Source organism: Bradyrhizobium nitroreducens, assembly GCF_002776695.1.
In the GTDB taxonomy this organism is placed as follows: Bacteria; Pseudomonadota; Alphaproteobacteria; order Rhizobiales; family Xanthobacteraceae; genus Bradyrhizobium; species Bradyrhizobium nitroreducens.
Genome location: NZ_LFJC01000003.1, coordinates 6669411 through 6725121, shown reverse-complemented (window position 1 = coordinate 6725121; position 55711 = coordinate 6669411). Strand labels below are relative to the sequence as shown.

The window sequence follows — 55711 nt, the reverse complement described above, 5'->3', positions numbered from 1 at the left end:
CCACCCATCTGCCGTTCCCGTCCGTTGGACGCGTCGCGACAGACGGCGACGCCTTCCGCTGGGTGCCGGTGTTCTGGGACTACTGACAGCTTGTTGGGTCAGACGAAACCGGGGCGCGCGCTCACGACGTTCGCGAGCGCGCGTCCCGGTTCAAATCATCAGGAGACGCGCGGCGTCCGCGACACATCCGAGGGCCCGCTTCGGCTGCTTGCGGTCCTGCCTGCGACAATTCCAGACGGCCAGGATGGCCTCCGTCCATCGTCCCGGATATGGCGAGACATTCCAGTGAACGATGTGCTTGGAGCATCGCAGGAATAACCTTTGCCAATCCCGGAGTTCTCGGGTCCCGCTCCGAAAAGGCGCATGGCACACGTGCTACCCGATCGTCTGCAGCGCCGGGAACGTCTCCAGCAGCCAGATGCTCACATTCGAGACCGCGCCGGTGAGAAAGCCGATGCCGGTGATCACCATCAACACACCCATGGCGCGCTCCACATTGACGAGGTGGCCCTTCATGCGCGCGAACAGCGCGGAGAACTGCTCGATCATCAGCGCGGCGACCAGGAAGGGAATGCCGAGACCCGCGGAATAGACCGCGAGCAGGCCGGCGCCCTTCGTCACCGTTGCCTCAGCCGCGGCGACCGAGAGGATCGCGGCGAGGATGGGGCCGATGCAGGGGGTCCAGCCGAAGGCGAAGGCGAGGCCCATGACATAGGCGCCCCAGAGGCCGACGGGCTTCGGGATCGGCAGCCGCCCCTCGCGCATCAAGAGGCCGATACGCGTCAAACCCAGGAAGTGCAGTCCCATCGCGATGATGACGATGCCGGCCAGGATCGACAGTTCCGCCGACCAGGCGCGGATCAGCCCGCCGATCAGCGAGGCGCTGGCGCCGAGCGCGACGAACACGGTGGAGAAGCCGAGCACGAACAGCAGCGCCGACATCATGATCGCGCGCCTGGAGGCCGAGACCGGCTCGTCGCTCTCGACGTGCTCGATCGTGGCGCCCGTGAGGTAGATCAGATAGGGCGGGACCAGCGGCAGGACGCAAGGCGAGAGGAAGCTGACGAGGCCGGCAATCAGCGCCGCCGGGATCGAAACATTTTGCATGATGCCGTCTGAGCCATCTCAGGTGCCGGTACGGCGCGCGGAAAATGCGCCCGGCCCGGAGCCGAACCGGCTCTGGTGTAGCCGATGCCGGGGAATGCGCAACAGAGGCGCACATAACCAGGGCTCCTCCCGATGCCGTCTGCGATCACAGGTGCGGCATCGGGACGCGCGCAAATCTCGCCAAAAAGCGAGATTCGGCGGCGCGGCTACTTCACCACGCGGAGCAGCGGACGCCGGGGCTGGTCCTGCGTCTGCTTGGAAGGAGATGGCGGCTCGCTCGCGGCGCTCCGCAACATTTCGTCGCACAGCGCCTTGAGATCGGCGCTGTCAATTCCCTTGAGCTTCATCCTGACGTCCAGGATGACAATGGACAGCAACTCGGCCGACTCACGGCTGTTGCACGCGGTGAGAACCCTGCGGCACTCCTCGAGCGTTTCCAGGACCGACTGCAACTGTTCGTCTGAATGCGACACCGGCGTTCTTTCCGTTAATTCGGCCTGCGAGATGTGATTGCGACGACCCCTTCGGCCCCGATGGAGCCGCGAGGATAGCATGAGGCTGCGGTGCCTCCGAACCTGATTTCAGCGTGTTCCTGCTGTGGAACTGCGGTTCCCGCGACCATCGCCGCGCTGCGCCGTTGCACGCCATCGAAGCGATCGGCCGGGAAACGTCCGGCGCGCGACGATTGATCCATTGAAAGACAGGGCGCCGGGTTGCGCGCGAAAACGATTGTTGCGGACAGCGCCTGCAATCCCGCAGCCATTTCACGGCTCGCAACGGAACTCACGCCACACCCCTCATACGGACGAAAAATCCGCCCGATTCCCACCCCATGACAGCATCCCAATACCACCCACCAGATAGTAAGGATGACGGTTCAAAACTCACCATCCCCCAACCCGCCGTGGTTGTGGTTTGCGCCAGATTCTGCCAGTTTAGCCACCCGAAGGGACTTGTATGCACTCCTTGGCGGAAAGGGGCGTTCTTCTGGCGGAACGCCCAAAGACAAATCTCAGCGGCCTCTCGGATTGGGATGCGGCCCGCATATTCCTCGAAGTCGTCCGATGCGGAAGTTTCCGGTCGGCGGCCGAGCGCCTGTCGCTGTCGATCAACGCCGTGCGCCGGCGGATCGACGATTTCGAGCGCCAGACCGGCACCACCCTGTTCACCCGTGACGTCCACGGCACCCATCTGACCGATGAAGGCGCGCTGGTCGTCTCTGCCGTCGAGCGCATGGAGGCCGCCACTTTCGACGTGCTGCGCGCCAGCGATTCGATGGCCAACGCGCTGTCTGGCGAGGTCCGGGTTGCCGTCACCGAGGGCCTCGGCACGTTCTGGCTCGCCCCGCGCCTGGTCGAATTCCAGCAGGCCTATCCGAAGATCCTGGTCGACCTGCATTGCGCGATGCGTTCGGCCGACGTCTCGCGCCACGAGGCCGACGTCGCCATTCATCTGTCCCGTCCTTCGGCACTCGACATCAAGCTGGTACGGCTCGGCCGCATGCACCTGATGTTCTGGGCCTCCGAGAAATACATCGAAAAGCATGGCGCGCCGCGATCGGCGGCGGAATTGATCAAGCATCGCCTGGTGCTGCAATTCGCCGACCAGCTCGCCGCCAAGGAATCCTTCGAGAGCTTCTTCCCGGGCGTTTCGGAACGTGACCTTCTGGTCATGAAGACCAACGTCTCGAGCGCCAACTATTGGGCGGTCGCGAACGGCGCCGGCATCGGCGTCTTCCCGAGCTATGCCATTGCGCTTGGCGGAAAACTAATTCCACTGGAGGTCGAGCTGAACCGACCGCTGGATATCTGGTTGTCCTACCATCCCGGTAGCGGCCGTATTCCGCGCGTGCGGCACATGATTGACTGGCTGATCGAGGCTTTCAATCCGGCTCGTTTCCCGTGGTTTAAGGAAGAGTTCGTGCACCCGCATGAATTCAAGGACTCCTATATGGGCGAACCCCTGACCCAGCTCTTCGGGGGATTTTCAACCGAAGAACAAAGGTGAGAACAGAGATGAAAGCAGCGGCAAAGAGAATGAAGCAGCGTAGTGCCGGCAAGCCGGACATCGAGCTCGGCAAGCGGATTCGTCTGCGGCGCGTCGAGATGAAGATCTCGCAGGCCGAGCTCGGCGAGAAGCTCGGCGTCAGCTTCCAGCAGGTCCAGAAGTACGAGAAGGGCGTCAATCGCGTGGGCGCGGCTCGCCTGCAGCAGATTGCCTCCGCCCTCGACGTGCCTGTGACCTTCTTCTACGACGGCGACAACAAGGCGCGCGAGGTCGAGAGCCTGCTGTTCCTCGATTCGGCCTTCAGCCTCCGCCTGCTGCGCGCCTACAGCAAGATCAAGGATCAGACGGTGCAGCGCCAGCTCGTTTCGCTGATGGAATCGATCGCGGCGAACGAAAGCTGAGATCGATCGACGGTCTGGTCTTCACGGCCGATCTTCAATCCGCCGCGTCACGGGGGCGCGGCCGGATTGAACGAGACTGGCCGGACCAGACCTCTCGAATCGGATCTGGCCCGCGCGCCTTCCCGCGCGTGGCCTTGGTTCTGAGGGCGGCCTGGCCGCCCTTTTTCTTGACCTTTTCCCGCCGTCCCTGCTTTTTTCGCGAACCCGTCCCCACCTCGCCGCGACCCAGTCGAGAGGCTCAGCACCGGACGCGCGGAGCTTTTCCGTCTGCGGTGCTTAATGGGACCTCAACACCGAAGCTCTAGTTTCTCGCCGATTTCGCGAATCGGCGCCCCGCAGCGGGGCGGCCCGCAATGCCAATGCGAGGGGCCCGCCCGGGCCTCGCTCTCCTGAGGAAAATGGGACACATGTCGAAACGCCATGCGATGATCCTCGCCGTCGGCATGCTCGCCAGCGCCTCTGCGGTGGCGCAAACCGAGACCATCGGCCAGGCGACACCCAGGCCGGCAACGGCAGGGACGGTCCCGTCTGCCGCCAATCCGGCCCACGCGGCCGCGCCGAAAACTGCCATGACGCCCGCCTCGACGCCGGAAAGCCGTTCGGCCGCCGCGCTCGCGCTGACGCACGAGCCGACCTATGACGAGGGCTCTGCGCAGCGCATCAGGGACGCCGCGCTCAGCTATTCCGATCTCGCGGTGCGCGGCGGCTGGCCGACCATTCCGGCAGATGCCAAGTTCGCACCCGGCGCCCAGGGCGCCAACGACGAGCTGCTGCGCAAGCGGCTCATCCTCTCCGGCGATCTCGCCGCCGACAAGACGGGCGGCGCGTTCGACCAGGACCTCGCCGACGCGGTGAAGCGCTTCCAGGCCCGCCACGGACTGGCCCCAACCGGCGCGATGACGCCGCGCACGATCGCCGCGATGAACGTCTCCGTGCAGAAGCGCATCCGGCAGCTCGAAGCTTCGCTGCAGCGGCTCGAGAACATGAACTTCGGCTTCGGACAGCGCTATGTCGTGGTCAACATCCCCGCCGCCTTTGCCGAGGCGGTCGAGAACGACGTCGTGGTGCGGCGCTATCGCGTCATCGTCGGCAAGACCGAGAAGCCCTCGCCGACACTGACGGCCCAGATCACCAGCGTCGTCCTCAACCCGACCTGGACGGTGCCGGCCTCGATCGCCAAGACCGAGATCTCGGCGCATATGCGCAAGGACCCGACCTACCTGTCGCGCATGCACATGGAGGTGCTCGACGCCCACGACAATCCGATCGACCCGCATTCGGTCGACTGGTCGGGCACGCACACGCCGAACTTCACGGTGCGTCAGCACAACGGCAGCTTCAACGCGCTTGGCGCCGTGAAGATCGACATGCCGAATTCCTATTCGGTCTACATGCACGATACCAACCAGCGGAACCTGTTCAGTGACGACTACCGCTTCGATTCCCATGGCTGCTCGCGCGTCGACAATGTACGCGATCTCGCCGCCTGGCTGCTCAAGGATCAGCCGAAATGGAGTCGCGCCGCGATCGATGCGGAGATCGCGACCGGACAGCATCTGGAGGTCGCCATGGCCAGGAAGGTGCCGGTGGCCTGGATCTATCTCACGGCGTGGATGACGAAGGACCAGACCGTCCAGTTCCGCAACGACGTCTATAACCAGGACGAGCAGTTGCTGGAGGCGACTGCCGAAGAGGCGGCGTTCTTCAGCAATGCCGGCAGCCATCCGCTGACCGCACACATGCATGTGACGCGGTAGGCACGTCTGCCGCCATGCAAGCGCTGCAAAGGCTGTTGCGAAGCCCCTCGCCTTGCCGCGGTTGACCCCGGCCCTGTCGGGGCCGCACATTGCGCTTGCCCCACGACAAGCGAGCGCGCGATGCCAGACATCTCCGGTGAAACATCCTACGCCGACGGCAAGATCCTCAAGCACGTCACCGATGGCGTCGGCGTGATCACCTTCAACAATCCCGCCAAGCGCAACGCGATGTCGCTGGAGATGTGGGAGGGATTTGGCGAGGCGCTGACGGCCTTGCGCGACGACGAGACGGTACGCGTCGTCATCCTGCGCGGCGCGGGCGGCAAGGCGTTCGTGTCAGGGGCCGATATCAGCCAGTTCGAGAAGACGCGGCATAACGCGGCCGCGTCCGAGGAATATGCCAGGCGCAGCGCAGCCCAGCGCGCTCTGCTCGCCGACTACCCCAAGCCGACCATCGCCTGCATCGAGGGCTTCTGTCTCGGCGGCGGCATGCAGGTCGCGATGCTCGCCGACATCCGCCTCGCCGCACACGGCAGCCAGTTCGGCATTCCCGCGGCCAGGCTCGGCATCGCCTATGGCTTTGAAGGCCTGCGCCACCTGGTGTCGCTGGTCGGCCCGTCCTGGGCGCGGCTTCTGATGTACACGGGCATGCGGATCGATTCCGCCGAGGCCGTGCGCATCGGCCTGGTCGAGCGCGTGTTCCCTGTCGACGAGCTCTGGGGCGAGACCATGACGATTGCCCAGACGATCTCGCAGAACGCGCCGCTCGCGATCAAGGCCGCCAAGATCACCATCGCGCAAGTGTTGAAGGACGAAAGCCGACGCGACATGGAGGCGATCAAGGCGATCGGCACCGCATGCATGGACAGTGCGGACTTCCGTGAGGGCCGCCAGGCCTTCATGGAGAAACGGAAGCCGAAGTTCCAGGGGAAGTGAACCAACGTTCAGGAAGATTAAATTCCTCGACAACGCGTACCGCGATAGCAACCAACTGATCCCTCGCAAGTTCTTCCGCCACCAAAGAGGGAGATTGCGATGAAACTCAAATTTGCTGTTCTTGGTCTGGCTGCCCTGGGCGGCGCGGCGCTCGCGTCAGGGCAGGCGATCGCCGCGATGCCGAACGGCATTCCGCAGGCCGACCGCGTCGCAAGCGGGCCGGCCGCAAATGTCGATCAGGTGCGCATGGTCTGCAATGCCTGGGGTCGCTGCTGGTGGCGACCGAACTATTACCGTGCCTATGGCTATTACGGCCCGCGCCGCATTTACGGGCCACGGCCATACGGCTATTACGGCCACCGCCACTGGCGTCGCTGGTAAACGACGAAGGGGCCCCGAGGGCTCCTTTTTCATGCGCGCGCGTCGACTACAGCGCCCCGAGCACCGCCTTGGTGATATCCGCCGTGCCATTGCTGCCGCCAAATTCCATCGGCTTGATGCCCCCGGCATAGACCTGATCGATCGCACGCTCGATCTGTTCGCCGGCTTCCGCCGCGCTGTCCACACCATGCTTCTCGGCGAGCCAGTCCAGCATCATCGCCGCCGACAGAATCATGCCGGTGGGATTGGCCTTGCCCTGCCCCATGATGTCAGGCGCGGTGCCGTGACACGGCTGGAACACCGCATATTTGTCGCCGATGTCGGCCGACGGCGCCATGCCGAGGCCGCCGATCAGGCTCGCGGTGATGTCGGAGACGATATCGCCGAACATGTTCTCCATCACCATCACGTCGAAATCCCAGGGCCGCTTCACCAGCATCGCCGAGCAGGCATCGACATAGAGCCGGTCGGTCTTCACGCCGGGATGTTTCCTCTCGATCTCGTCGAAGATGCCGCGAAAGAACGCAAAGGCCTTGAACACATTCGCCTTGTCGACGCAGGTCAATGCGCCGGGCTTGCCGCGCGCCTTGCGCCGCTCGGCCAAGCGAAACGAGAACTCGAACAGGCGCTCGGAGGTCTTTCGCGTGATCACCATGGTCTCGCGCGCGTCCTCGTGCGTGACGACACCCTTGCCCATCGAGGCGAACAGGCCCTCCGTGGATTCGCGGATCACGACGAGATCGATGCCGCGCTGGTCGGCGCCGACGATCGGACTAGGCACCCCCGGAATGAGACGCGCCGGACGCACGCCGGCATAGAGATCGAAGATGAAGCGCAGCTCGATTTGCGGCGCGATCTCGGTGTTATCCGGGTAGCGCACCGATGGCAGGCCGCAGGCACCGAGCAGGATCGCGTCGGCATCCTCGCAGAGCTTGATCGTGCTGTCCGGCATCGACTTGCCGGTGGCAAGATAGTTGGTGGCGCCGGCCGGCGCCTCGGTAAAGCGGAAGCTCAGGCCGGATTTGTCGCCGACCTTGCGCAGCACCTCGAGCGCCGGTGCCATGACTTCGGGACCGATGCCGTCACCGGCGAGCACGGCAATGTGGAAGGCGTTGTTTGCGGACATGAGGGTTCCTAAGAGAGGTGTCATTCCGGGGCGGTCCGCAGGACCGAACTATGGTGCGCAATTGCGCACCTGAGAATCTCGAGATTCCGGGTTCGATGCTTTGCATCGCCCCGGAATGACGTAAAGAGAAACTACGGCGTCAGCACCGTGCGGCCGACCACCGCCCCCTGCTGCAACTGCACCAGCGCGTCGTTGGCCTTGGCGAGCGGTGCCGTCGTCACCGGGATCGGCGGTATCTTCTTGGTGCGCACGAGGTCGAGCAACTCCTGCGTTTCACGCAAGTTTCCGACATAGCTGCCCTGGATCGTGATCGCCTTGATTGGAATCAGCGGCAGCGCCCAGGTCGCGCCGCCGCCGAACAGGCCGACGATGACGAGCTTGCCGCCCTTGGTAAGGCAGTCGAAACCAAGCTGCGTCGTAGCGGCATTGCCGACGAGGTCGATCACGGCACGGATCGGCCCACCTGCCTTCTTGGCAAGCTGCTCCAGCGCATCCGGCGCCTTGGGATCGACGGTGGCGAGCGCGCCGGCTTTTTCGGCCGCCTCCCGCTTCCTGGCGTCGATATCGACCATGATCGCGCCCTTGCCGCCCATCGCCTTCAACAGCGACAGCGCCATCAGGCCGAGGCCGCCGGCGCCGAACATCACGATCGGCGTGTCGAAATGCTGCTCCACCTTCTTGAGCGCGCTGTATGTCGTGACGCCCGAGCAGGCATAAGGAGCGGTCGTCGCGGGATCGAGGCCTTCCAGGTTGAGCAGGTAACGCGGATGCGGCACCAGCATGTGATCGGCATAACCGCCGTCGCAATAGACGCCCAGCGATCGCGGCGTCAGGCACATGTTCTCATCACCGGCCAGGCAGGTCGCGCACTTGCCGCAGCCGATCCAGGGATAGACGAGGCCGACATCGCCGAGCTTGAGATCGCCCTGATCGATGGGCTTGACGTCCGGCCCGAACGCCAGGACCTCGCCGACCGTCTCGTGGCCCATGGTCAGAGGCAGGTTGATGCCGCGATCCTTCAGCGACAGCGGCTTGCGGCCATGGCCGAGATCGTAGCCGCCTTCCCAGATGTGGAGATCGCTGTGGCAGACGCCGGCGGCCTTCACCTTGATCAACACCTGCGTGCCCGTCGGCTGCGGCGTCGCCTCGTCGAACTCCTGCAGCGGCGCCTTGAAATCGGCAACCTTGAAACTCTTCATTGGCGTCCTCCCGCATGCTTCTTGTCGCCGCGCCACCATGCCATGGCCGGCAAGGCCAGACAAACCGGTCTTAGTTCAGGCCAGCGGATGATGGCAAGCTGCGAACTGGCCGGGGGCGACCTCGCGCAACTCCGGTATCTCCGCGCTGCATCGCTGATCAGCCCGCGGGCAGCGGGTGCGAAAGCGGCAGCCGGACGGCGGCGCAATCGGCGATGGCGGCTCGCCAACGGCCACCCCCTCGACGGGACGGACGTCCGGATCAGGAACCGGAATCGCTTGCAACAGCAGGTCCGTATAGGGATGAACGGGCTTGGCGAACAATTGCTCGGACGGACCGACCTCGCAGAGCCGGCCGAGATACATCACCGCGACGCGGTCGCTGACCGCTTTGACCACTGCGAGGTCATGCGCGATGAACAGCAGCGTCAGCCCGAAGCGCGCCTTCATCTCCTCCAGCAGGTTGAGAATCTGCGCGCGGATGGAGACGTCGAGCGCCGAAACCGGCTCATCGCAGACGATGAACTCCGGGTTGAGCACCAGCGATCGCGCGATGCAGATCCGCTGGCACTGCCCCCCGGAGAATTCGTGCGGCAGGCGGTTCGCCACGAGCTCGGGGTCGAGCCCGACCGCCGAAAGCACTTCGTGAACCCTGCGCTTGCGCTCGGCGGCGTCCTTGACGCCGGCAATGATCAGCGGCTCGGCCACGATGTCGCCGATCCGCCGCCGCGGGTTGAGCGAGGCGATCGGGTCCTGGAAGATGAGCTGCACGCGGCGGCGCATCTTGCGCAGCGCCTCGCCCTCCATCGCGGTCAGATCCTCGCCGTCGAACAGCACGCGGCCGGATTTGGCACGGCGCAATTGCAGCACCGCGCGCCCCAGCGTCGACTTGCCGCAGCCGGATTCGCCGACCAGCCCCAGCGTCTCGCCGCGCGCGACCTGCAGGCTGACGCCGGAGACGGCATGAACCGTCTTGTTGCCGAGACCATATTCGACGACGAGATGATCGACGTCCAGAAGCGGCTCGGCCCGCACGGCAAGCTGCATCATGCGTCAACTCCCGCCGCCATCTGGATCGGGTGGAAGCAGGCATAGAGATGTCCAGGCGTCTCCGCGCTCGTCAGCGCGGGCTTGGCCTCGTGACAACGGCCTGCGGCATAGCGACAACGCGGCGCAAAGGAGCAGCCGCGCAGTGGCCGTGTCGGATCCGGCGGCCGGCCTGAGATGGCCGGCAGCGGAGTATGCGGCGCGGCATCCAGCTTCGGGATCGCGGCCAACAGCGCCTCGGTGTAGGGCATATGCATGCGCTTGAACAAGGCTTGCGTCGGCGCGCGCTCCACCACCCTGCCCGCATACATCACCGCGACCTCGTCAGCCCGGCCGGCAACGACGCCGAGATCGTGGGTGATGATGATCATCGCCATGTGGCGGCGGCGCTGCTCGCGCGCAAGCAGATCGAGGATCTGTGCCTGGATGGTGACATCGAGCGCGGTGGTCGGCTCATCCGCGATCAGGAGCTTCGGCTCGCAGGACAGTGCGATCGCGATCGCGATGCGCTGGCGCATGCCGCCGGAACATTGATGCGGATATTGCGCGAGCCGCTGCTCCGGCGCGGGAATGCCGACGGCCGTCAGCAGCTCGATGCTGCGCGCCATCGCAGCGGACGCGTCGAGCTCGAGATGCTCCTGGATCGTCTCCATCAGCTGCGTGCCGATCGTCAGCACCGGATTGAGCGAGGTCATGGGGTCCTGGAACACGACCGCAAGGTCTCGCCCGCGCAGGCGCCGCAGGCTTTCCGGCGCGAGGCGCGCCAGATCCTGGCCGTCGAACATCACGCGTCCCGTGAGCTTCGCCTTCTTCGGCAGCAGCTGCAACACCGCGCGCGACAGCATGGTCTTGCCGCAGCCGGATTCACCGACAATGCCGAGCGTGCGGCCCGCCTCGAGCGACAGATCGACGTGATCCACAGCGCGCAGGTTTCCGCGCGGCGTCGGCAGCTCGACCACGACGTCCGCGATGGTCAGGAGCGTGCTCACAGCGCCCCCTGACGCGGGTCGGTCAGTGCCCGCAAGGTATCTCCGACCAGGTTGAAGGCCAGCACGGTGAGGAACAGCCCCGCCGCCGGCAGGAAGGCCAGCCGCGGCGCGACGTCGAGGCTGTCGCGCCCCTCGCCGATCATGCTGCCCCAGCTCGCCATCGGCGGCGGCACGCCGAGGCCGAGGAAGGACAGCGCACCCTCGACCACGATGGTGACGGCGACGCCGAGCAGAAAGAAGGCCAGCAGCGGCAGGATCACGTTCGGCAACAGCTCGCGCACGAGGATGCGCGCATGACTGGCCCCCAGCGCCTCGGCCGCGATCACGAATTCCCGCCGCGCCAGCGTCAGCGTCGCCGCGCGGGCCACCCGCATGAAGGCGGGAATGCCGAGTACGCCGAGGATCAGGGTGAGGTTGGGGACGGACTGGCCGAGATAGGCGGTCACGGCGAGTGCGAAGATCAGCGGCGGAAAGGCGAGCAGCACGTCCATGCTGCCGACCACGAGCGTCTCGAACCGGCCGCGGAAATAGCCGGCCAGCAGGCCGAACGCGCCGCCGATGGTCAGGCCGATCATCGGTGCGATCAGCCCGACCGTCAGCGAGGCCCGCGCGCCGAAGATCAGGCGGGCGAGCTCGTCGCGGCCGAGCCCGTCGGTACCGAGCCAGTGCTCGGTAGAGAACGCCGCGCGGCGCTCCAGCATGTCCATGTCGACAGGGTTCTGCAACGGCAGCACCGGGGCGAGGATCGCGAGGGCCAGGATGATCACGAGCCAGGTGCTCGCGATCCAGAACAACAGGCCGAGCCTGCGCTTGCGCCTGCTGGGGGCGGCCGTCGCGTCGTCCTTTATCGAAAGCTCAAGCGTGGCCATGACGGATCCTGGGGTCGAGCACCGCGTAGAGCATGTCGACGATGAAGTTCACGATGACGAAGCCGCAGGCGACCAGCAGCACCACGCCCTGGAGGATGACGAGATCGCGGGTGTAGATCGCCCCGACCAGGAGCCGGCCGATGCCCGGAAGCGCGAAGATCGATTCCACGATCAGCGTGCCGCCGAGCAGGCGGCCGATATTGATGCCGGTCACCGTCACCAGCGTCAGCGACGACGGCTTCAGCGCATGCACGAACAGGATGCGCGCCGGCTTGAGACCTTTCGCTTTCGCCAGCGCGATATAGTCCTCCTGCAGGGTCGCGATCATGTCGGACCGCAGCACCCGCATGATTCCCGGCCATTCGGCCAGCGCCAGCGTCAGCGCCGGCAGCACGAAGAAGCGGAGATTGTTCAGTGGCTCTTCGGTGAAGGGCACATAGCCGGTCGCCGGCAGCCAGTGCAGCTCGAGCGCGAACAGATAGATCAGCAGGATCGCCACCAGGAAGGATGGCATCGACAGGATCGCGAACGCGCTGCCGGTCATGAAGCGGTCGAACGCGCCGCCGGCCCGTGCCGCGCAGGCGATCGCGACCGGAACGCCGATCACGAGGCCGATGAACTCGGCCATCAGCATCAATTGGAGCGAGACCGGAATGCGCTCGGCGACCGCCTGCAGCACCGTCTGCCCGGTGCGGTACGAGCGGCCGAGATCGCCCTGCAGGACATGGCCGAGCCAGCTCAGATAACGCCACCACAGCGGCTGATCGAGCCCCATGTCGCGGCGCAGCGCCGCGACATTCTCAGGCGTCGCCTGATCGCCCAGGATGACGAGAGCGAGATCGCCCGGCAGCAGCGAGGCGATCAGGAACGTCAGCAGCGAGACGGCGAGCAGCACCGGCAGCATGGCAAGCAGCCGCCGAACGACGAAGTTCAGCATCGCGCCATCATTCCAGCCAGGTCATCGAGACATCGATCACGCTGTTGTAGATCTTCGGGAAGCCCTTCAGCTTGGCGCTCGACAGCGCGTAATAGGTGTTCTGGAAGGTCCAGAACCAGATCGCCTCCTTGTTGATCAGGCGGCTGATGGCGCAGTAATCCTCGGTCCGCTGGCCGGGATCGGCCGTGACGCGTGCATGGTCGAGCAGCCTGTCGAGCTCGGGATTTGAAAAGCCGGCGAGCGCAAGCGGACTGCCGCTGCGGAAATTCGCGTACATCTGCGGATCCGGATCGGCGAGATCGACGATACGCCAGGGCGTCATCTGGAACTGGCGGGTGAAGGCGCGCGAGGGAATCGTGGCCTGGTCGACCTGCTCGATCTCCATGTTGGCGCCGACGCGCTTCCAGAACTGCTGCAGCACCTGGCCGACCATGCGGCCCCTAGGCGTCGCGGTCACCAGCGTCTTGAACTCGACCGGCTTGCCGTAATCCTTGATCAGCGCCTTGGCCTTCTCGACGTCGAAGGGCAGCGCGCCGTCGTCCTTGCACTTGACCCAGGAGCCGTCGCCATAGGGATTGCTGGCGGGCCGGCTCAGGCCGTTGCTGATCGCCTGCGACATCTTCGGACGGTCGATCGCCATCACCAGCGCCTGGCGCACACGGACGTCGTCGAACGGCGCGACCTTGGTGTTGAAGGCGTAAACCTGCGCGCCCGAGCCCTTGTAGGTGTGAACGGTGAGCTTGGAGTCCTTCTGCGCCTTCAAAATATTGTCGGCGTCAGCCTCGTCGTCCCAGATGATGTCGGCCTCGCCAGATTGCAGCGAGGCGAAACGCGACTGCGCGTCAGGCAGCGGCTTCAGGACGATGCGGTCGAGATAGGGGCGGCCCTTGTCCCAGTAGTTGGGATTCTTCTCCAGCACCATGCGGTCGCCGGCGGTCCAGGATTTCAGGATGTAGGGCCCGGTGCCGACGGGATTGCGGTTGTAGTCGTCGCCCTTGGTCTTCCAGGCCGTCGGCGAATGAATGACGTTGTTCTGGCTCTGGATGGTAATCGTCGCCGGCAGGTTCACCGAGGGATCGGTGAGCTTGTAGACGATGGTGTCGTTGTCGGGCGCCAGCACCTCCTTGACGTTGGTGATGTAGAAGGCGCAGCGGCACTTGTTGGCCGGGTCCTTCTGCCGGTCGAAATTCTCCTTGAAGGCCTGGGCATTGAACGGCGTGCCGTCGTGGAATGTCACGCCCTGGCGCAGCTTGAAGGTCCAGGTCATGTAGTCGTCGGAATGAGTCCAGGACACCGCGAGCTTGGGCGCGGCCTCGCCCTTGTCGTCGAGCGTCGTCAGCGTATCGAAGATCGCGGCGGCCGCGGTGAAGGTGGAGGTGTCGTAGACGCCGACCTTGAGCGGATCGAAGCCCGCAATCTCCAGCTCCTGGCCGACGGTGATGCTGCCGCCGGATTTCTGCGCCTGCGCGGGCTCAGCCAGCGGAAGGAGCGCAAATGCCGCAACAAGGAAAATCGGCGCGTGCTTGCGCGCCGCAGCAGCAGACTTCGTCATGGTTCCTCCCGGGATCCCTCGTCCGATGTTTCGGATCGCTGAATGACTGGAGGCGAGATTGGCGACAAATGCTCGCGACGGCAAGGGGCACGCGCGACAGATCAAACGCCGCAGGTGCGGCGCAATGTTGCTCAGCGTGTCGCGGCTGTTTTGCCTGTCGGAATTGGCGCGTCGTCAGCGAGGCCGATCTCATGGCGCAGCCCATCGGTATGCTCGCCGAGCACGGCCATCGTCTTGCCGGGCGTGATGTCGGCGCCCGACATCCGGAATGGCAGGTTGAGCACCTGGAACGAGCCGCCCTCGTCCCGCACCTCGGAGAGCGCCTGCCGGTGCGCGAGCTGCGGATCGGCTAGCGCCTCGGACACGGTGCGATAGGCCGAAGCCGGCACGCCGGCCCCACCGAGTGCTGCGAGACAGGCGTCGGTCGTGAGCTGCCGCGACCAGGCTTCGACCCCGTCCATCACCTCGGCCCAGTTGTCGCGGCGAGCCGCATAGGTCGCAAAGCGCGGGTCGGTGATCCAGTCGAGGTGCCCGATCACGCCCATCAATGCCTGGAAGGTCTTCTCGCTGGCGACCGTGATCATGACGTAGCCATTGGCCGTCTCGGTCGGGCCGAACATCGGGCGCGGCGGCGGCTTCACCGCGAATTGGGCACTCTGCAATTCGGTCAGAGTCAGCGACAGCATCGTTTCCAGCATGGAGACGTCGATGTGCTGGCCGATCCCCGTCACGGTGCGCTGATAGAGCGCGGACGCGATCGCGCCGAAACCGTAGGTCCCGGTGACGACGTCGGCGTGGTAGATGCCGCAATAGTCCGGACGGTTGCGGCCCGGCTGGTAGGCGAGATGCGCCATGTCGTAGCCTGAGGCCGCGTGGATCACCGGGGCGTAAGCAGGCAGCTCGGCCGAGGGGCCGGTCTGGCCGTAGCCGGAGATCGAGCAATAGATCAGCCGCGGATTAACCGCGCGCAGCCTGTCATAGTCGAGCCGCAGGCGGTGCATCACGCCGGGACGGAAGTTCTCAACCAGAACGTCTGATGTCGCGGCCAGCCGGCGCACAGCCTCCTTGCCGTCCTCGGACTTGAGGTCGAGGACCATGCTCTTCTTGCCGACATTGAGCTGGCCGAACGCGGTGCTGCAGCCGTTACGCAGCGGTGGCCGGGTCCGCATCGTCTCCCCGCCGTCGGTCTCGATCTTGATGACCTCGGCGCCCATATCAGCTAGCATCCGCGCGCAGTGAGGACCTGCGATGGTCGTCGAAAAATCCAGGACCCGCAGGCCTGCGAAGGCCTTTGTCGTCGTCCCCTCATGCTTATCTGCTAGCTGCATACGTGCCGCGTCCTCGGGTTTTTGGAACTACGGAAGTTCTCTCTAGTTGATGCGGCGACCCTAGAGGGCGGCGGCTGAGTAGGAAAGTGTTTACCGAAAAGACGCGCCGCGTGGGCGGGCTTTAAGAAATTCCTGGGCAACTGGACCCGTTCTTGCATAGCAGCAAACGGGATCGGAAGAGGGCAGCTGTTCTTGAGGGTCTTGTTCGTCACCACGGAGATGGACGACTTCGTCCGCGTCGGCGGACTCGGCGCCGTGTCCGCTGCTCTGCCCCGCGCTCTTCGCCCCTTTGCCGATATCCGGATCATGTTGCCCGGCTATCGCGACATCATCGAGCAACTCACGCATATTCAGATCGTTGGCCGCTGTCCGGCATTCGCGGAGATGCCCGCCTGCTCGCTCGGCCGAGCCGCGACCAAGGACGGAATGCCCGTCTACGTGCTGTTGTGCTCACAGCTCTACGACCGGCCCGGCAATCCCTATGGCGACGAGTCCGGGCGCGACTGGCCGGACAACGACATCCGATTCGCGCGCTTTGCCTCGGCAGCCGCTGAGCTGGCCATGGGCAAGCTGGACAAGAATTGGGCAGCAGACCTGATCCATGCCAATGACTGGCAGGCTTCGCTGGTGCCGGCCTATCTCGCCTGGCGCGGCGCCAAGCTGCCGTCGATCCTGACCATCCACAACCTCGCCTATCAGGGCCTCTTCCCGAAGGAGGCGCTGCGGCGCATCGGCGCACCGGAGAGCTCCTTCCACATCGACGGCGTCGAATTCTATGATCAGGTCTCTTTCCTCAAGGCCGGGCTGGTCTACGCCTCGCACCTCACCACCGTCAGCGGGACCTATGCGCGCGAGATCACGACGGAGGAATTCGGCTGCGGCCTGGAGGGCCTGCTCCGCCTGCGCTCGGACGCCTCCGAGCTCACCGGCATCCTCAACGGCATCGACGAGAGCTGGGACCCGCGCTCCTGTGCCCAGCTTGCCCAGCAGTTCGGCGCCGGCGACTGGGCCGGCAAGAGGGCCAATGCGGATTACGTGCGCAAGCAGTTCGGCTTGGCGGTGTCGCGCGGCCCGATGTTCGGCATCGTCGCGCGCCTCGTGCACCAGAAGGGCATCGACCTCGTGCTGTCGGCGGCCGACGAGATCGTCGATGCCGGCGGGCAGATCGTGGTCACCGGGTCCGGCGAGCCGGCGCTGGAGCAGGCCTTGATCGACGCGCATCGCCGCCGCCCCGACGCCATCGGCGTGGTGATCGGCTTCAACGAGGCGCAAGCTCGCCGCATCTTTGCCGGCAGCGATTTCACGCTGATGCCCTCGCGCTTCGAGCCGTGCGGGCTCAGCCAGATGTACGCCCAGCGCTTCGGTTCGCTGCCGATCGGGCACCAGACCGGCGGCCTTGCCGAGACCATCACCGACGGCGAGACCGGATTCCTGTTCTCGAAGCCCTCGCGCGATTCCTTCCTCGGCGGCGTCCGCCGGGCCTTCTCCGCCTTCATGGCGCAAGACCAGCTCGACACCATGCGCCGCAGTGCCATGGGACGGTCGTTCTCCTGGACCATCTCGGCCGGCAGCTACAACGCGCTGTATCGGAAGCTGGCCTCGGTGTGAGGCCGAGACGTTCCCCGTCGTGCGCACCTATCCATCACCGTCACCCTGAGGTGCTCGCCTCTTTGGCGAGCCTCGAAGGGCGACGGCCCTGCTGCAGCAGCGGGGCCGCGCATCCTTCGAGGCTCCCGGCGCGACGCGTCTGCATCGCGCTGCTCGCACCTCAGGATGACGGAGCTGAGAGCAGAAAACTTACCCCTTCCCGCGCACGTCCATCTGCGGCCGTCCAATCCAGGCCCTGTTAAGGCAGCGGATCATCCAGTCGGGTTGCGGCTCGCCGCGCAAGCGCGCCTGCGCTTCCTGGTAGGGACCGACATAGCGCAGCCGGTCCGGTAATTTCGGATAGATGCGCCGGATCCATGTCAGCGCGTTGTCGGCCGCGCTCTTGTCCCGCTCATCGAGCCTAAACCCGAAGCCAGATCGCAATCGCTCCGGCAGCATTCGCGCCGTGATCGCGCGATACCATCGCGGCGGCCGCAGCCACGGACGCGCGCCCGAGAAGATTTGCATGGCGATCTCGCGTGCTGCCGGGCTGACGGTCAACGTATCCGACTGCACCATCGCGGCATTGTAAGCAGCAAAGCCGGCCCAGTCCCCCGGCAAATCGACCGCCGTCAATCCGAACAAGGCACCGAACAGCCGGCTCTCGGTCCAGTAACGCTCGCGCTCCTCCACAGAGAATGGCGGCAAGACCAAATCGTGCGCCATCAACGCGGTCTCGACCAGCGTCGCATGAACCCAGCGCAGCGAGGCGATGTCGTTGGCACAATAGCGCGAACCCGCAGCAAAGGGGCCGACCGTCTCGGGCATCTCTCCGACGATCATGCCGTGGCGCCGGTGCAGCTGCCGCGACGACAGCAAGGCACGGTCGAGCGAGCCGAACACCATGGCGAAGACGATGTCGAAAGTGCGATGGAAACGTCCGATCGGATCGGCAAAGGTCTTGGAGTGCTCGGCGATGGCAGCCGCCACCCAGGGATGGGCCAGCTGCAGCAACAGCGCGCGGCCGGCACCGAGAAAGATGACGGCCTCACGGTCGATCCGCCAGGTCAGCGTGTCAGGACCGAACACGCCCGCCATCGGTCCCGCCGCGTTGGCGCGGACCTGATCGAGGGCTGCCTCGAGATCGTTCGCTGACACCACTTGCCAGGGCCTTTCGCCTTGCGGATCGCCGACGATCCGCAGGGCCTGTGGCAATTCGATGATGAGCGGCTCTATTCCGCTGCCATGGGCATCTCGTCCGTATGCTCGTGCAGCACCACGCCGGCCAGCGGATCAAACTCGCCGACCCACGGCTTGCGCGTAAGCACCGACTTTGTGTGAGCGTAACCAGCGTGCCAGCGCCGCGTGATCCCCGACGGACTGAAGTCGATATCCTTGGTGTGGGTCTCAAGCTCCAGCTGCGGCGCCAGCAGCCGCACCACATGCATGCGGGTCGGACAGCCGTAGCTCGTCAACTCCCTCACCGCGGGATCGTTACGCTCGGCCTCCGGAAGCCGCGCTGCGAGCTGGTTGATGACATGGCGCAGGCGGTGGGCCTGCTGCTGGCGTGCGATCTGGCTCGAAATGCGGCTGGAATACTGCACGTCCTTGTGGCGGTTCAGCACCTCCGCCATCGTCGTCGGCTCGGCGCCGACGGGATTCCACAAATGCACGGAGAAGATCAGCGAATCCCGTCGCGGATTGTCGTCGAACACCGCCTCGGTCGGCGTGTTCGACAGGATGCCTCCATCCCAATAGAGTTCGCCGTCGATGCGCACCGCCGGGAAGGCCGGCGGCAGCGCGCCCGAAGCCATCACATGCTTCACCGTCAGTTCGCCGTCACGGCTGTCGAAATAGCGCATCTGGCTGGTGCCGACGTGCGCCGCACCGACCGTCAGACGCGGCGCGCAACGATTGGCGAGATCGAAATCGACCAGCTCGCTCAGCGTCTTCTCCAGCGGCGCGGTCGAATAATAGCCCGCGTTGTCGGCGCCGAGCGGATAGGAATCGCCGGCATGTGCCAGCGGATTGGGCCGGAAGAAACCGGGAATGCCGTGCGTGACGGTCGACCAATAGGCCAGCTTCTCGTTGAAGCCGGGAAACGCGGATCGCCAGTCCCAAACCGGCTTCTGCTCCATCCGCTTCCAGAATTCCCTCAGGCGCGCAAGTCGATGCTCCCGCGGATTGCCGGCGATCAGGCTCGCGTTGATGGCGCCGATCGAGGTACCGATGACCCAATCCGGCTCGATGCCGGCCTCGTGCAGGGCCTGGTAGACGCCGGCCTGATAGGAACCGAGCGCGCCGCCGCCCTGAAGCACGAGAACGACCTGACCCGGCAGGTCGTGACCCTTGCCCGGTGTTTTGTCGTGTCTGCCGTTCATGTCAGGCTCCTGCATTGGTCGAATATTCGACTTGTTGCGCCGGCTCATGTCAATGCGCCGTCCAGCCGCCATCGACGGGAAGCGCGATCCCGGTGATCGACGCGGCCGCGTCCGTCGACAGGAACACCGTCAGCGCACCGAGTTCCTCGACCGTTGCAAAGCGCTTGTTCGGCTGCTGCGCCAGCAGCACGTCACGAATGACCTGGTCGCGGGAAATGCCGTGCGCCTTGGCCTGCCCGTCGATCTGCGCTTCGACCAGCGGCGTAGAGACGTAGCCGGGACAGACCGCGTTGCAGGTGATGCCCTCCTCCGCAGTCTCCAGCGCCGTGACTTTGGTCAGACCGACGATGCCGTGCTTGGCTGCGACATAGGCTGCCTTGAACGGCGAGCCGACCAGGCCGTGCGCCGAGGCGATGTTGATGATCCGCCCAAAACCGCTCTGCCGCATCGCCGGCAGCGCGAGCCGCGTCGTGTGGAAGGCCGAGGTCAGGTTGATGGCGAGGATCTGATCCCATTTCTCGACCGGAAACTGCTCGAGCGGCGCGACATGCTGGATGCCGGCATTGTTGACGAGGATGTCGAGCCGGCCGGACTCGGCGATGGTCGCCGCGATCATCTCGGCGATCGACTTGGGCCTCGTCATATCCGCCGGCGAATAGCTCGCCTTGACGCCGAACTCGGCGACGATCTGCTCGCGTACCTTGCCGATCTCGGCGGCGACGCCGAGGCCGTTCAGCACCACGTCGGCGCCGGCCGCCGCCAGCGCACGCGCGATGCCGAGACCGATACCGCTGGTCGATCCCGTGACCAGCGCCACCTTGCCGGCCAGCGCGCGTGCCGGCTGAGACGTCTGCGGCTTCAGCGGTATGTTCATGACACGACCTCCATTGGCGATGACTGGGCTCCCAGCCTTCGCAAGACCCTGGAAGATCGGTCGCCCGAACGGAAATACCGGCTGGCTTCCGAATCCATAGGCGCGCGCTATTGCGGCTGGGATGTCATTCGACGGCCCGATCGGATAAGGTCGCGCCGTCTTGCTGGGAGCCGATTCATGGAAATGCATCAGGTCCGCTATTTCCTCGCAGTCGCGCAGCTGCTCAATTTCACGCGCGCGGCGGAGGAGTGCAACGTCACGCAGCCTTCGCTGACGCGCGCGATCAAGCAGCTGGAGGCCGAGCTTGGTGGCGACCTGTTTCGCCGCGAGCGACCGGCGGCGCAACTGACCGAGCTCGGCCAGCGCATGCATCCGCTGCTGAAGCAGTGCTATGACGCCGCAGCCGGCGCGCGCTCGCTCGCCTCCTCGTTCAAGAGCGGCGAGGTCGGCGCGCTGCGTATCGCGCTGACGCATTCGATCGATCTGGCATTGCTGATTCCCCATCTCAACGAGATCAGGCGGCAGTTCAACCGGCTCGAGCTGCGCTTCCTGCGCGGGACGGCCCGCGAGGTCGGCGATTTCCTCAAGAAGGGCGAGGCCGAGCTCGGCATCGCCGCCGAGATCGACGAGGCCTGGGACCGGCTCGACGTCTGGCCGCTGTTCACGGAGAGCTTCGAGCTCGTCGTTGGCGACGGACACCGGCTGGCGGGCCGCAGCAGCATCGAGCTGGAGGATCTGCGCTCCGAGCAATTGCTGAGCCGGACCTTCTGCGAGCACGCGCGCCGCATCTCCGCGAGCCTGCGCGAGCACGGCATCGAGCATGGCCACGAGATCTCGAGCGAGCGCGACCTGATCGAGCTGGTCGAAGCCGACATCGGCGTTGCCATGGTGCCGCACACCTCGCCTTTGCCGGACACGCTGACGCGCGCCACCGTCGCCGGGCTGGATGCCCGCCGCACCGTCAGCCTTTACGGCGTGGCCGGCCGGCAGCGAACGGCAGTCGCCAATGCCGTGATGCGCATGCTGCGCGGCGCCGACTGGCGCAAGATCGCGGGGTAGTGGAGCGTTGCACCAGGTGAGACGCGTGTTGCTGTGCCCTCTCCCCTTGTGGGAGAGGGCAGCGACGCCGGTAGACGCAGACTCGCTTGGGTGAGGGGTATGTCTCCGCGAGCGACGGCACATGCGGAGAGAAACCCCTCACCCGTCTCGCCGCTTCGCGCCGAGCCACCCTCTCCCCAAGGGGAGAGGGTAAAGAGTGTGCGCGGCTAGTTCTCCCGGCTCGCGCTCTCCAGTGCCGCGAGCAGATCGTCGATCTCCATGCGCTTGCGGAAATCGGGGTCGACGAAGCGCGCTTTCACGATGCCGTCGCGGCCGACCACGAACACCGCCGGGATTGGCAGCATCCAGCCGTCATTGCCGTGGAATTTTGTCATATCCTGGTAGGACAGCAGGCGCTGGATCTCGGTGCCGAGCCAGATCGCGAGATTGAGCGACAGCGCATAGCCGTTGTCGAGGTCGGTCAGGATTGGAAACGGTGCGCTGGACTCGGCCTTGAGGCGTCCAGTGTATTCCTGTGTCTCCGGCATCACCGCGACGACCTGCGCCCCGATCGCCCTGATGCGGTCGAGCGCCTGGACCACGGCGCGGACGTTGAGCCGGCAATAGGGACACCAATGGCCGCGGAAGAACATCACGGCGAGCGGACCGCGCTCCAGGAGCGACGGCAGCGTGACGAGACGCCCGCCCTCGTCCGGCAGCATGAATGGCGGCATCGCATCGCCCGGGCGCGGCGCGGTCTCGCCGCCGCCGTTACCGCCCAATCTCGCCACCAGGCGATCGACGGCCTCGCCATAGGCCGGAAACACCGCACGGCTGGCATCGGCATAGGCACGGAGCTGCTCGTTCAGCGTGCCGTCCATGTCGCGGCAGCGCTGGAAGGCAAGCCTGAGCTGTTCGGCATCGGCAGGCGAGAGAGATGTCATCTTCTGCTCCGGCATTCTCCAAGGCGAATATTAGATTCCCGGTTCGGCCGCCCGCAAGGGGCGGCCGCGATGCCAGGCCCCGTTCAGTTCACGTAGAAATTTCCGGTCGGATCGAGCCGTCCCGAGGTGGAGTACAGCGATCCGTTGCTCATGAAGAAGACGGTGTTGTCGGGCACCTTCTTGGCGTTCTTCATCATGGCCTCGTGGTTCTTCTCGGCCGGGGCCATCGCCATCGCCGACATCTTGCCGGGGCCACCATAGAAATAGGCCATGCCGGCCTTGAAGTCCCAGGCGGCCTCCGAGAACGCGGAAGTGGCGATGACCGCAAAAGCGGCGGTGGCGATCAGAGTCTTGGACAATTTCGGCATGGGGGTGCTCCTCGGGATTGACGTCGACGCCCGCCAATCGGGCGCCCTGTCATCGGACGCCGAATGCCGCGAAAGCGGAAATGCCGTTGCCCAATCGGATCGATAGCCACCGCGCATCGAGATAGCGCACCGCTATCGCATCGAGAGCAAGCCGGCATTTCAGGATGGACGCGATCTCGATGAAGCTCCCGTCATAGCCGGCGACCAGCGCGGTTGCGGCCAACACAGGAGACCTCCCCATGTCCCAGAGCCATCCCTCGTTCCGTCTGATCTGGCCCGGCCTTGCCATCGCCGGCGCCCTCACGCTCTCGGCGCAGCCCGTCGTTGCCGGCGAATGTCCGGCCGGCAAGATCAAGCCCAACGCCCAGCAGATGGTCGACTACAAGCCCGTCGGCGTTACCGATGTCACGCTCGGTGCGATCGACCTCGGCAAGCAGCCGGCCCATATCGAGGGGCGCGAGCTGCGCTTTCGCAAGCTGACCATCGAGCCCGGCGGCATCGTGCCCTGGCACAGCCACGACGACCGTCCCGCGTTGATCTTCGTGCAGCAGGGCGAGATCGTCGAATACGCCTCCAACTGCGTCGATCCGATCGTGCACAAGGCCGGCGACATCCGTCCCGAGGTCAACGGCACCTCGCATTGGTGGAAGAATCTCGGCAAGGAGACCGTCATTCTCTACGTCGGCGACGTCCGCAAGGATCCCAACGATCACCACATGTAACGGCTTTTAATGCTCCGTCATTCCGGAGCGCGCAGCGAACCCGGAATCTCGAGATTCCGGGTCTGGTGCGCCGGCCCGCGCTTTGCACGTCCCGTTCGCACCAGCCCGGAATGACAAGTCGAGAGAAATCGTGCCATGACCGATCTTTCCGCGTCGATCAAACCGGCCGCGATGGCGCTGGACGCGCACTCGCCGGGTCTGGCACTGCGCTCGCTCGTGATCGGCCTCACCGCATTCCTGACCGTCGTCGATCTCTTCGCGACGCAGGCGATCCTGCCCACGCTCGCGCGCCATTACGACGTCACGCCCGCCGCGATGGGCTTTGCCGTCAACGCCAGCACCTTCGGCATGGCCGCAGCCAGCCTCGTCGTCGGCTTTCTCAGCCCGCACATCAACCGGCGGACCGGCATCCTGCTCAGCCTGGCACTGCTGGCGATCCCCACCAGCCTGCTGGCCTCGGCACCGAATCTTGCCGTCTTCACCGTCTTGCGGATCGCGCAGGGCCTGTGCATGGCGTCCGCCTTCGCGCTCACCCTCGCCTATCTCGGCGAGCAATGCAGCGCGATTGACGCCGGCGGCGCCTTTGCCGCCTACATCACCGGTAATGTCGCGAGCAATCTCGTGGGACGGCTGATCTCGGCCGCCGTCGCCGACGGACTAGGTCTTGCCTGGAATTTCTATCTGTTCGCGGCCCTCAACCTCGTCGGCGCTGTGCTGGTCTATTTCACGATTCGACGCGTGCAGCCGATGCATACGATGATGCCGGCCGCTTCACCGCTCAAGGCCATGATCGCGCATTGGCGCAATCCGAGGCTGTGCGCGGCCTTCGGCATCGGCTTCTGCATTCTGTTCGCCTTCATCGGCACCTTCACTTTCGTCAATTTCGTGCTTGTGCGGCCGCCGCTGGCATTGGGCATGATGGATCTCGGCCTCGTCTATTTCGTCTTCCTGCCGTCGGTCGTCACGACGCTTCTGGCTGGCAAGGTGGCCGCGCGGTTCGGAACGCGTCCGACGATCTGGGGCGCGCTCGCCGTCGCCGGCCTGGGTCTGCCCTTGATGCTGATGCCACATCTGAGCGAAGTCCTCACCGGTATGGTTCTGGTCGGCGTCGGCACATTTTTCGCGCAGGCCGCCGCGACAGGCTTTGTCGGACAGGCGGCTGCCGACAACCGCGGCATCGCCAGCGGGACCTATCTTGCGTGCTATTTCTGCGGCGGGCTGGTCGGCACGGCGGTGCTCGGGCGCCTGTTCGACGCCTTCGGGTGGCACGCCTGCGTGTTCGGCGTCGGCGTGGCCCTTGGGGCGGCAGCCCTGCTCACCTTCGCCCTGAAGCGCTAGAGCATCTTCGGTTCTGATTGAATCAGAACCGAAGCTCTAGATTCTTGTTTTGACGCGTTTTCTTCACGCGAACCGGTGTCCACTTCGCTCGAAAGAGCTCTAGCAGTCGCGCGGTCAGCGAAGCGCGATGCCGGGTCTCGCCTCGCGCCGCGCTACTTGGGGGCGGTCAACTTTTCCCAGGGACGTTTGCCGCTGGCATCTCTGTCCCATGGACGCGCGGTCGGCGCGTTCCTTTCCTCGACGGCCGCCTTAGCGCGATCTGCCTGTACCTGCTCGCGATCCGTCAGCGATGGCTTGGGTTGCGCTTCGGACGTCTGTGCAGCGACTGGACTTATGGCGAGCAGCGCTGCGATGAGAAACTTTGTCATCCCCGGCTCTAGCACGTGCGAGGCAGGACGTCCGATTTAGTTTCCGGCGCCTGCTGTTCCATCACGCCCGCGCGTCAGCCGGAGCCCGCTGCTTCAGCAGCCGGGCGCAGACAAAGCCGAGTACCACCATGATCCCCGCGCTTGCGACCAGGGTCGGCATCTTGCCGGCATGCTGGAGCCCGAAACCATAGGCGAGCGGCCCCACGGTCTGCCCCATGAAGAAGAAGAACGAATGCAGCGACAGCGCGGTGGCGCGCGCTTCGACCGAGAGCTCGCTGGCGAAGACCTGCAGGCAGCCATGGGCGATGTAGAAGCCCCAGCCCATCACGATGAGATTGAGGGCCTGCACCTCCCAGCGCGGCCCGAACGCGACGGCAACGAGCTGCGAGGCAACCAGCGTCATGCCCACGATCATCATGCCCTTGACGCCGAGCCACGGCAGCAGCCGCGCCACCGTCAGCGTGTAGAACAGGCCGCCGACCGCAAAACCCGCAATGACCAGGCCGGCGATCGACAGCGATGTCTGGCCGAGCTCGAACAGGAACGAGGCGATGTAGGGAAACAGGCCGAGCACGCAGCAGCCTTCGATGAACACCGCGGAGTAGCAGACATAGGCGTTCGGGTTGGTGAAGATGGTGCGATAGCCCGCCCTCAGCGCCGACAGGCTCGTCTTCGGGGGATGCTTGACCCTGGCGCCGCGAAAGCCGGCGGCGACCGCGATCGATGCGATGATCACCAGCCCGCCGAGCACCGCCAGCACGCCGCGCCAGCCGAGGAAATCGCCGATCAGGCCGGAGGCCGAGGCACCGAGCAGATTGCCCGTCATGGCGCCGGCAAGCGTGCGGCTGATCGCAACCTGGCGTTTCTCGGGGCCGACGAGATCGCTGGTCAGGCTGAGCGCCACCGGAAACACGCCGCCCGAGCCGATGCCGGCGAGAATGCGGGTCGCAAACAGAACCGAGAACGAGGTCGAAAATGCGCCGAGGATGTTGGCGAGGCCGAGCAGCGCCAGGCAGCCGATCATCAGCCGCGTCTTGCCGAACAGATCGGCGGCAGCGCCGATGATCGGCTGGATGATCGAGAAGGTGAAGGCGAACACCGCGGCAAAGCCTGCGGCGGTCGCGATGCTGACGCCGAAATCCTCGGCGACATGCGGCAGCACCGGATCGAGCGCCCGCGCCGACAGGGCCGCGGCAAAGCTTGCGCCCGAGATGACGTAGAGCGCCGTCGGCAAGCCGTGGTCGTGCGGCCGCGCCTCGCTCTTCTGCATCAGCGCGGGTTCTTTGCCAGCGCGTCGAACGCCATCAACCTGGCGATCAGCCCTTCGAACTCGCGCAGCGGCACCATGTTGGGTCCGTCCGAAGGCGCGCGGTCGGGATCGGGATGGGTCTCGATGAAGACGCCGGCAACGCCGACGGCAACCGCCGCGCGTGCGAGCACCGGCACGAATTCGCGCTCACCGCCCGACGAGGCACCCTTCCCGCCCGGCTGCTGCACCGAATGGGTGGCATCGAAGATCACGGGCGCACCGGTGGTGCGTGCCAGGATCGGCAGCGCGCGCATGTCGGAGACCAGCGTGTTGTAGCCGAACGACACCCCGCGCTCGGTGACGAGCACGTTGGGATTGTTGGCGCTGGTGATCTTCGCGACGACGTTCGCCATGTCCCACGGCGCCAGGAATTGCCCCTTCTTGACGTTGACGACCTTGCCGGTCGCAGCCGCCGCCAGCAGCAGATCGGTCTGCCGGCACAGGAAGGCAGGAATCTGCAAGATGTCCACGGCCTGCGCCACCTCGGCACATTGCGTGGCCTCGTGCACGTCGGTCAGGACAGGCAGACCGAGCGAGGAGCGGATTTCGGCGAAGATCGGCAGCGACTGCGCAAGACCCAGGCCGCGCGCCGCGGACGCGCTGGTGCGGTTGGCCTTGTCGAACGAGGTCTTGTAGACGAGGCCGATGTTCAGCCGCGCCGCGATCTCCTTCAGCGCGGAGGCGACCTCCAGCGCATGCTGGCGGCTTTCGAGCTGGCATGGTCCGGCAATGATCGAGATCGGCAGATCGTTGCCGAACTTGACCTTTCCGATGGTGACGACCGGCGCCGCTGAATGCGAAGAGCTCAAGACAAATCCCTCGTTTCGGCGCGACCATAGCCGCCACGAGGGTCGGATCAACCCTATTCGGCCCAGGCCATCCGAATATCAGGGTTGCGCCGGGGCTGCCGGCGCCGCCCTTGCCGCGGCAGATTCCTACTTCACGGCCGAGAAGGCAGTCGGCGTCAGGATCTGGCTGACGATATTGCCGACGATCTGGCCGTCCGCTTCGCTCTCCGCGCGTGCTTTGATCCAGTCCGGATCGGTCATGAACTTGCCCCACTTCGTCTCGCGCTCGGCAAGCGACTCCCAGGCGAGGAAATAGGTCAGCTCCTGGTTGGATTCGCCGATCAAGGTCGTGAAGAAGCCGGCCTGCTTGATGCCGTGCTTCTCCCAGATCTTCAGCGTGGCGGTCTCGAACCGCTTCAACAGCGCCGGCAGGCGGCCGGGCACGCAGCGATAAACGCGCATTTCGTAGATCATTCATGTTCCTCCCTGAACAGGTCCGGCGGTTATAGCGGCTGCCCGCGAGGGTGTCTTGAGCCCGGACCGGCCGCCCCCCGCGGCGCTCCGCGCATGGCTTGCGCGTCCGGCGCCGCGCCGGACTCCCGCAATGCTGCCGCAATGATCGGGCCGCTACAAAGGCTCAGTCGCAGCCTGGGTGCCTGTCACATGCGGATTTTGCTGGTCGAGGATGAAGCGGAGATGGCCGGCGCCCTGGCCTCGGCGCTGAAGCGCTACGACATGGTGGTGGACCACGCCCCGACGCTGGCCGAGGCGGAGGAGGCCATCTCGGCCGACGTCCATGCCGCCGTCCTGCTCGACCGCCAGCTTCCTGACGGCGATGGCCTCGCCCTGATCCCAAAGCTCCGCGCGCGCGCCGACGGCGTGCCGATCATCGTCCTGACTGCGCGGGGCGAGCTCGCCGACCGCATCGCCGGGCTCGACAGCGGCGCCGACGATTATTTGTCCAAGCCGTTTGCAGTCGAGGAGCTGCTGGCGCGGCTGCGCGCCGTGCTGCGGCGGCCGGCGGGCCTCTCCCCTGACGTGATCCGTGCCGGCCGCCTCGCCTTCGACCTCAGTCATCGCGAGGCCAGTATCGACGGCGTGCCGTTCGAGCTGCCTCGCCGCGAGCTGCTGGTGCTCGAAGCGCTGGTCCGCCGCATGGGCCGGACCGTGCTGCGCTCGGCGCTGGAAGAGGCGGTCTACAATTTCGACGACGAGATCCAGTCCAACGCGCTCGACACGCACGTCTCGCGGCTCCGGCGAAAGCTCGCGGACGCCGACGCCGGCATCGAGATCCACGGCATTCGCGGTGTCGGCTACCTCCTGAAGAAGCTGCCATGAGCACGATCAGCGCGCACCACGATCCCTATTGCCTGCGCTCGCGCCTGAGCTGGCGCCTGCTGTCGCTCCAGGCCGCGCTGCTCCTTGCACTTGTCGCCGTCGTGGTCGGAGCGTTGTGCGCCTCCGGCTTCGTGCTCGCCGAGCGCGACGAGGACCGTGTCATCGACGTCGTCCAGCGCGCGCTCATGCGCGACGCACAAGGCGGACTGGCCTTGCGGCGGACGGCCGAGCTGCAGCACTTGCGCAGCGAGACGCCCGACCTCTGGTTCCTTGTGCGCGACCGGCAGGGTCGCATCCTGAGCGAAGGCACCGTGCCGGCCGAATTCGCCGCGATCGGCAACGGCCTCGACCAGATCAGCCAGGCGCGGCTCGGCTGGCAGATGTTCGAGGACGATCCCCGCAAGCCGGCGGCACGGCTGAAGCGGGTCGACACCGATGCCGGCAATGTGCAGGTCATCACGGCGACGCAAGGACGTCTGATCGGCGCCAAGGCGCTGTTCATGACATCCCTTGCGTTCCTCGGCCTCGCCCTGCCCGGCCTGTTGCTGATGGGAACGGCGACGTTCATCGCGACGCCGATGATCGTGCGCCGCGCGTTCAGGGGGCTCGATAGCGCGGCGGACGAGGCCAGGCGCATCGATATCCATCAGCGCGGCGCGCGGCTGCCGGTAGAGCGGATTCCGCTGGAGGTCATGCCGCTGGTGACCGCGATCAACGACGCGCTGGCGCGGCTCGACCAGGGCTATGCCCGCCACAAGCGCTTCGTTGCGGATGCCGCGCACGAGCTTCGTACACCGATCGCGATCCTGAACACACGGCTGGAGTCACTGGCCCCTGGGCCGGACAAGACCCGTCTCATGGAGGATGCCGCGCGGCTGGCGACGCTTGCCGAACAATTGCTCGATATCCAGCGGCTCGACCGCTGCGGCCATCCTTTCACGCGCGTCAATCTCGTCACCGTTGCGCAAGGCGTCGCCGCCGATCTCGCGCCGCTGGCGATCGCCGCGGGCTACGAGCTGGCGCTCGACGCGCCGGCGACACCGATCGAGACGATGGGCGATGCGGCGGCGCTGGAGCGCGCGCTGACCAATCTCGTGCAGAATGCAATCCAGCACGGCCCGCGCCGCGGCACGATCGGGATTCGCGTCGGCAGGCCCGCGAGCATCGAGGTCGCGGACGAAGGCGCCGGCATTCCCGCCGATCAGCGCGAGCAGATCTTCGAGCCGTTCTACCGGCTGACGCCGCTCGATCGCGGCGCCGGCCTCGGCCTCAACATGGTGCGCGAGATCGTGCAGCTGCATGGCGGCCACGTTTCGGTCGCGGACGGACCGGAGGGCGGCGCCTGCTTCCGGATGACGCTGCCGGAAGTGCGGCAGAGCTGATTCAATTTGGTATTTGCGCCCCGTAGCGCAATGCTGTCGCAATGCGCTCCCGCGACACTGCATGCGCCGCGCCTCCAATTGAGGTGCAACCAAGATCCGGAGTGCGCATGCCCAACGATTTTCTTTCGTTCTTCCTGTCCTGGATGTCGTCCCCGCGGCGGGTCGGCGCGGTCGCACCATCGGGTGCGGCGCTCGCCGATCTCATCACCCGCGAGATCAGTGCGACGACGGGACCTATCCTCGAGCTCGGTCCCGGCACCGGCGCGTTCACCTACAAGCTGCTCAAACGCGGCGTCCGTCCGCAGGACCTCACGCTGATCGAATACGGCTCCGACTTCATGAAGCTCCTGCAGATGCGCTTTCCCGGCTCGCGCGTGCTGTGGATGGATGCAGGCCGGCTTGCGACCGAGCGGCTTTATGAGGGCGCGCCCGTCGGCGCGGTGGTGAGCGGCCTGCCGCTGCTGAACATGAGCAGGCGCAAGGTGATCTCGATCCTCAGCGGTGCGTTCAGCTATGTCCGTCCCGGCGGCGCCTTCTACCAGTTCACCTATGGCATGAGCTGCCCGGTGCCGCGGCCCGTGCTCGACCGGCTGGGCCTGCGCGCAAAGCTCCTGGACCGCACCTTGCTCAACGTGCCGCCCGCCGCCGTCTACAGGCTGACGCGGCGGCCACAGATGAAGCTGATCACGGGATCGGTTGCGCCGGAGGTATCGACGCAAGCGAGGTGGGAGACCGAGCGCGACTGCAGCCTTGCGCCCTGAGGCAGAGCGCCGGCCCAGGTTGCGGTCCGACGAAGCCACGATACCATCGCGATTGACCCCGCGGCGCACAAATCGTATATACGAAAAAATGGCCGATTTCGATCCAGCGAAAGATGCGGCCAATGTCGCGAAGCACGGCATCTCGCTCGCGCGTTGGTCGGATATGGAGGTTCGAGCCATCGTCAGCGTCGAACCTTTTGACTACGGCGATCCGCGCTATCGGGCTTACGGGTTCATCGATGGCGTCGCGCATTGCCTGGTGTTCACCATTCGTGACGATCGATATCGACCAATCAGCCTGCGACGTGCCCATGCCAAGGAATTGAAACGCTATGTCCCGGAAAGCTAAGCGATCGACGATCGATCGGGAAAACCCCGAGTGGACGCGAGAGGATTTCGCGAAGGCGACCAAATTTCCGGCCGGCATCCGGCTGGGAGACATGAAGCCGAGTCAGCTCGCCTCCATGGTCGGCAAGCGCGGGCCGCAGAAGGCTCCGACCAAAATTCCAGTGTCGATCCGGCTCAGCCCCGAAGTCGTACAACACTTCAAGGCGAAGGGCCCTGGCTGGCAATCGAAGATCGACGCCGCGTTGCGCAAGATGGTCAAGAGAGCAAGTTGAGCTGGTTACACCAGCCGGCTCTGCACCATCGCCGCCTGGATGAACGAGGCGAACAGCGGGTGCGGCTCGAACGGCCGCGACTTCAGCTCGGGATGGAACTGGACGCCGATGAACCAGGGATGATCCTCGTACTCGACGATCTCAGGCAGCACGCCGTCGGGCGAGAGCCCCGAGAATTTCAAGCCGTGCTGCTCGAGGCGATCCTTGTAGGCGGTGTTGACCTCGTAGCGATGGCGGTGGCGTTCGGAAATCTCGGTCGCGCCGCCATAGACCTGAGAGACGCGGCTGCCGCGATTGAGCGCGGCAGGATAGGCACCGAGGCGCATGGTGCCGCCGAGGTCGCCGGCCTGCGAGCGTTTCTCGAGCTCGTTGCCGCGCAGCCATTCCGTCATCAGGCCGACCAGCGGCTCTTTGGTCGGGCCGAACTCGGTGGAGTTGGCGTCCTCGATGCCGACGAGATTTCGCGCGGCCTCGATCACCGCCATCTGCATGCCGAAGCAGATGCCGAAATACGGCACGTCGCGTTCGCGCGCGAACTGCGCCGCCTTGATCTTGCCCTCCGCGCCGCGCTGGCCGAAGCCGCCCGGCACCAGGATGCCGTTGACGTGCTCGAGGAACGGCGCCGGATCTTCCTTCTCGAAGATCTCGCTCTCGATCCAGTCGAGATTGACCTTCACCTTGTTGGCGATGCCGCCATGCGAGAGCGCCTCGATCAGCGACTTGTACGCATCCTTCATGCCGGTGTACTTGCCGACGATGGCGATGGTGACGTTGCCTTCGGGATTGCGGATGCGCTCGTTGATCTGGTGCCAGCTCTTGAGCACCGGCGGGATGCGCGATTCGATGCCGAAGGCGGCGAGCACTTCGTCATCGAGGCCTGCCGCGTGATAGGCTTCAGGCACGGCATAGATGCTGTCGGCGTCGCGCGCCTCGATCACGGCGCTTTCGCGCACGTTGCAGAACAGGCCGAGCTTGCGTCGCTCCTCCTTCGGGATCTCGCGATCGGTGCGGCAGAGCAGGATGTCCGGCTGGATGCCGATCGAACGCAGCTCCTTCACCGAATGCTGCGTCGGCTTCGTCTTCAATTCGCCGGCGCTCGGAATGTAAGGCAGCAGCGTGAGGTGAATGTAGATGGCGTGATCGCGCGGCAGCTCGTTCTTGAGCTGGCGGATCGCCTCGAAGAACGGCAGGCCCTCGATGTCGCCAACGGTGCCGCCGATCTCGACCAGCACGAAATCGTAATCGTCGTTGCCGGAGAGGACGAATTCCTTGATGGCGTTGGTGACGTGCGGAACCACCTGGATGGTCGCGCCGAGATAGTCGCCGCGGCGTTCCTTGGAGATGATGTCCTGGTAAATGCGTCCCGTGGTGATGTTGTCCTGCTTGGTCGCAGGCCGGCCCGTGAAGCGCTCGTAGTGACCGAGATCGAGATCGGTCTCCGCGCCGTCATCGGTCACGAACACTTCGCCGTGCTGATACGGCGACATCGTTCCGGGATCGAGATTGAGATAGGGGTCGAGCTTGCGGAGGCGGACCTTGTAGCCCCGGGCCTGCAACAGCGCACCGAGTGCCGCTGAAGCCAGACCCTTGCCGAGCGAAGAAACCACGCCGCCGGTGATGAATATGTACCGCGCCATGGGACTTAACCTCTAATCCCTCGAATTCGATTCGCCAAAGCGATTCGTATTCCGCCCCAAAGATTTTGCGGGCCTGTGGGTGAGCCAAAACTAAGAGTGGTGACAGTGCCTTGATGGGGATCTTTGATGCAGGACGGTAGCAGCCGCCCTGCATGGCCCCCCTGCTTTATTGCGAGCGCGGCACCTGTGGGCCGGTCGGGGCCGGTGCCTGCTGCTGCTCGTCGGCCTTCTTCAGCGAATCCAGGATGCCGCCCGAGGTCGGCGGGGCGACCGGCGATCCGCCGGCCGGCTGGCCCTGCGAGGCCGGCGTGCCGATGATCGAGGACGGCGCACGGCTGTAGCCCGCGTGCCAGGACAGGAACATGCTGGTGAGGAAGAAGCCCGCCGCCAGGATCGCGGTGGTCCGCGTCAACAGATTCGCGGTGCCGCGGCTGGACATGAAACCCGCACCGCCGCCCATGCCGAGGCCGCCGCCTTCCGACTTCTGGAGCAGGACGGCGCCGATCATGACGGCGACGATCATGAGGTGGATGACGATGACAACGGTCTGCATGGTGCCCTTCCGTCACAAGCGGACGGCGCCTGACGGCGGCCGATCGCGCTTCGCGGGTTTTCCTGAAGTTGCGCGGTGTTACACGATCGGAGGGGGTATTGCCACCCCCGATCGGTCCCGAACCAAAGCTTTGGATTAGCTAGGGGCACCCTTTCGCGATCGCAAGGAAATCAGCCGCTTTCAGGCTGGCGCCGCCGACCAGGGCGCCGTTGACGTTCTTGACTGCCATCAGCTCGGCCGCGTTCGAGGGCTTGACCGAGCCGCCATAAAGGATGCGCATCCTGGCGCCATCGGCCTTGAACCTGGAGGTCAGGAGTTCCCGGATAAATCCATGGATTTGCTCGACATCCTGGGCGGTCGGGGTCAGGCCGGTGCCGATCGCCCAGACCGGCTCATAGGCCACGATCAGGTTGGCGGCGGTCGAGCTATCGGGCAGCGAGCCGGCAAGCTGGCCGCGTAGAATGTCGAGGGTCTGGCCGGCGTCGCGCTGGGCTTGGGTTTCGCCGATGCAGACGATCGCCGTCGCCCCGGCACGCCAGGCAGCCTCCGCCTTCAGCCGGACCAGGGCATCGCCCTCGCCGTGGTCGGCGCGACGCTCGGAATGGCCGACGATGATGGCGCTCGCGCCCGCATCCGCCAGCATTTCGGCGGCGATATCGCCGGTATGGGCGCCGGAGGCCTTGGGATGGCAATCCTGGGCGCCTACCGCGACCTTCTTGCCGCGCGCCTTGTCGGCAAAGGCCGCGATCAGGGTCGCCGGCGGGCAGACCAGCAGATCGGCCTTGGCGGCCACATCTGCCGCGCCGCTGAGCATGGCGTCGAATTCGGCAGTCGAGCCCTTCAGCCCGTTCATTTTCCAATTGCCGGCGATCAGGGGGCGGATGGCGTCGGTCATGTCAATTTCCAGCAAAATGAGGTTTGCGCATGCGCTAGCAGAGGACCTGCTGCAGTTCCAGATTCTTGTTTTGACGCGTTTTCTGACGCGAACCGGGGTCCACTTCGCTGGAAAACGCTTTGGGGGCTTTAACCGCAGCTCCCAGCGGTCGCCTGACCTGAGGTTGCGGGGGGAAAGCCGCCACTTTATGATGATTGATCAATTTGGTGACGCGCTTTTGCGGAATCTGCATTAAGACGCGCTCCCGTTCCCCTCCTGACCAAAACAAGTTGGACCAAATGCTTCGAGGAATGCGCAAGGCCTCATCAAACTGGGTCGGCAAGACCATTATGGCGATCGTAATGGGCGTGCTGATCGTCAGTTTCGGCATTTGGGGAATCGCCGACATCTTCAAGGGCTTCGGGCAGTCGACGGTGGCCAAGATCGGCAGCACCGAGATTTCGCTGAACGAGTTCCGTCAGATCTACACCGACCGCCTGCAACAGATCAGCCGCCAGTTCGGCCGTCCGCTGACGCCCGACCAGGCGCGTGCCTTCGGCCTCGACCGCCAGGTGCTGCAGCAGACCATCGCGGAAGCCGCCCTCGACGAGGAGGCGCGCCGGCTCGGACTCGGCCAGTCCGACGACCAGATCCGCCAGGTCATCATGAACGACCCCAACTTCAAGGGCGTCGGCGGCAATTTCGATGCGAACCGCTTCCAGGCCATGATCCGCAATTTCGGCTATACCGAGCAGCGCTACGTCGCCGAGCAGCGCAAGGTGTCGCTGCGCCGGCAGATCACCGGCACGATCGGCGCCGGCCTCGAGCCGCCGAAAACCATGCTCGACGTGCTGACGCGCTTCCAGAACGAGCAGCGCACCATCGAATTCGTCAGGCTCGATGCCGCCCAGGCAGGCCAGATCGACGCGCCCTCGCCCGAAGCGCTCGCGGCCTATTTCGAGGATCACAAGGTCCAGTTCCGCGCGCCTGAATATCGCAAGATCTCCTTCGTCGTGGTCTCACCGGAAGAGATCGGCAAGTGGAGCGAGGTGTCGGACGAGGACGCCAAGAAGGTGTTCGAGCAGCGCAAGGACCGGCTCGGCACGCCGGAGAAGCGCCAGATCCAGCAGATCGTCTTCCCCAACGCCGCTGAAGCGCAGGCCGCCCGGGAGCGTCTCGTCGGCGGCATGTCGTTCGAGGACCTCGGCAAGGAGCGTGGGCTGAGTGCCTCCGATGTCGACCTTGGCCTCGTCACCAAGTCTTCGCTGGATGCTGCGGTCGGCGAAGCCGCCTTCGCGCTTCCCGCCGGCGAGATCAGCCAGCCGATCCAGGGCGCGCTCGGCACGTCCATCGTCAAGGTCGACAAGATCGAGCCGGGCGCCGAGGCCGACTATGCGAAGCTTGCCGGCGACATCAAGCGCGAGCTCGCCACCGAGCGTGCGCGCGTCAAGGTCAACGACCTTCGCGACAAGATGGAAGACGAGCGCGGCGGCGGCGCCAGCGTGATCGACGCGGCGCAGAAGCTCGGCCTCACCGCCGTGACCATCGACGCCGTCGACCGCTCCGGCCGCGCCCCGAACGGCCAGCTGGTCGCCAACATTCCGCAAGGCCTCGACGTGGTCTCGCAGGCTTTCAACACCGATGTCGGCGTCGACAACGACTCGATCTCGTTCAAGGGCGGCTACGTCTGGTACGACGTGCTCGCCATCACGCCCTCGCGCGACCGCAATCTCGACGAGGTCCGCGACCAGGTCGAGGCGCGCTGGCGCCAGGATCAGATCGCGGCCAAGCTGAAGGCCAAGGCGACCGAGATCGTGCAGAAGCTCGAAGCGGGCGGCAAGCTCGCCGACGAAGCCACAGCGATCGGCGCCAAGGTCGAGACCGCAAACGGCTTCAAGCGCGACGACACGCCCGCCAGCGTGCCCGCGGCGGTCGTGTCGGCCGCCTTCCGCGCCGCCAAGGACGGTGTCGGCCAGACGCCGGTGACCGGCGGCACCGAGGTGATCGTCTACCGCGTCACCGACATCGTCGATCCCCCGGTCGATGCCGCCTCCGATGCAGTCAAGAAGCTGAAGGAGAGCCTCGACCGTGCCCAGACCGAGGAGCAGGTTGCGGCCTACGTCAACAAGCTTGAAACCGACATCGGGACCACCATTAATCAGGCCGCCTTCGCGCAAGTGACCGGCGCGAACCAGCAGTAGGTTGAAAGCACGCGATGGACGACCTGAAATCGATCATTGGAAAAGTGGCGACCGGCGCCAGCCTGTCGCGTGACGAAGCCGCTTCCGCCTTCGACGCCATGATGAGCGGCGAGGCCACGCCCTCGCAGATGGGCGGCCTGCTGATGGCTCTGCGTGTGCGCGGCGAGACCGTGGACGAGATCACCGGCGCGGTTGCGGCGATGCGCTCCAAGATGCTCACGGTCGATGCGCCCGCAGACGCCGTTGACATCGTCGGCACCGGCGGCGACGGCTCCGGCTCGGTCAACGTCTCGACCTGCGCCTCCTTCATCGTCGCGGGCGCCGGCGTGCCGGTGGCCAAGCACGGCAACCGCGCCCTGTCATCGCGCTCGGGCGCCGCAGACGTGCTGGCTTCGCTCGGAGTGAAGATCGACCTGAAGCCCGAGCAGGTCGGCCGCTGCGTCCGCGAATGCGGCATCGGCTTCATGTTCGCCCCTGCCCATCATCCCGCCATGAAGAACGTCGGCCCGACCCGGGTCGAGCTCGCCACGCGCACGATCTTCAATCTGCTCGGTCCCCTGTCCAACCCGGCCGGCGTGAAGCGGCAGATGGTCGGCGTGTTCTCCCGGCAATGGGTGCAGCCGCTGGCGCAGGTGCTGAAGAATCTCGGCTCCGAATCCGCCTGGGTGGTGCACGGCTCCGATGGTCTCGACGAGATCACCCTCACCGGCCCGACCTTCGTCTCCGCGCTCCGCAATGGCGAGATCCGGAATTTCGAGGTGACGCCGGAGGACGCCGGCCTGCCGCGCTGCGAGCCCGGCGCTCTCAAGGGCGGCGACGCCGACGCCAATGCGATCGCGCTGCAAAGCGTGCTCATGGGCAAGCCGAGCCCCTATCGCGACGTGGCCCTGATGAACGCCGCCGCCGCGCTGGTCGTGGCCGGACGAGCCAAGGACCTCAAGGAGGGCGTTGCGATCGGCGCGAAGTCGCTCGACAGCGGCGCGGCGAACACGCGCCTGAAGCATCTGATCGCGGTCTCGAACGGCTGAGCCTGACATGTCGGACATCCTGACCAAGATCGAAACCTACAAGCGCGAGGAGATCGCGGCCGCCAAGCGCGCGCAACCGCTGTCGGCGGTCGAGGCGAAGGCCAAGGCGCAAGCCGCGCCCCGCGGCTTCCTGCGGGCGATCAGGGCCAAGCACGCCAATGGCGACTACGCGCTGATCGCGGAAGTGAAGAAGGCCTCGCCGTCGAAGGGGCTGATCCGCGCCGATTTCGATCCGCCCGCGCTTGCGAAGGCCTATGAGGCCGGCGGTGCGGCCTGTCTGTCGGTGCTGACCGACTCCCCCTCGTTCCAGGGCCATCTCGATTTCATGGTGGCGGCACGCGCGGCGACGTCGCTGCCGGTGCTGCGCAAGGATTTCATGTTCGACACCTATCAGGTGGCGGAAGCCCGCGCGCACGGCGCCGACTGCATCCTGATCATCATGGCTGCGCTCGACGACGCCACGGCCAAAGACCTCGAAGACGCCGCGACTGCCTATGGGATGGACGTGCTGATCGAGATCCATGACCGCGCCGAGCTCGACCGGGCGCTGAAGCTGCGGTCGCCGATGATCGGGGTCAACAATCGCAATCTGCGTACCTTCGAAACCACGCTTGCGACCAGCGAGGCCCTTGCACCGCTGATTCCTTCGGACCGCCTGATGGTCGGTGAGAGCGGTATCTTCACGCCCGCCGATCTCGCCCGGCTAGAGCGCGTCGGCATGTCGACCTTCCTGGTCGGCGAGAGCCTGATGCGGCAGGCCGATGTCACCGCGGCGACGCGCACGCTGCTCGCGCGCGAGACATCCGCGCGCGCGACCGGTACGCGCTGACATGGCGCACAAGGCTTCCACGACCAAACCTGCCAAGGCCAAGCTCCTAAAGGCCAAACTCCTGAAGGCCAAATTCCTCAAGGCCAAGGCCGGCCCCGCCCTCACCCATATCGGCGCCTCCGGCGACGCGCGGATGGTCGACGTCTCGGACAAGCCGGCCACCGAGCGGCTCGCGGTCGCTGAGGGCCGCGTGATCATGACCAAGGCAACGCTCGATCTCATCGTCTCGGGCAACGCCAAGAAGGGCGACGTGCTCGGCACGGCCCGCATCGCCGGCATCATGGCCGCCAAGCGCACCTCCGAGCTGATCCCGCTGTGTCATCCACTCGCGCTGTCGAAGGTGACTGTCGACATCGAGCCGGACGCGAAGCTGCCCGGCTGCGTGGTGCGCGCCAGCGTCAAAGTGACGGGACCGACCGGCGTCGAAATGGAGGCCCTCACCGCGGTGTCGGTGGCCTGTCTCACCATCTACGACATGATCAAGGCGGTCGAGCGCGGGGTCCGCATCGAGGGCATTCACCTGGCCGAGAAGCTCGGCGGCAAGTCCGGCCATTACCGCGCCTGATCGTCGCTACTTCAGCGCAGTGCTGATCGATGTGAATTTCGTGTTGAGCCTGGCGCCCAGGCCGTTGATGACGGTGATGATCGCAAGCGCGATGCCGGCGGCGATCAGGCCGTATTCGATCGCGGTCGCACCGCGCTCGTCGGCGAGAAAGTTCTTCAAGGTGCTCTTCATCGTGTTTCCTCTCGGTGTCCCGACAGGCGTGCTCGCAATTCACGTGCCAATGCCCGCGCAAGGCTCGCCAGCACCTTAGATGGTTAAGTCCTCCTTGATCGCGACCCGACCGGCAGGAATTGACCGGCAAGGCCAGCGCCTGCGGCAACTTCTGCAGGTCTCGTCGCGCATGTTCTGCGCGCGCATCGATTGCCTTTGTGCGCGGCCGTTCACATCGCGTTAACCGCGCTTCCTAACTTCGCCTCCACATCGTTCCCGTAAACCAACGGATGCTTCCGGGGCCAAGAATTGATCCTGACGTGTGCAGGCAATGATCCAGTATGATGACGACGAGATTCGGCAGTCGCCTCTTTGAACAGGTCTTTGCGCGCAGCGGACCGATCCGCTGGCTGGTGGTGGGCGGCACCCTGCTGATCGCGGCCATCGCCATCGGCTCCGTCCTGATGGCGCAGAATTTCCGCGAGCGAGCGCTGCGCAACTCCGGCCGCGAGCTGGAGAACACCGTGCTGATGCTGGCCCATCACTTCGACCAGCAATTGCAGGATTTCGCGGTCATCCAGCGAGACTTCGTCGATCACGCGCGTTCGATCGGCATTGCCAGCGTCGCGGACTTCCGCACGCGCCTCTCGGATCGAAGCGTCCACCAGATGCTGCGATCGAAGATCGAGGCGCTACCCTATATCGGCGGGGTCAATATCATCGATGCCGAAGGCAATCTGATCAATTCATCGACGGCGTGGCCGGTGCCCAAGGTCAACATGGCTGACCGCGCCTATTTTCGCACATTCAAGTATGATCCCAATGCGCCGGATGTCCTGATCGAGCCGCTGCACAGCCGGATCTCCGGTGCCTGGACCATCCTGGTAGCCCGGAGGATCCTCGGTCCGAACGGTGAATTCCTGGGCGTGGTCGGACGCGGGATTGAGCCCGCCAACTTTGAAAAATTCTTCGCCTCCGTCGTGCTCGGTGAAGGTGCGACGATCTCGATGCTGCATCGGGACGGCACGCTGCTCGCCCGCTATCCACATTCCAGCGAATTGATGGGGCGGAACTTCAAGACCGGCTCATTCGAGCAGCAGAGGGTTTTCGGCCTCGATCACTTCGCCGGGCGCTTCGTCAGCCCGGTCGACGGAGAAGATCGGCTGATCTCCTCGCGCGCCCTGCCCCATTTCCCGATCCTGATGATGGCCACCACGACGCGCGCGGCGGCCCTGACCGACTGGCGCGAGCAGATCGGCATGCTGATCTCGGTCGCCGGCGCTTCCGCGCTCGCGATCGCCGGCGTGCTGATCGCAGTCGTGCGCAAGCTCTTGGAGCAGCACCGTGCCTCGCGCGAACGGCTGACGCTGGAGAAACAGCGGCTCGACCGCGCCGTCAACAACATGACGCAGGGCCTGTTGCTGTTCGACGCCGAGCGGCGGATGGTGGTCTGCAACCAGCGCTACATCGAGATGTACGGCTTGTCCGCCGACGTTGTGAGGCCCGGCTGCAGCTTCCACGACATCATCGCCCATCGCAAGGCGACCGGCTCGTTCACGGGGAATGTCGACGCCTACGTCGCGCTCGTCCTGAAGGACATCCACATTCGCAATTCCATGGTGGTCGATACCGCAGATGGCCGCTCGATCCACATTCTCAACGAGCCGCTCGCGGATGGGGGCTGGGTGGCGACCCATGAGGACATCACCGAGCGCCGCCGCATCGAGGAGCGCATCACCCACCTCGCCCATTACGACGCGCTCACCGACCTGCCCAACCGCACCATGTTCCACGAGCATCTGCGCGAAGAGCTGGCCGCCGTCGGCAACGGCGAACAGATCGCGGTGCATTACATCGACATCGACGAGTTCAAGGGCGTCAACGACGCGCTCGGCCATCTCGTCGGCGACGAGCTGTTGAAATCGGTTGCCGCGAGCCTGCGCCGCTGCGCCGGCCCGGCGGATTTCGTGGCTCGGCTCGGCGGCGACGAATTCGCCATCGTCCAGAGCGCGGTGACGTCGCTCGATCAGGTCAACGAGCTCGTCGCGCGGATCTTCGAGGCCATCCGTGCGCCGTTCGACTGCCTGGGCCATCATCTCATCACCGATGCCAGCATCGGCATCGCGCTCGCACCGGAACACGGCATCGCGCTCGACCAGGTCCTCAAGAACGCGGACATGGCGATGTACGCCGCCAAGTCCGCCGGACGCCACACCTATCGCTTCTTCGAGCCGGAAATGGATGCCAAGGTGCGCGAGCGCCGGCAGCTCGAGAGCGACCTGCGCCACGCCATCGCCCAAGGGGGGCGCGAAGGCGGCCTCGAGGTCTATTACCAACCCTGCCTCAGCCTGAAGGATGATCGCATCACCGGCTGCGAGGCCCTGGTGCGCTGGCGCCATCCCGAGCGTGGCATGGTCTCGCCGGCAGAGTTCATCCCGATCGCCGAGGATACCGGCCTGATCAACGAGATCGGCGAATGGGTGCTGGCGACCGCCTGCCGCGATGCCGCAAGCTGGCCTGACGACATCCGCCTCGCCGTCAACGTCTCGCCAGTGCAGTTCAAGAGCGGCACGCTGGCGCTGAAGATCATGTCGGCGCTCGCCGCTTCGAACCTGCCGGCGAGCCGGCTGGAGCTCGAGATCACCGAGGCGGTGCTGATCCGCGACGATGACGCCGCGCTCACGATCCTGCACCAGCTCCGTGCCATCGGCGTTCGCATCGCGCTCGACGATTTCGGCACCGGCTACTCCTCGCTGAGCTATCTGCACCGCTTCCCGTTCGACAAGATCAAGATCGACCGCTGTTTCGTCGACGACATCGCCGGTCCCGACGGCTCCGCGAGCATCGTCCAGGCCGTCGTCAATCTGGCGACCGCGCGCCGCATGACCACCACGGCCGAGGGCGTCGAGACCGAGGAGCAGCAGCGCCTGCTCCGCGCGCTCGGCTGTTCCGAGATGCAAGGCTATCTGTTCAGCGCCGCAAAGCCGGCCGACAAGGTGCTGGAGCTGTTCGCGCTGCATCGCAGCCGGCTCGCCCAGCGCGGCGGCCAGGAGAACCGCCGCCGCGAGGCCGGCTAGGTCGAGCTTCGGTTGTCGGCGCAGCGGCATTCCCAGAAGCTCTCTTCCAGGCAGACGACGCAGGTCCGCTCGAGGCGCTCCCTCAGCGCGTGCCTTGCGCGGTGAAGCCGAACGGTCAGGTTGTTCACGGTCACGCCAAGATCAGCGGCAACCGTTTCCCGCGGCTCGCCGCCGAGATCGAGCCTTCTGATGACCTCGGCATGCTCCGGCTTCAGCAACGACAGATGAGCATGAAGACAGTCGCAAACCGCGGCATTCGCCGCGCTGTCCTGGTCGGCCGCGAGACGATTGTTGAGCTCATTTGGAAACGACATCTCCCGCGTCCTGCTCCGTGATGCCTGGCGGTGGAAGTCCGCAATGGTCGTCGCCAGAACCCTGCTCAGCCAGCCTCGGACCGAGTCCGCATCGCGGATATCGCCGGACCGCTCCAGCGCGCGCAACATGAACGCCTGGAGCACCTCTTCCGCTTCGGCCCGACCGCCAAGACGCCGCTGCAGATAACCGCGCAGGCGATCGTAGCTGCCGACGAGCGCAGCACGAACGACCGTGTCCTGCACATCCTGGAAACCGGCCGCCTGTCCCGGCGGATTCTCGTTCGGCGATTTCATGACCTATTGTCCTTGCATGCCATTCGGCAGATCGCTTTGGAGGAGCGAAAATTCGTCCGATCGCGCGCGAGCGCGAATCGCGGTGGCAGCAGCTCACGAACGACAGGTCGCGAGAGGTCGCTCAATGCGGAGCTCGCGCGGTCCCCCGCCTTGCCGCGAGCCAATGATCGCCCTGTCGGCTCCCTCCGCTCGACGCGCAGCGCCACGCGAGTCCCTGGCGCGCATCGCCGTCATCCGCCGGGTATGGCACCCGCCACAGACGTGTCGATCCGCGCTCGGACCTGGAGCGGAGCAGTACGGCCTTCGGGAGCTATCTCAGGCGATGGGGGGACGATAGTGGCGGCGATACGCGCCTTCGTTGCCGATCACGTCCGGCTGCGCTTCGCAGCGCGAGTGCGGGGACACGAATTGCGCGATCCCAGGGGCTTGAGGCGACACGGCGCTGAAGCACAGCACCGAGCCGCAGCAGGTGGCATGCCGGTCGCCGGGCCGGTCCTTGTCGTCTTCGCAATCCCCAGCCATCGCAACGTCATGCGAATGCACCGCGGCCCCGGCACTTTCACGATGCTCGTGCGTATGCGCGGGCTGATCGAGCCGATCATCGCACTGGATCGATGCATCGGGAACGCTCGAGATCGCGAGGGACGGTGTCATCGAGGCAAGCAAATAGGCGACGGCGACAAGCCATCCCCACCATCTTCGCCTTGGCTTTCTCAAGCCAATCATCTGAGCACCGTTCCCTTGACCCGGAACGTATAGCTCTGGTTGCAAGGACGGCCAACAGAAAACGACACAGGCGGCATCGTCAACGCAAGAGCGACGATGAGCGTCGTGCACTCCGCGGAATTTCAAGGCTCGGCGCCCATTGTGCCGTGCGATTCAGCGCGAAATGAGCCTCATATTTTTTTCACTGGATTCTGTAATGTGAAGCACCCATCTCCGTCGCACACTCGCGCCGGTCAATGATGCTTCATCCAGCCGACGCCTTTGATGTCGTTGAACGAGTCGGTTCTGTGACACAGAAAGCATTGATCGACCGATGCGTGCTCCTGCCCCGCGATCATCCGATCCATCATGACGAAGTGTCCCATATAGTGGCTCGGCGGCGCCTGATGGCATTGGGCGCAGTCCTTCGACGTCGGCGAAGGGGGCAGGAAACCGGCGATTTTCCAGGACGCGAGCCCATGACAATCCGCGCAGTCCCGTCCGAACAATTCGCGGTGCGGCTCCCGGTTGCTGTGGCAGCTGGCGCAATCGAGCTCCGCCCTTTCCCGCCGGTCGGACTTTGGCAGGCCCAGAAATGTCTTCAGGTCCGCCGTCAATTGATGGGAATCGGCCCGGTCGAACAATGCCCCGCCGGGGGAAGGCCGAGCGACCTGCAGCAGTGAGGCGTGATCCATCCTGATCGGTCGCAGTTCGCCGATGTGCTCGAGATGGCAGCCGGAACATTGACTGCCCGCCGCGGCGTGAAATGCCGTCGACTGCTTGGCGAGATCCGCGGCGGAAGGCGCGTGACAGGAGATACAGGCCACCGGATCGACACCCCTGACCGGCGTATGGCAGCTCTCGCATCTGTCGGACAGAAATGCATGCTTCCCGGAGAGCGGCCCGGGCGTCACGAATCTCGTCCAGCCCGGGACCAGCTCGGCGCTGCCCTGATAGAGAGCGATCGATACGACGGCCGCGCTTGCGACGGCCAATGTCGCGACTACGGCGTAGAGCACGCCCCTGATCGTCACGCCAGCCACCGCAGCCCGTAATAGACCTCGGCCACCACATGCACCGCGAGCAGCGCATACATGACGATCGCCGCCACGACATGCAGCCCGATCCACTGCAGGAAGATCTTCTTGATTGCTTCGCTCGATCCGATCGCCGATTCGAGATCGGAAATGCCATCGACGAGTTGCAGCACGGGCACGTTCGGCGGCGCCGATGCGGGCACCGCGGCCCCGTCGCGCACCACCCGATCGGGCGACGACATCGCCGACGCCATGTGCTCGTAGGCCGATCTCAAGGTCGCCAGATGCGACTGCTGCTGGCGCAGCTCCATCGCGGTCTGCGGCAGGTAGTAGCGCCCGACAAATCCAGTGACGACAACGACCAGCATGCTGGTCACCAGGGCGATCCCAAGCGGGCTTTGAAACTTGTGACCGGTATGCAGAAGCGCGACGAATGCCGCGGCGATTCCGGCATAGGCGTGAAACGCGAGGAGAGTCGGCATCGACACGCATCGCGTGACCAGGATCTTCAGACCCACGCTGTATTTCGTCATCGGATACACGAGAAGAAGAAGCATCAGCACGGCCGCACCGGCCCCGAGGACAAAGCCCGCCAGGCTTCCCGCGAACCGGCTGTCGGAGTGCAGCAGGAAAGCCGGCACCAACAGCAACAGGGCCGCCAGGATGACATCGACGATCAGACGCTCTCTGCCGTCCATCATGTCAGGCCTCGACGACCAGATCTCCGACCGATCTCGCCTGGCAGGCTAGGATCAGACCGTTCGTCTTGTCGTCTGCGGTCAGGGCGTCCTGGACTTCCATCGTGACGTTTCCTTGCAACAGATGCGTCTTGCAGACGCCGCAGACCCCGACCCGACAGGAATAGTCGATCGAAACGCCCGCGCTCTCGGCCACCTCCAGGACGCTCTTGTCCGGGGGCAGCGCCACAACCTTGTCGGAGGTCGCAAAGCGAATGGTGGCCGTTGCAGGACCGACTGTTGCAGCCGCTGGATTGCCCGACTCAGTTGCCGGCATTTGCGCTTCTGCCGCGACCTTGCCGGGAGGCGGAACGGCGCCGCGTGCCGGTCCGAAGGCTTCCGTCTTGATCTGCTCGCGCGGCACGCCGAGGCCGACCAGCGTCTTCCGGAGCGCCTCCATCATTCCGGGCGGACCGCACAGATGAACGCGTCGTTTCACAAGATCCGGCACGGCCCGGGTCAGGAACTCGGCCGTGATCTGCCCCTCGCTTCCCATCCAGGACGTGCCTGCAGCGCGCACCATCGTGGCCGCGACATGCAGATTGTTCATCCTGCGCTGGAGATATTCCAGCTCGTCCCGGAAGATGAATTGCTCGGTCGTCTGCGCGCCATAGACGAGGTAGATCTGGCCCGGCCATGCAATATCCGAGAGGTACCGGATCGCCGCCATCAGCGGCGTGATGCCCACCCCGCCACCGATCAGGACGACGCTGTCGGCCTCCACGCCGGTGAATGTGAAGGCACCGGAGGGACCCGTAACCTCGATGAGGTCGCCCTCCTTCAGATGGCCATGCATGTAGTCGGACAGAAGGCCGTCGTCTTCACGCTTGATCGTGGTCTCGACATAGGCGGTCTGGGCGGCGGACGATGCGATCGTGTAGGAACGTCTGACGACCTTTCCATCGATCTCGATGGCATAGGTCAGGAACTGTCCCGGCAGGAACGCAAACGGAATCGCGCCGCCGTCTGGCGCTTGCAGACGGAAGGTCTTCACGTTCGGCGTCTCTCGATAGATCGCGCAGATCCTCAGCCTGCCCTTCCAGGAGCGGCTCGCTCCGCCCCGTTGCGGCTGGCGATCCGTCTCCCGGGGCACTGACGCCTCGGGCTTGGCGTCCGACACGTTGGCGGCCGGCGTGGACACGAGGGGCGCGGCAGCAGCCGGAGCGACCGCGCGTGTCAGCCGGTCGACCAGCGCATTCGCCCGGCGCATGCGCGCGATGTAGACGGCAAGCATCGCAAGCGAGAACAGCACCAGCAATGCCATGGTCGTAACGTGAAACCAGGAGATTCCCGGTGCGCCGTCATCGCCATCCATGGCGCCTCGCTGCGGCAGCAGGTTCATCTGCGATTTGAACCAGGCCTGCGCGATCTGCTGCGGCGGCTTGCCCTCGTGCAGCGAATGCAGCGCGACCACGCCGCTCTGAACCGCGTTCAGGGATTCGCGAAGCCGCCGCGACGCCCGATCCGCGGCGACAACATCGCCTCCGGCGATTGCGTGCCGCAGGTCCATTTCGGCGGCCGCCAACCGATCGGCCTCCGTGCTGATCCGCTCGCGCGCCTGGGCCTCCAGGCTGCTCCGCTGTTCGGCAGACAGCGACGGCATCTCCATCAATGCCGGGTAAAACTCCTTGCGCGGCCGGCCCATCATGCCGTCCATTCCGCCCATCATCCCCGGCGTGGCGCCGCCGGGCGGCGCGCCGGCCGCACCGCCTGAGGAGCCGGACGCTGCGGGATGATGTGCGGCGTGGTCGTCCTCTGCCTGCGCCAGCTCCCACCCCTGAGCGACCTGCCCTGTCGGATGCGCGCGGCCGAGGCCGAAGTCCGATGCAGGCACGGCATTTGCCGCAAGCTGGCCCGTCAGGACGACGAGCGCAGACAGGCCGGCTCGACAACGAGGGGACAGACCGAACATGATCCCGCTCTCGACGTCAGCGCTCAGAACGACGCAATCAGAGGCATCAGGATCGTGTCCGCGGTCTGCTTCTGGCTCTCGTTCAACGACGCATAGAGCCTCGTGAAGGCCGCGCGAGCCGCCTTGAGGGCCTCCAGGCGCTCGGACAGGTGCCGCTCGTAATGCTCCAGGCGGTCGGCGCTTCCAAGCTTGTCGTCCATTGCGAGCATCTTGCGCGCATCCAGCAGGTGCTGTCGGCTCGACCGCAGGGCATCAGCCACGTCATTCCAATCGGCAGCCTGCTTGTCGCTGATCTGCAACTCCGCCTTCAGAAATGCGATCCGCCCTTCGAGCCGCTCGGTCACGTCCGCCGGGCCGCTCATCGCACTGCTGCCGCCAGACGACCCCATCTGGCCGCGCATCATCTTCTCCATCATTTGCATCATCTGCATCATGCCGGAATTGTCCTGGCAGCCGCGGCCCTGGCAGTCCCGCATCTGGTCCTGCGGCTGCATCTTCATCTTGTCGTCGTTCATCCGACCGCCGCTCATGTTCTGCGGCTGACCCGTTGGCCGGCCCATATTCATCTTGTCGCTGGAATCCGACGGCGCCGGCATCTTCGACATCTTGTCGTCATCCATCATCGCGGTCCGGGTAGGACCGGCGGCGATTGAGGGCGACAGCCCAACCGGCCCCAGGGCGAGGACGGCAAAGGCGGCTGCGCTCACGACGAGATTTTTCGGACGATTCATGGTCATTCTCCGGAGGTTGATTTGGATAGTTGTCTGCTCATCGAGGTCGACGATGACGGCAGCAATGTGCGGGTCAGGTCATATAGACGCGAAGCGCCGCCAACTCTTACGCGCAGATGCGTCGAAGGCTGCCGCGTCCCGCATCCCGTACCTCGCTGTCATGCCTTCGCCACGGCCATCGCCCCTCGATTTCAATCTGGAGCGAGAAGCTCAGAAAGGTGCGGATCACGATGATCAGTGCCAGGATGCCAAGCCGGTCGAACGACGGCACTATCGCGACCATGCCGATGATGTCGGCGGCGATCAGGAATTCGAGGCCAAGCAGGATGCCGCGACCAAGATTGGCGCGATAGGAACGAAATGCGTCGGCGGGCGCGCCGTGCCGCATCTCATTCAACGACCAGACCGTCGCGGCCAGCACGCCACAGACGATGACCACCACGCCGAGCAGCTCGATGGTCGATGCGGCCCAGTGCAGACCATGCAGAATGACGCCCTGTATCTCTTCGGCGAAGATCAGCTCGGACGTTATCATCCGCCCGCCTCCTCGCCGGCCGAACGGCTCCTGTCGACGCCCTTCGACCATGTTCGGTAGTAGGCGACGATCGTCATGATCCACAGACCGGCGGCGCCGACCAGCAGCTGGGCCCACAACCCCTCGGATCCGGACTCGAGCACGAAATGCGCGACGAACGACAGAAAGAGGCCGACACAGAACACGGACAGCGACTGCTGGCCGCATCTGATCAAGGGTTGGAGCACCGGTGACCTCAGACCGGGCCAGTCGCTCGGAATGAGCGAGACGACGATGAACACCAGGCTCGCCAGATGGATGACGCGATAAGGACCCAGATTGGTCTTGTCGTTCGGAATGAAGATAGCGGCGAGACCATCAGGAATGTAGCCCCGCAATCCCGGAATTCGTTCAGCCAGCGTCATCGCCAGCGCGAAGAGCAAGACACCGCAGCTCAGGACGAGTAACGTGCGGGACGACAGCAGCCAGCGGCTTGCCGTCGCCCCGCCCAAGGCGAGCCAGGCGCCGAATACGAAGAGCAGTTGCCAGGCGAACGGATTGAAATACCAGACTCCAGCCGGATAGGACGGCAGATTCAATTCGTAATGCCGGGCGGCCAGATAGAGACCGAGCGAGCCGATCATCACTGCATTGCGCCATCGCAGCATGAACCAGAGCACGACGGGAAACGCGGCCATCAGCACGATGTAGAGCGGCAGAACGTCGAGATTGAGCGGCTTGAACGTGAGTATCAGGCCCTGCGAGAGCGTCTCGACGGGAAAGTTCATGAGCGGCGCGACGTTGAACTGATCCATCAGATGCAGATCGTCAAAGCTGTGCGCGATGTAGTGCACGGCCGTGAGATAGACCAGGAACAGCAGCAGGTGAGCGACATAGAGCTGCCACACCCGCCGCAGCAGCCGGGTTGCGCCGATGACGAAGCCACGCTCCATCATCATCGAGCCGAAGACGAACGTCGCGGTGTATCCGGAGATCAGCACGAACAGATCGGCGCCATCGCTGAAGCCGTAGTTCCGCGTCGTGAACCAGGCGAGCGCAGAATCCGGAATGTGTCCGAGAAAGATCAGCCAGTTCGCCAGACCGCGAAACAGGTCCAGGCGCACGTCGCGCCGTGGCTTGACCAGCACCGACCTGATCGTGATCGTCTCCCACAGTCGGCGGTGCAAGAGAAACGCAACTTGCAGGGACCGACCGGGGGCGTGAATGGTCTCGTCGGTCAACGGTGCGTTCTCCATCTCTGCGGTCAACTTTCGTCGGATCGCCGCCGTGTCGCCGCTCATTCGCGCGGCACGCTAGGTTGCGTCATTGATGCTGGTTTGACGGACATCAAATTCGATCGACGCGCCAGCCAAATCTTTTTGTGGTCAGATCGCGTAATGAATCGAGGCGCCCGTCGTCCCGACGTCTCTCGGCATGATCGAGGCCCTTGCGCGCGACCTGCGATTTCCAGCAGCGGCGAGAATTTTTCTCTGTAAGAAGATCGACGTTTCTCGTCGCCTGCGGCAACACGACGATCCGCGCAACGACGCACGCGAGTGCGCGCGTCGACATTTGATCTTGCTCAACCTACACAATCAATCTCCAGGTTTGGTTGCTGCTCGATCGAGCCACCGGGACTTGATTGACACCAACTCGACGAGATCAACAGGAGAAACCAGAATGAGCCACCGCAAGCTGATCGTCGCCGCAACGATCATGTCGTTCGTTGCGTTGCCCGCCATGGCGCAGACGAACACGACCGATGAGAAGAACGGCCATCACTATTCGGGCGGACCGAAGACCGAGGTCCCTCACCATATGGGCAAGAAAGAAAGTGACGGCGGGACGACCAGCGGATCTGGCGGCAGCCATCATTACAGCGGCGGACCGAAGACCGACGTCCCGCATCACACGGGTCCGAAGAAGCAGCAATGACGATCGCGCAGTGATTCCGCCGCTCGCGAGCGCCCAAAACAAAATCGCCCGGAAGCGGCCATCCGCTTCCGGGCGATCGATGTCTGGAGGTCGTAAGACCTAGTTCGGCACCGCGGTCTTCGAGGCGGGCTTGGACGCAACGGCGTTGGCGCTGACGCCGTGCAGAAAGTCAAAGGCCGCGTGCAGGGCCTTGTCGTCCTCTTCCTTCGGCGGAACGTAGGATTGCGATCCGGTCTGCTCGGTGCCGTCGGCAGCCGACAGATGCCCGCGCATCTGGGACTCCGCCATGGTGTCCATCCGGCCCTTCAGCTCGGGCGGCACGTCCTGCAGGATCTCGATGTCGGGGGCGATGCCCTGGGCCTGGATCGAACGGCCCGACGGCGTGTAGTAGCGCGCCGTGGTCAGCGCCAGCGCGCCATTGCCGGCGCCGAGCGGAATGATGGTCTGCACCGAGCCCTTGCCGAACGAGCGCGTGCCGATGATGGTGGCGCGCTTGTGGTCGTGCAGCGCGCCGGCGACGATTTCCGAGGCCGAGGCCGAGCCGCCATTGACCAGCACCACCAGCGGCTTGCCCTTGGTGAGATCGCCGCCATGGGCGGTGAAGCGCTGGGTCTCTTCCGGATTGCGGCCGCGGGTCGAGACCACCTCGCCGCGCTGCAGGAAGGCGCTCGACACCGACACGGCCTGGTCGAGCAATCCGCCCGGATTGTTGCGCAGGTCGACCACGTAACCGACCAGCTTCTCCTGCGGGACATCCTTGGTGATCGAGGCGATCGCCTTCTTCAGGCCGTCGGTGGTCTGCTCGTTGAACGAGGTGATGCGGACATAGCCGATGTCGCCGTTCTCGACGTGGAAGCGCACGGGACGCACGTGAATGATCTCGCGCTTGATCGCGACGTCGAGCGGGGCATCGGCGCCCTTGCGCACGATGGTGAGCTTGGTCTGGGTATCGACCGGGCCCTTCATCTTGTTGACGGCCTGCTCGAGCGTCATGCCCTGCACCGCCTCGCCGTCGATCTTGCTGATGAGGTCGCCGGACATCAGGCCGGCCTTCGAGGCGGGCGTATCGTCGATCGGCGAGACGACCTTGACGAGCCCCTCCTCCATCGTGACCTCGATGCCGAGGCCGCCGAACTCGCCGGAGGTGGTCTCCTGCATCTCGGTCCAGGCCTTGGCGTTCATGTAGCGCGAGTGCGGATCGAGCGAGGTCACCATGCCGGTGATGGCGCCTTCGATCAGCTTGGCATTGTCGGGCTTCTCGACATAGCTCGCCTTGACGCGCTCGAACACCGTGCCGAACAGGTTGAGCTGGGAATAGGCGTCGTCCGCGCCCGCCGCCGCCCGTGCCGCCCAGACACCGCCGTGCGGGCTGGCTACCAGAAGGGTCAGACACGCTCCGGTGAGCGCGCCAAGTGGGAACAGCAGGGATTTCCGCATGGAGGGACTGGCCTTTTTGCTTGGCGGTTCGCTTGTCTTTCGAGACTTGCTTTTCTTTCGAGACTAGCTTTTCGAGACTTGGAAGTCGCCCATGCAATTGGCGATCCAGTCGGCTTCTCACAATACCATTCTGGTTTCTTCAAGGCCGGGAGGCCGCGCCGACCCGTCCTGCGCAGAAATCGCTTCGTTCGGACCTAAACTTTTGGCAACGTTGCAGGACTGGTCCGCCCGCAAGCGGAATCGGTGGGCCGGCCCATGCCTCGCAGCTATGCGATTTTAGGATGGTTTTGGAGGGCTGGACGGGTTAGGCGATGACATAAGGCTTCAAATTCTCGGGAGGATAACAATGAACGAAGCACCCCGCATCCGGCCGGAACGGAACGTCGAACTCGGCGCCAGCAACGAGCCGTTCCAGAACCTGCACGAATTCATCCGGAAAGCGCGGGCCAACCTCAACCAGAACGCCTGGGACTACATCGTCGGCGCCGCCGAGACCGAAACCACGATGCGCCGCAACCGCATGGCGCTGGACGAGATCGCCTTTCGCCCGCGCGTGCTGCGCGACGTCCGCAAGGTGGACGGCTCGGTTCAACAGTTCGGCCGCAACATGCGCCTGCCCGTGGTCCTCGCCCCCGTCGGCGCGCTCGAGATCTTCGATCCGGACGGCGCGGCGAGCGTGGCGCGGGGTGCCGGCACTTTCGGTGCGGCGCACATGCTGAGCTCGGTGTCCGAGCCGGGCCTGGAGAAGACCGCCGAGGCCGCCCCCGATGCGCTCCGGCTCTATCAGCTCTATGTCCGCGGCGACGACGCCTTCGTTGCGGATGTGGTCAACCGCTCCGAGAAGAACGGCTATGCCGGCTTCTGCCTGACCGTCGATACCGCCCATTACAGCCGTCGCGAACGTGACATCGCCAAGCGCTACGTTCGCGAAAGCCGCCTGCGCGCCACCGGCGGCGACTACCAGAAGGGCCTTGAGTGGCGGACCGTGAAGATGATCAAGGACAAGTTCAAGATCCCGCTGATCCTCAAGGGCATCGCCACCGCCGAGGACGCCCTGATCGCGGTCGATCACGGCGTCGAGTGGATCTACGTCTCCAACCATGGCGGCCGCCAGCTCGACCATGGCCGCGGCGCCATGCACGTGCTCCCGGAGATCGTCGACGCCGTGAAGGGCCGTGCCAAGATCATGGTCGACGGCGGCATCTGTCGCGGCACCGACATCGTCAAGGCGATCGCGGCGGGTGCGGACCTCGTCGGCATCGGCCGGCTGCAATGCTGGGCGCTGGCGGCGGCCGGCGAAGCCGGCATCACGCGGATGCTGGAGCTGCTGGAGGACGAGGTACTGCGCTGCCTCGGCCTGCTGGGGGCCACGTCGTTTGCCGAAGTGAACAAGTCCTGCCTGCATCCAGCGACCGCAACCAACGCGCCGAGCGTGTTCAGCGCGTTCCCGCTGTTCGACCACGAGCCTTATCGATACTGATCGGCCGACACCGAAATGAAAAGGACGCAGGTGACATCGCTCTCTCCCGGCAGCGCGGATGCGCTTCTGTTCGATCTCGGGCGCGTGGTGCTCGACATCGACTTCTCCAAGGCGATCGCCTGCTGGGCTGGGCATGCCGGCTGCAGACCGGAGTCGATCGTCGCGCGCTATGTGCGCGACGAGGCCTACCGGCTGCATGAAGTCGGCAAGCTCAGCGATGCGGATTATTTCACCTCGTTACGAGCTTCGCTCGGAATCGGCATTTCGGACGCGCAGTTCCTGGAGGGCTGGAACGCGATCTTCGCCGGCGAGATGCCTGACATCGGCGAGCTGTTGCCGCGTGCCGCCAAGCAGATGCCGCTCTACGCCTTCTCCAACACCAACCGGCCGCATGTCGATTATTTCTCGAAGGAATATGCCGACCTGCTCGGCCATTTCCGAGAGTTGTACCTGTCGTCCAGTATCGGCTTGCGCAAACCGGACGCGGAGGCTTTCGACCATGTCGTGGCCGCGATCGGCGTGCCTGCGGAGCGCATCGTGTTCTTCGACGATCTCGCCGAGAACATCGAGGGAGCGCGGGCGCGTGGATTGACGGCAGTGCACGTGACGTCGCCGCGCGACGTGGGGAACGCCCTGAAGGCATTAGGCATCTAAAGCCAGCCCGACGCCACCGAAGGCCAGTTGCGAGCACGCTTGCCGGAACTAAACTTGCTGAAAATTTGGAACCTGATCACTTTGTGCATTTTTGTACAGAGTTCCGGGAACGGTTTGCCCCCCTTCGGACTCATGAGTCCGTTGGGACTTCTACATCGGACTGATCGACGTGCTGGGCAAAACCTATCTCACCAAGCAAGCCTCTCTCCTGCTCGAATTCGCAAGAACCACCTCGGATTCGGACCTTTCCGCCAAGCTGATCAGCAAGGCCGCGGACCTGAAGTCGCAGGCCGATCCGCTCCCCGACAAGGATCAAGGCCCCCAAGCGCCCGACGTCGCGCTTCCTGACGGACCGACGGGAAGCTGACCGATGCCGACCATGGCGCTCGGCATTCTCGTCCTGGCCATGGCCGCCCTCCTCCCGATCTCTCTCGGCTCCTGAATCATGCCCCGGCGGAGTTGAGCTTCCTCCTCCGCGGAGATCACGCAGGATAAATCATCCTCCGGTGCTGCTTTGCCTTGCGCCTGCACTCGGCTAGAACTCTCGCCGCCCATTACCGCCGTGCTCAGCAGGAGTCTTGCCGTGGCCTTGATGCCGGTTTCCGAAGCCCTTGCTGCGGTGCTGGCGGGTGCCGAACCGCTGCCCGAACAGATGGTTTCGCTCGACGAAGCCTATCATCGCGTGCTCGCGCAGGACGTCGCGGCGCGACGCACGCAGCCCCCGCAAGCCATGTCGGCGATGGACGGCTATGCCGTACGCGCGGCCGATGCCGCGAAGATCGATTCCAGGCTGACGGTGATCGGCGAGGTCGCAGCGGGACGTCCCTTCGCCAGATTGGTCGGCGCCGGCGAAGCCGTGCGGATCTTCACCGGCGGCGTCGTTCCCGACGGGGCGGACGCCGTCGTGATCCAGGAGGACACCGTTGCGGAAGGCAACAGCGTCACGATCAAGGAGGCCGCGATCACCGGACGGCACATCCGCCCGGCCGGCGTCGATTTCCGCGAGGGTGACATCCTCCTGCGCAAGGGAACCCGCCTGACGGAGCGCGATCTTGCGCTGGCCGCGGCGATGAATCACCCGCTCCTTGCCGTCTGCCGCCGTCCGAAGGTCGCGATCCTCGGCACCGGCGATGAACTGGTGAGGCCAGGCACAACGCCCGGGCCCGGCCAGATCGTCTATTCGAACGGCTACGCCCTGCACGCGCTGGCCCGCAGCGAGGGCGCCGAAACCATCGACCTCGGCGTCGCCGCCGATACGCTTGCAGCCACCTCCGCCGGAATCCGGCGCGCCCGCGAGAGCGGTACCGACATCCTGATCACGACCGGCGGCGCGTCGGTCGGCGACCACGATCTGGTTCAGCAGGCGCTTCGGGACGAAGGCATCGCGATGTCGTTCTGGAAGATCGCGATTCGGCCCGGCAAGCCGATGATGCACGGACGGCTCGGCGCCATGCGCGTGATCGGCCTGCCCGGCAATCCCGTGTCGTCCTACGTGTGCGCCTTCCTGTTCATGGTGCCCCTGATTCGCGCGCTGTCGGGCCGCTCCGTGATTCATCATCGTCGCGAGCGCGCCGTGCTCGGCCGCGATCTCGGCGC

58 protein-coding genes (2 of these 58 only partly in view) are annotated in these 55711 nt (G+C 65.1%); 25 read left to right on the top strand and 33 right to left on the bottom strand.

Going from position 1 to position 55711, the window contains the following annotated elements:
• Positions 1 to 86: the 3' portion of an MBL fold metallo-hydrolase gene (locus TSA1_RS31975; RefSeq protein WP_100179803.1), read on the top strand. The gene continues 832 nt to the left of window position 1, outside the view; only the last 86 of its 918 coding nucleotides appear in the window; the start codon falls outside the window, past its left edge; the stop codon is at positions 84 to 86.
• A 289-nt stretch (positions 87 to 375) separates the two neighbouring features.
• Here the strand turns inward: TSA1_RS31975 and TSA1_RS31970 are convergent, their stop codons facing one another.
• Together TSA1_RS31970 and TSA1_RS31965 are read right to left on the bottom strand one after the other, a co-directional pair.
• A complete protein-coding gene (locus tag TSA1_RS31970; protein ID WP_100179802.1) occupies positions 376 to 1107 on the bottom strand; it encodes a cytochrome c biogenesis CcdA family protein in 732 nt (243 codons plus the stop codon).
• A gap of 206 nt (positions 1108 to 1313) precedes the next feature.
• Positions 1314 to 1580: a hypothetical protein gene (locus tag TSA1_RS31965; RefSeq protein ID WP_097659543.1), complete on the bottom strand. Its 267-nt coding sequence runs from the start codon at positions 1578 to 1580 to the stop codon at positions 1314 to 1316.
• Positions 1581 to 2064: 484 nt separating this feature from the next.
• On the opposite strand from TSA1_RS31965, the gene TSA1_RS31955 reads away from it, so the two are divergent.
• The 5 genes from TSA1_RS31955 (at position 2065) to TSA1_RS31935 (ending at position 6589) form a co-directional block, all read left to right on the top strand.
• The gene (locus TSA1_RS31955) at positions 2065 to 3114 is read left to right on the top strand and encodes a LysR family transcriptional regulator (RefSeq protein ID WP_100179801.1); all 1050 of its coding nucleotides are present in this window, start codon (positions 2065 to 2067) and stop codon (positions 3112 to 3114) included.
• Positions 3115 to 3143: 29 nt separating this feature from the next.
• On the top strand, positions 3144 to 3515 hold the full coding sequence (locus tag TSA1_RS31950; protein ID WP_020608151.1) for a helix-turn-helix domain-containing protein: 372 nt from the start codon (positions 3144 to 3146) through the stop codon (positions 3513 to 3515).
• Between the two features lie 407 nt (positions 3516 to 3922).
• The gene (locus tag TSA1_RS31945) at positions 3923 to 5272 is read left to right on the top strand and encodes a L,D-transpeptidase family protein (RefSeq protein WP_100179800.1); all 1350 of its coding nucleotides are present in this window, start codon (positions 3923 to 3925) and stop codon (positions 5270 to 5272) included.
• Positions 5273 to 5392: 120 nt separating this feature from the next.
• Positions 5393 to 6208 (top strand): enoyl-CoA hydratase, encoded by an 816-nt coding sequence (locus tag TSA1_RS31940; protein WP_100179799.1) that lies wholly within the window; start codon positions 5393 to 5395, stop codon positions 6206 to 6208.
• 99 nt (positions 6209 to 6307) lie between these two features.
• Positions 6308 to 6589 carry a hypothetical protein gene (locus TSA1_RS31935; RefSeq protein WP_100179798.1) on the top strand — a complete coding sequence of 94 codons (282 nt, stop codon included), beginning with the start codon at positions 6308 to 6310 and terminating at the stop codon, positions 6587 to 6589.
• A 46-nt stretch (positions 6590 to 6635) separates the two neighbouring features.
• Here TSA1_RS31935 and TSA1_RS31930 read toward each other — a convergent pair whose 3' ends face one another.
• The 8 genes from TSA1_RS31930 to TSA1_RS31895 all read right to left on the bottom strand — a co-directional run bounded on the left by TSA1_RS31930 (position 6636) and on the right by TSA1_RS31895 (position 15633).
• Positions 6636 to 7715 (bottom strand): isocitrate/isopropylmalate dehydrogenase family protein, encoded by a 1080-nt coding sequence (locus TSA1_RS31930; protein WP_174719164.1) that lies wholly within the window; start codon positions 7713 to 7715, stop codon positions 6636 to 6638.
• Positions 7716 to 7846: 131 nt separating this feature from the next.
• On the bottom strand, positions 7847 to 8914 hold the full coding sequence (locus tag TSA1_RS31925; protein ID WP_100179796.1) for an alcohol dehydrogenase: 1068 nt from the start codon (positions 8912 to 8914) through the stop codon (positions 7847 to 7849).
• A gap of 75 nt (positions 8915 to 8989) precedes the next feature.
• Complete coding sequence (locus tag TSA1_RS31920; RefSeq protein ID WP_100179795.1) at positions 8990 to 9961, bottom strand: ABC transporter ATP-binding protein; 972 nt, start codon at positions 9959 to 9961, stop codon at positions 8990 to 8992.
• Positions 9958 to 10947 (bottom strand): ABC transporter ATP-binding protein, encoded by a 990-nt coding sequence (locus TSA1_RS31915; protein ID WP_100179794.1) that lies wholly within the window; start codon positions 10945 to 10947, stop codon positions 9958 to 9960. The genes TSA1_RS31920 and TSA1_RS31915 overlap by 4 nt, the downstream gene beginning before the upstream one ends.
• Entirely contained in the window at positions 10944 to 11816 is an 873-nt protein-coding gene (locus TSA1_RS31910; RefSeq protein WP_100179793.1) for an ABC transporter permease, read from the bottom strand. Before TSA1_RS31910 ends, TSA1_RS31915 begins: the two co-directional genes overlap by 4 nt.
• The gene (locus TSA1_RS31905; protein ID WP_100179792.1) at positions 11803 to 12753 is read right to left on the bottom strand and encodes an ABC transporter permease; all 951 of its coding nucleotides are present in this window, start codon (positions 12751 to 12753) and stop codon (positions 11803 to 11805) included. Before TSA1_RS31905 ends, TSA1_RS31910 begins: the two co-directional genes overlap by 14 nt.
• A gap of 7 nt (positions 12754 to 12760) precedes the next feature.
• The gene (locus TSA1_RS31900; protein WP_100179791.1) at positions 12761 to 14305 is read right to left on the bottom strand and encodes an ABC transporter substrate-binding protein; all 1545 of its coding nucleotides are present in this window, start codon (positions 14303 to 14305) and stop codon (positions 12761 to 12763) included.
• Positions 14306 to 14436: 131 nt separating this feature from the next.
• Positions 14437 to 15633, bottom strand: coding sequence for a CaiB/BaiF CoA transferase family protein (locus TSA1_RS31895; protein ID WP_100179790.1), 1197 nt, complete (start codon positions 15631 to 15633; stop codon positions 14437 to 14439).
• 192 nt (positions 15634 to 15825) lie between these two features.
• Between TSA1_RS31895 and glgA the strand changes: the two genes are divergently transcribed.
• Entirely contained in the window at positions 15826 to 17241 is a 1416-nt protein-coding gene (gene glgA, locus TSA1_RS31890; protein WP_100179789.1) for a glycogen synthase GlgA, read from the top strand.
• Between the two features lie 189 nt (positions 17242 to 17430).
• Here the strand turns inward: glgA and TSA1_RS31880 are convergent, their stop codons facing one another.
• The 3 genes from TSA1_RS31880 to TSA1_RS31870 form a co-directional block, all read right to left on the bottom strand.
• Positions 17431 to 18381, bottom strand: a complete 951-nt coding sequence (locus TSA1_RS31880) for an oxygenase MpaB family protein (RefSeq protein ID WP_174719163.1) — start codon at positions 18379 to 18381, stop codon at positions 17431 to 17433.
• A gap of 71 nt (positions 18382 to 18452) precedes the next feature.
• Entirely contained in the window at positions 18453 to 19601 is a 1149-nt protein-coding gene (locus TSA1_RS31875) for a DUF3734 domain-containing protein (protein ID WP_100181449.1), read from the bottom strand.
• A gap of 49 nt (positions 19602 to 19650) precedes the next feature.
• Positions 19651 to 20475, bottom strand: coding sequence for a 3-hydroxybutyrate dehydrogenase (locus tag TSA1_RS31870; RefSeq protein WP_100179788.1), 825 nt, complete (start codon positions 20473 to 20475; stop codon positions 19651 to 19653).
• Positions 20476 to 20652: 177 nt separating this feature from the next.
• On the opposite strand from TSA1_RS31870, the gene TSA1_RS31865 reads away from it, so the two are divergent.
• On the top strand, positions 20653 to 21534 hold the full coding sequence (locus tag TSA1_RS31865; RefSeq protein WP_100179787.1) for a LysR family transcriptional regulator: 882 nt from the start codon (positions 20653 to 20655) through the stop codon (positions 21532 to 21534).
• Between the two features lie 206 nt (positions 21535 to 21740).
• Here TSA1_RS31865 and TSA1_RS31860 read toward each other — a convergent pair whose 3' ends face one another.
• The 3 genes from TSA1_RS31860 to TSA1_RS39410 all read right to left on the bottom strand — a co-directional run bounded on the left by TSA1_RS31860 (position 21741) and on the right by TSA1_RS39410 (position 23051).
• Complete coding sequence (locus tag TSA1_RS31860) at positions 21741 to 22457, bottom strand: peroxiredoxin-like family protein (protein ID WP_100181448.1); 717 nt, start codon at positions 22455 to 22457, stop codon at positions 21741 to 21743.
• Positions 22458 to 22540: 83 nt separating this feature from the next.
• Positions 22541 to 22825: a hypothetical protein gene (locus TSA1_RS31855; RefSeq protein ID WP_100179786.1), complete on the bottom strand. Its 285-nt coding sequence runs from the start codon at positions 22823 to 22825 to the stop codon at positions 22541 to 22543.
• A gap of 49 nt (positions 22826 to 22874) precedes the next feature.
• Entirely contained in the window at positions 22875 to 23051 is a 177-nt protein-coding gene (locus TSA1_RS39410) for a hypothetical protein (protein ID WP_161497290.1), read from the bottom strand.
• A 13-nt stretch (positions 23052 to 23064) separates the two neighbouring features.
• Here TSA1_RS39410 and TSA1_RS31850 point away from each other — a divergent pair, with 13 nt between their 5' ends.
• Complete coding sequence (locus TSA1_RS31850; RefSeq protein WP_100179785.1) at positions 23065 to 23547, top strand: cupin domain-containing protein; 483 nt, start codon at positions 23065 to 23067, stop codon at positions 23545 to 23547.
• Positions 23548 to 23682: 135 nt separating this feature from the next.
• Complete coding sequence (locus tag TSA1_RS31845; RefSeq protein ID WP_100179784.1) at positions 23683 to 24885, top strand: MFS transporter; 1203 nt, start codon at positions 23683 to 23685, stop codon at positions 24883 to 24885.
• 429 nt (positions 24886 to 25314) lie between these two features.
• Here the strand turns inward: TSA1_RS31845 and TSA1_RS31835 are convergent, their stop codons facing one another.
• The 3 genes from TSA1_RS31835 to TSA1_RS31825 all read right to left on the bottom strand — a co-directional run bounded on the left by TSA1_RS31835 (position 25315) and on the right by TSA1_RS31825 (position 27824).
• A complete protein-coding gene (locus tag TSA1_RS31835; protein WP_100179782.1) occupies positions 25315 to 26523 on the bottom strand; it encodes an MFS transporter in 1209 nt (402 codons plus the stop codon).
• Entirely contained in the window at positions 26523 to 27371 is an 849-nt protein-coding gene (gene kdsA, locus TSA1_RS31830; protein ID WP_100179781.1) for a 3-deoxy-8-phosphooctulonate synthase, read from the bottom strand. Before kdsA ends, TSA1_RS31835 begins: the two co-directional genes overlap by 1 nt.
• A 126-nt stretch (positions 27372 to 27497) precedes the next feature.
• Entirely contained in the window at positions 27498 to 27824 is a 327-nt protein-coding gene (locus TSA1_RS31825; protein ID WP_100179780.1) for an NIPSNAP family protein, read from the bottom strand.
• 189 nt (positions 27825 to 28013) lie between these two features.
• Between TSA1_RS31825 and TSA1_RS31820 the strand changes: the two genes are divergently transcribed.
• The 5 genes from TSA1_RS31820 (at position 28014) to TSA1_RS31800 (ending at position 31451) form a co-directional block, all read left to right on the top strand.
• Complete coding sequence (locus TSA1_RS31820) at positions 28014 to 28688, top strand: response regulator transcription factor (RefSeq protein ID WP_100179779.1); 675 nt, start codon at positions 28014 to 28016, stop codon at positions 28686 to 28688.
• A gap of 5 nt (positions 28689 to 28693) precedes the next feature.
• A complete protein-coding gene (locus TSA1_RS31815; protein ID WP_100181447.1) occupies positions 28694 to 30070 on the top strand; it encodes a sensor histidine kinase in 1377 nt (458 codons plus the stop codon).
• Between the two features lie 107 nt (positions 30071 to 30177).
• Positions 30178 to 30831 carry a class I SAM-dependent methyltransferase gene (locus TSA1_RS31810; RefSeq protein WP_174719162.1) on the top strand — a complete coding sequence of 218 codons (654 nt, stop codon included), beginning with the start codon at positions 30178 to 30180 and terminating at the stop codon, positions 30829 to 30831.
• 88 nt (positions 30832 to 30919) lie between these two features.
• Entirely contained in the window at positions 30920 to 31180 is a 261-nt protein-coding gene (locus TSA1_RS31805; RefSeq protein WP_100179777.1) for a BrnT family toxin, read from the top strand.
• A complete protein-coding gene (locus TSA1_RS31800) occupies positions 31164 to 31451 on the top strand; it encodes a BrnA antitoxin family protein (RefSeq protein ID WP_100179776.1) in 288 nt (95 codons plus the stop codon). The genes TSA1_RS31805 and TSA1_RS31800 overlap by 17 nt, the downstream gene beginning before the upstream one ends.
• 5 nt (positions 31452 to 31456) lie before the next feature.
• Here TSA1_RS31800 and pyrG read toward each other — a convergent pair whose 3' ends face one another.
• The 4 genes from pyrG to TSA1_RS39115 all read right to left on the bottom strand — a co-directional run bounded on the left by pyrG (position 31457) and on the right by TSA1_RS39115 (position 34768).
• Complete coding sequence (gene pyrG / locus TSA1_RS31795; RefSeq protein WP_100179775.1) at positions 31457 to 33088, bottom strand: CTP synthase; 1632 nt, start codon at positions 33086 to 33088, stop codon at positions 31457 to 31459.
• Positions 33089 to 33254: 166 nt separating this feature from the next.
• A complete protein-coding gene (gene secG / locus TSA1_RS31790) occupies positions 33255 to 33641 on the bottom strand; it encodes a preprotein translocase subunit SecG (RefSeq protein ID WP_100179774.1) in 387 nt (128 codons plus the stop codon).
• A 139-nt stretch (positions 33642 to 33780) separates the two neighbouring features.
• Positions 33781 to 34536: a triose-phosphate isomerase gene (gene tpiA, locus TSA1_RS31785; protein ID WP_100179773.1), complete on the bottom strand. Its 756-nt coding sequence runs from the start codon at positions 34534 to 34536 to the stop codon at positions 33781 to 33783.
• Positions 34537 to 34570: 34 nt separating this feature from the next.
• On the bottom strand, positions 34571 to 34768 hold the full coding sequence (locus TSA1_RS39115) for a hypothetical protein (protein ID WP_145984409.1): 198 nt from the start codon (positions 34766 to 34768) through the stop codon (positions 34571 to 34573).
• A 46-nt stretch (positions 34769 to 34814) separates the two neighbouring features.
• Between TSA1_RS39115 and TSA1_RS31775 the strand changes: the two genes are divergently transcribed.
• The 4 genes from TSA1_RS31775 to moaC are packed head-to-tail and all read left to right on the top strand — an operon-like array spanning position 34815 to position 39138.
• Positions 34815 to 36716: a SurA N-terminal domain-containing protein gene (locus TSA1_RS31775; RefSeq protein ID WP_100179771.1), complete on the top strand. Its 1902-nt coding sequence runs from the start codon at positions 34815 to 34817 to the stop codon at positions 36714 to 36716.
• A 14-nt stretch (positions 36717 to 36730) separates the two neighbouring features.
• On the top strand, positions 36731 to 37744 hold the full coding sequence (trpD, locus tag TSA1_RS31770) for an anthranilate phosphoribosyltransferase (protein ID WP_100179770.1): 1014 nt from the start codon (positions 36731 to 36733) through the stop codon (positions 37742 to 37744).
• A 7-nt stretch (positions 37745 to 37751) separates the two neighbouring features.
• The gene (gene trpC, locus TSA1_RS31765) at positions 37752 to 38573 is read left to right on the top strand and encodes an indole-3-glycerol phosphate synthase TrpC (protein ID WP_100179769.1); all 822 of its coding nucleotides are present in this window, start codon (positions 37752 to 37754) and stop codon (positions 38571 to 38573) included.
• Between the two features lies 1 nt (position 38574).
• Positions 38575 to 39138, top strand: a complete 564-nt coding sequence (gene moaC, locus TSA1_RS31760; protein ID WP_100179768.1) for a cyclic pyranopterin monophosphate synthase MoaC — start codon at positions 38575 to 38577, stop codon at positions 39136 to 39138.
• Positions 39139 to 39144: 6 nt separating this feature from the next.
• Here the strand turns inward: moaC and TSA1_RS31755 are convergent, their stop codons facing one another.
• Positions 39145 to 39309, bottom strand: a complete 165-nt coding sequence (locus tag TSA1_RS31755; RefSeq protein WP_100179767.1) for a Flp family type IVb pilin — start codon at positions 39307 to 39309, stop codon at positions 39145 to 39147.
• 323 nt (positions 39310 to 39632) lie between these two features.
• Between TSA1_RS31755 and TSA1_RS31750 the strand changes: the two genes are divergently transcribed.
• Positions 39633 to 42365: a bifunctional diguanylate cyclase/phosphodiesterase gene (locus TSA1_RS31750; RefSeq protein WP_174719161.1), complete on the top strand. Its 2733-nt coding sequence runs from the start codon at positions 39633 to 39635 to the stop codon at positions 42363 to 42365.
• Here the strand turns inward: TSA1_RS31750 and TSA1_RS31745 are convergent.
• The 8 genes from TSA1_RS31745 to TSA1_RS31710 all read right to left on the bottom strand — a co-directional run bounded on the left by TSA1_RS31745 (position 42362) and on the right by TSA1_RS31710 (position 49850).
• A complete protein-coding gene (locus TSA1_RS31745; RefSeq protein ID WP_100179765.1) occupies positions 42362 to 42973 on the bottom strand; it encodes an RNA polymerase sigma factor in 612 nt (203 codons plus the stop codon). The genes TSA1_RS31750 and TSA1_RS31745 overlap by 4 nt on opposite strands.
• A gap of 315 nt (positions 42974 to 43288) precedes the next feature.
• Positions 43289 to 43699, bottom strand: coding sequence for a hypothetical protein (locus TSA1_RS31740; RefSeq protein ID WP_145984408.1), 411 nt, complete (start codon positions 43697 to 43699; stop codon positions 43289 to 43291).
• A gap of 233 nt (positions 43700 to 43932) precedes the next feature.
• A complete protein-coding gene (locus tag TSA1_RS31735; protein WP_174719160.1) occupies positions 43933 to 44712 on the bottom strand; it encodes a cytochrome c3 family protein in 780 nt (259 codons plus the stop codon).
• The gene (locus TSA1_RS31730) at positions 44709 to 45416 is read right to left on the bottom strand and encodes an iron reductase (RefSeq protein ID WP_100179762.1); all 708 of its coding nucleotides are present in this window, start codon (positions 45414 to 45416) and stop codon (positions 44709 to 44711) included. The genes TSA1_RS31735 and TSA1_RS31730 overlap by 4 nt, the downstream gene beginning before the upstream one ends.
• Before the next feature lies 1 nt (position 45417).
• A complete protein-coding gene (locus TSA1_RS31725; RefSeq protein ID WP_100179761.1) occupies positions 45418 to 47364 on the bottom strand; it encodes a 2Fe-2S iron-sulfur cluster-binding protein in 1947 nt (648 codons plus the stop codon).
• A 23-nt stretch (positions 47365 to 47387) separates the two neighbouring features.
• The gene (locus TSA1_RS31720) at positions 47388 to 48095 is read right to left on the bottom strand and encodes a Spy/CpxP family protein refolding chaperone (RefSeq protein WP_174719159.1); all 708 of its coding nucleotides are present in this window, start codon (positions 48093 to 48095) and stop codon (positions 47388 to 47390) included.
• 106 nt (positions 48096 to 48201) lie between these two features.
• Positions 48202 to 48630: a DUF1622 domain-containing protein gene (locus TSA1_RS31715; RefSeq protein ID WP_100179760.1), complete on the bottom strand. Its 429-nt coding sequence runs from the start codon at positions 48628 to 48630 to the stop codon at positions 48202 to 48204.
• Complete coding sequence (locus tag TSA1_RS31710; RefSeq protein WP_100181446.1) at positions 48627 to 49850, bottom strand: OpgC domain-containing protein; 1224 nt, start codon at positions 49848 to 49850, stop codon at positions 48627 to 48629. The genes TSA1_RS31715 and TSA1_RS31710 overlap by 4 nt, the downstream gene beginning before the upstream one ends.
• A gap of 193 nt (positions 49851 to 50043) precedes the next feature.
• Between TSA1_RS31710 and TSA1_RS41075 the strand changes: the two genes are divergently transcribed.
• Positions 50044 to 50544, top strand: a complete 501-nt coding sequence (locus tag TSA1_RS41075; RefSeq protein WP_347338559.1) for a hypothetical protein — start codon at positions 50044 to 50046, stop codon at positions 50542 to 50544.
• Positions 50545 to 50643: 99 nt separating this feature from the next.
• On the opposite strand, the gene TSA1_RS31700 is transcribed toward TSA1_RS41075, so the two are convergent.
• Positions 50644 to 51981, bottom strand: coding sequence for a S41 family peptidase (locus TSA1_RS31700; protein WP_100179758.1), 1338 nt, complete (start codon positions 51979 to 51981; stop codon positions 50644 to 50646).
• A gap of 346 nt (positions 51982 to 52327) precedes the next feature.
• On the opposite strand from TSA1_RS31700, the gene TSA1_RS31695 reads away from it, so the two are divergent.
• The 4 genes from TSA1_RS31695 to TSA1_RS31680 form a co-directional block, all read left to right on the top strand.
• Entirely contained in the window at positions 52328 to 53461 is a 1134-nt protein-coding gene (locus TSA1_RS31695; RefSeq protein ID WP_100179757.1) for an alpha-hydroxy acid oxidase, read from the top strand.
• A 15-nt stretch (positions 53462 to 53476) separates the two neighbouring features.
• Complete coding sequence (locus tag TSA1_RS31690) at positions 53477 to 54115, top strand: HAD family hydrolase (RefSeq protein WP_174719158.1); 639 nt, start codon at positions 53477 to 53479, stop codon at positions 54113 to 54115.
• A gap of 169 nt (positions 54116 to 54284) precedes the next feature.
• Positions 54285 to 54482 carry a hypothetical protein gene (locus TSA1_RS31685; RefSeq protein WP_100179756.1) on the top strand — a complete coding sequence of 66 codons (198 nt, stop codon included), beginning with the start codon at positions 54285 to 54287 and terminating at the stop codon, positions 54480 to 54482.
• A 216-nt stretch (positions 54483 to 54698) separates the two neighbouring features.
• Positions 54699 to 55711: the 5' portion of a molybdopterin molybdotransferase MoeA gene (locus TSA1_RS31680; RefSeq protein ID WP_100179755.1), read on the top strand. The gene runs 199 nt beyond the window's last position; the window shows 1013 of its 1212 coding nt (coding positions 1-1013); its start codon is at positions 54699 to 54701; its stop codon lies off the right edge, out of view.

Excerpts from the sequence above, each read along its gene's own strand:
- TSA1_RS41075 (WP_347338559.1), top strand. The coding sequence starts at position 50,044 with ATGATCGAGGCCCTTGCGCGCGACCTGCGATTTCCAGCAGCGGCGAGA.
- TSA1_RS31825 (WP_100179780.1), bottom strand. The coding sequence starts at position 27,824 with ATGATCTACGAAATGCGCGTTTATCGCTGCGTGCCCGGCCGCCTGCCG.
- TSA1_RS31910 (WP_100179793.1), bottom strand. The coding sequence starts at position 11,816 with ATGGCCACGCTTGAGCTTTCGATAAAGGACGACGCGACGGCCGCCCCC.
- TSA1_RS31905 (WP_100179792.1), bottom strand. The coding sequence starts at position 12,753 with ATGCTGAACTTCGTCGTTCGGCGGCTGCTTGCCATGCTGCCGGTGCTG.
- TSA1_RS31800 (WP_100179776.1), top strand. The coding sequence starts at position 31,164 with ATGTCCCGGAAAGCTAAGCGATCGACGATCGATCGGGAAAACCCCGAG.
- TSA1_RS31920 (WP_100179795.1), bottom strand. The coding sequence starts at position 9,961 with ATGATGCAGCTTGCCGTGCGGGCCGAGCCGCTTCTGGACGTCGATCAT.
- TSA1_RS31870 (WP_100179788.1), bottom strand. The coding sequence starts at position 20,475 with ATGAACATACCGCTGAAGCCGCAGACGTCTCAGCCGGCACGCGCGCTG.
- TSA1_RS31725 (WP_100179761.1), bottom strand. The coding sequence starts at position 47,364 with ATGTTCGGTCTGTCCCCTCGTTGTCGAGCCGGCCTGTCTGCGCTCGTC.
- secG (WP_100179774.1), bottom strand. The coding sequence starts at position 33,641 with ATGCAGACCGTTGTCATCGTCATCCACCTCATGATCGTCGCCGTCATG.
- TSA1_RS31690 (WP_174719158.1), top strand. The coding sequence starts at position 53,477 with ATGAAAAGGACGCAGGTGACATCGCTCTCTCCCGGCAGCGCGGATGCG.
- TSA1_RS31730 (WP_100179762.1), bottom strand. The coding sequence starts at position 45,416 with ATGATGGACGGCAGAGAGCGTCTGATCGTCGATGTCATCCTGGCGGCC.
- TSA1_RS31720 (WP_174719159.1), bottom strand. The coding sequence starts at position 48,095 with ATGAATCGTCCGAAAAATCTCGTCGTGAGCGCAGCCGCCTTTGCCGTC.
- TSA1_RS31855 (WP_100179786.1), bottom strand. The coding sequence starts at position 22,825 with ATGCCGAAATTGTCCAAGACTCTGATCGCCACCGCCGCTTTTGCGGTC.
- TSA1_RS31835 (WP_100179782.1), bottom strand. The coding sequence starts at position 26,523 with ATGCAGAAGAGCGAGGCGCGGCCGCACGACCACGGCTTGCCGACGGCG.
- TSA1_RS31945 (WP_100179800.1), top strand. The coding sequence starts at position 3,923 with ATGTCGAAACGCCATGCGATGATCCTCGCCGTCGGCATGCTCGCCAGC.
- TSA1_RS31875 (WP_100181449.1), bottom strand. The coding sequence starts at position 19,601 with ATGAACGGCAGACACGACAAAACACCGGGCAAGGGTCACGACCTGCCG.
- TSA1_RS31860 (WP_100181448.1), bottom strand. The coding sequence starts at position 22,457 with ATGACATCTCTCTCGCCTGCCGATGCCGAACAGCTCAGGCTTGCCTTC.
- TSA1_RS31955 (WP_100179801.1), top strand. The coding sequence starts at position 2,065 with ATGCACTCCTTGGCGGAAAGGGGCGTTCTTCTGGCGGAACGCCCAAAG.
- TSA1_RS31940 (WP_100179799.1), top strand. The coding sequence starts at position 5,393 with ATGCCAGACATCTCCGGTGAAACATCCTACGCCGACGGCAAGATCCTC.
- TSA1_RS31775 (WP_100179771.1), top strand. The coding sequence starts at position 34,815 with ATGCTTCGAGGAATGCGCAAGGCCTCATCAAACTGGGTCGGCAAGACC.
- TSA1_RS31810 (WP_174719162.1), top strand. The coding sequence starts at position 30,178 with ATGCCCAACGATTTTCTTTCGTTCTTCCTGTCCTGGATGTCGTCCCCG.
- TSA1_RS31935 (WP_100179798.1), top strand. The coding sequence starts at position 6,308 with ATGAAACTCAAATTTGCTGTTCTTGGTCTGGCTGCCCTGGGCGGCGCG.
- TSA1_RS31925 (WP_100179796.1), bottom strand. The coding sequence starts at position 8,914 with ATGAAGAGTTTCAAGGTTGCCGATTTCAAGGCGCCGCTGCAGGAGTTC.
- TSA1_RS31715 (WP_100179760.1), bottom strand. The coding sequence starts at position 48,630 with ATGATAACGTCCGAGCTGATCTTCGCCGAAGAGATACAGGGCGTCATT.
- TSA1_RS31805 (WP_100179777.1), top strand. The coding sequence starts at position 30,920 with ATGGCCGATTTCGATCCAGCGAAAGATGCGGCCAATGTCGCGAAGCAC.
- TSA1_RS31970 (WP_100179802.1), bottom strand. The coding sequence starts at position 1,107 with ATGCAAAATGTTTCGATCCCGGCGGCGCTGATTGCCGGCCTCGTCAGC.
- TSA1_RS31740 (WP_145984408.1), bottom strand. The coding sequence starts at position 43,699 with ATGATTGGCTTGAGAAAGCCAAGGCGAAGATGGTGGGGATGGCTTGTC.
- TSA1_RS31850 (WP_100179785.1), top strand. The coding sequence starts at position 23,065 with ATGTCCCAGAGCCATCCCTCGTTCCGTCTGATCTGGCCCGGCCTTGCC.
- TSA1_RS31950 (WP_020608151.1), top strand. The coding sequence starts at position 3,144 with ATGAAGCAGCGTAGTGCCGGCAAGCCGGACATCGAGCTCGGCAAGCGG.
- TSA1_RS31820 (WP_100179779.1), top strand. The coding sequence starts at position 28,014 with ATGCGGATTTTGCTGGTCGAGGATGAAGCGGAGATGGCCGGCGCCCTG.
- TSA1_RS39115 (WP_145984409.1), bottom strand. The coding sequence starts at position 34,768 with ATGCAGATTCCGCAAAAGCGCGTCACCAAATTGATCAATCATCATAAA.
- pyrG (WP_100179775.1), bottom strand. The coding sequence starts at position 33,088 with ATGGCGCGGTACATATTCATCACCGGCGGCGTGGTTTCTTCGCTCGGC.
- TSA1_RS31700 (WP_100179758.1), bottom strand. The coding sequence starts at position 51,981 with ATGCGGAAATCCCTGCTGTTCCCACTTGGCGCGCTCACCGGAGCGTGT.
- TSA1_RS31695 (WP_100179757.1), top strand. The coding sequence starts at position 52,328 with ATGAACGAAGCACCCCGCATCCGGCCGGAACGGAACGTCGAACTCGGC.
- TSA1_RS31750 (WP_174719161.1), top strand. The coding sequence starts at position 39,633 with ATGACGACGAGATTCGGCAGTCGCCTCTTTGAACAGGTCTTTGCGCGC.
- TSA1_RS31895 (WP_100179790.1), bottom strand. The coding sequence starts at position 15,633 with ATGCAGCTAGCAGATAAGCATGAGGGGACGACGACAAAGGCCTTCGCA.
- trpD (WP_100179770.1), top strand. The coding sequence starts at position 36,731 with ATGGACGACCTGAAATCGATCATTGGAAAAGTGGCGACCGGCGCCAGC.
- trpC (WP_100179769.1), top strand. The coding sequence starts at position 37,752 with ATGTCGGACATCCTGACCAAGATCGAAACCTACAAGCGCGAGGAGATC.
- TSA1_RS31930 (WP_174719164.1), bottom strand. The coding sequence starts at position 7,715 with ATGTCCGCAAACAACGCCTTCCACATTGCCGTGCTCGCCGGTGACGGC.
- TSA1_RS31745 (WP_100179765.1), bottom strand. The coding sequence starts at position 42,973 with ATGAAATCGCCGAACGAGAATCCGCCGGGACAGGCGGCCGGTTTCCAG.
- TSA1_RS31900 (WP_100179791.1), bottom strand. The coding sequence starts at position 14,305 with ATGACGAAGTCTGCTGCTGCGGCGCGCAAGCACGCGCCGATTTTCCTT.
- TSA1_RS31865 (WP_100179787.1), top strand. The coding sequence starts at position 20,653 with ATGGAAATGCATCAGGTCCGCTATTTCCTCGCAGTCGCGCAGCTGCTC.
- tpiA (WP_100179773.1), bottom strand. The coding sequence starts at position 34,536 with ATGACCGACGCCATCCGCCCCCTGATCGCCGGCAATTGGAAAATGAAC.
- TSA1_RS31755 (WP_100179767.1), bottom strand. The coding sequence starts at position 39,309 with ATGAAGAGCACCTTGAAGAACTTTCTCGCCGACGAGCGCGGTGCGACC.
- TSA1_RS31845 (WP_100179784.1), top strand. The coding sequence starts at position 23,683 with ATGACCGATCTTTCCGCGTCGATCAAACCGGCCGCGATGGCGCTGGAC.
- moaC (WP_100179768.1), top strand. The coding sequence starts at position 38,575 with ATGGCGCACAAGGCTTCCACGACCAAACCTGCCAAGGCCAAGCTCCTA.